The organism is Thalassospira sp. (genome assembly GCF_030690045.1).
Taxonomy (GTDB): domain Bacteria; phylum Pseudomonadota; class Alphaproteobacteria; order Rhodospirillales; family Thalassospiraceae; genus Thalassospira.
The window spans coordinates 115344-172229 of the sequence record NZ_JAUYHK010000021.1; the positions used below are offsets into that span (position 1 = coordinate 115344).

56 protein-coding genes and 1 tRNA gene (2 of these 57 running past the window's edge) are annotated in these 56886 nt (G+C 55.1%); 25 read left to right on the forward strand and 32 right to left on the reverse strand.

The genetic code is table 11. The annotated features are described in order from the left end of the window. Positions 1-653 carry the 3' portion of a GNAT family N-acetyltransferase gene (locus tag Q8O73_RS17840; RefSeq protein WP_305559554.1) on the forward strand. Its footprint begins 40 nt before the window's first position, so 653 of the gene's 693 nt are visible here — the last part of the coding sequence; its start codon lies beyond the left edge, outside the window; its stop codon occupies positions 651-653. Continuing rightward, complete coding sequence (locus Q8O73_RS17845; protein WP_305559555.1) at positions 650-1168, forward strand: YcjF family protein; 519 nt, start codon at positions 650-652, stop codon at positions 1166-1168. Before Q8O73_RS17840 ends, Q8O73_RS17845 begins: the two co-directional genes overlap by 4 nt. A gap of 8 nt (positions 1169-1176) precedes the next feature. Here Q8O73_RS17845 and Q8O73_RS17850 read toward each other — a convergent pair whose 3' ends face one another. Then, positions 1177-2412, reverse strand: a complete 1236-nt coding sequence (locus tag Q8O73_RS17850) for a TAXI family TRAP transporter solute-binding subunit (RefSeq protein ID WP_305559556.1) — start codon at positions 2410-2412, stop codon at positions 1177-1179. 195 nt (positions 2413-2607) lie between these two features. Here Q8O73_RS17850 and Q8O73_RS17855 point away from each other — a divergent pair, with 195 nt between their 5' ends. Then, entirely contained in the window at positions 2608-3678 is a 1071-nt protein-coding gene (locus Q8O73_RS17855) for a diaminopropionate ammonia-lyase (RefSeq protein ID WP_305559557.1), read from the forward strand. On the opposite strand, the gene Q8O73_RS17860 is transcribed toward Q8O73_RS17855, so the two are convergent. From Q8O73_RS17860 to Q8O73_RS17915, 12 genes are all read right to left on the reverse strand, one after another. Beyond that, positions 3679-5307, reverse strand: coding sequence for a cyclic peptide export ABC transporter (locus Q8O73_RS17860; protein ID WP_305559558.1), 1629 nt, complete (start codon positions 5305-5307; stop codon positions 3679-3681). Continuing rightward, entirely contained in the window at positions 5294-6961 is a 1668-nt protein-coding gene (locus Q8O73_RS17865; RefSeq protein ID WP_305559559.1) for a cyclic peptide export ABC transporter, read from the reverse strand. Before Q8O73_RS17865 ends, Q8O73_RS17860 begins: the two co-directional genes overlap by 14 nt. Positions 6962-7115: 154 nt before the next feature. Further along, entirely contained in the window at positions 7116-8108 is a 993-nt protein-coding gene (gene iolG / locus Q8O73_RS17870) for an inositol 2-dehydrogenase (protein ID WP_305559560.1), read from the reverse strand. A 13-nt stretch (positions 8109-8121) separates the two neighbouring features. Then, positions 8122-9624, reverse strand: coding sequence for a CoA-acylating methylmalonate-semialdehyde dehydrogenase (locus Q8O73_RS17875; protein WP_305559561.1), 1503 nt, complete (start codon positions 9622-9624; stop codon positions 8122-8124). A 36-nt stretch (positions 9625-9660) separates the two neighbouring features. Next, positions 9661-10464, reverse strand: coding sequence for a 5-deoxy-glucuronate isomerase (gene iolB / locus Q8O73_RS17880; RefSeq protein WP_305559562.1), 804 nt, complete (start codon positions 10462-10464; stop codon positions 9661-9663). Continuing rightward, on the reverse strand, positions 10464-11369 hold the full coding sequence (iolE, locus tag Q8O73_RS17885) for a myo-inosose-2 dehydratase (protein ID WP_305559563.1): 906 nt from the start codon (positions 11367-11369) through the stop codon (positions 10464-10466). Before iolE ends, iolB begins: the two co-directional genes overlap by 1 nt. A gap of 3 nt (positions 11370-11372) precedes the next feature. Further along, positions 11373-13202, reverse strand: coding sequence for a 3D-(3,5/4)-trihydroxycyclohexane-1,2-dione acylhydrolase (decyclizing) (gene iolD / locus Q8O73_RS17890; RefSeq protein WP_305559564.1), 1830 nt, complete (start codon positions 13200-13202; stop codon positions 11373-11375). Continuing rightward, positions 13199-15112: a 5-dehydro-2-deoxygluconokinase gene (gene iolC, locus Q8O73_RS17895; RefSeq protein ID WP_305559775.1), complete on the reverse strand. Its 1914-nt coding sequence runs from the start codon at positions 15110-15112 to the stop codon at positions 13199-13201. The genes iolD and iolC overlap by 4 nt, the downstream gene beginning before the upstream one ends. Beyond that, entirely contained in the window at positions 15109-15888 is a 780-nt protein-coding gene (locus tag Q8O73_RS17900) for an ATP-binding cassette domain-containing protein (RefSeq protein WP_305559565.1), read from the reverse strand. The genes iolC and Q8O73_RS17900 overlap by 4 nt, the downstream gene beginning before the upstream one ends. Beyond that, positions 15888-16985 carry an ABC transporter permease gene (locus tag Q8O73_RS17905; RefSeq protein ID WP_305559566.1) on the reverse strand — a complete coding sequence of 366 codons (1098 nt, stop codon included), beginning with the start codon at positions 16983-16985 and terminating at the stop codon, positions 15888-15890. Before Q8O73_RS17905 ends, Q8O73_RS17900 begins: the two co-directional genes overlap by 1 nt. Positions 16986-17067: 82 nt before the next feature. Further along, positions 17068-18009, reverse strand: coding sequence for a sugar ABC transporter substrate-binding protein (locus Q8O73_RS17910; RefSeq protein WP_305559567.1), 942 nt, complete (start codon positions 18007-18009; stop codon positions 17068-17070). A 179-nt stretch (positions 18010-18188) separates the two neighbouring features. After that, positions 18189-19013 carry a MurR/RpiR family transcriptional regulator gene (locus tag Q8O73_RS17915; protein WP_305559568.1) on the reverse strand — a complete coding sequence of 275 codons (825 nt, stop codon included), beginning with the start codon at positions 19011-19013 and terminating at the stop codon, positions 18189-18191. Between the two features lie 97 nt (positions 19014-19110). Between Q8O73_RS17915 and Q8O73_RS17920 the strand changes: the two genes are divergently transcribed. Further along, a complete protein-coding gene (locus Q8O73_RS17920) occupies positions 19111-20229 on the forward strand; it encodes a Gfo/Idh/MocA family protein (protein WP_305559569.1) in 1119 nt (372 codons plus the stop codon). 22 nt (positions 20230-20251) lie between these two features. Here the strand turns inward: Q8O73_RS17920 and Q8O73_RS17925 are convergent, their stop codons facing one another. The 3 genes from Q8O73_RS17925 to Q8O73_RS17935 all read right to left on the reverse strand — a co-directional run bounded on the left by Q8O73_RS17925 (position 20252) and on the right by Q8O73_RS17935 (position 22252). Then, a complete protein-coding gene (locus Q8O73_RS17925) occupies positions 20252-20950 on the reverse strand; it encodes a class I SAM-dependent methyltransferase (protein WP_305559570.1) in 699 nt (232 codons plus the stop codon). 208 nt (positions 20951-21158) lie between these two features. Beyond that, positions 21159-21929, reverse strand: coding sequence for an SDR family oxidoreductase (locus Q8O73_RS17930; protein ID WP_305559571.1), 771 nt, complete (start codon positions 21927-21929; stop codon positions 21159-21161). Then, positions 21929-22252, reverse strand: a complete 324-nt coding sequence (locus Q8O73_RS17935) for a nuclear transport factor 2 family protein (protein ID WP_305559572.1) — start codon at positions 22250-22252, stop codon at positions 21929-21931. The genes Q8O73_RS17930 and Q8O73_RS17935 overlap by 1 nt, the downstream gene beginning before the upstream one ends. Before the next feature lie 58 nt (positions 22253-22310). Between Q8O73_RS17935 and Q8O73_RS17940 the strand changes: the two genes are divergently transcribed. Further along, complete coding sequence (locus Q8O73_RS17940) at positions 22311-22691, forward strand: helix-turn-helix domain-containing protein (protein ID WP_305559573.1); 381 nt, start codon at positions 22311-22313, stop codon at positions 22689-22691. A gap of 30 nt (positions 22692-22721) precedes the next feature. On the opposite strand, the gene Q8O73_RS17945 is transcribed toward Q8O73_RS17940, so the two are convergent. Continuing rightward, positions 22722-22798, reverse strand: a tRNA-Val gene (locus tag Q8O73_RS17945). Positions 22799-22886: 88 nt separating this feature from the next. Continuing rightward, complete coding sequence (locus Q8O73_RS17950; RefSeq protein ID WP_305559574.1) at positions 22887-23570, reverse strand: HAD family hydrolase; 684 nt, start codon at positions 23568-23570, stop codon at positions 22887-22889. Between the two features lie 198 nt (positions 23571-23768). Here Q8O73_RS17950 and glmU point away from each other — a divergent pair, with 198 nt between their 5' ends. The 4 genes from glmU (at position 23769) to Q8O73_RS17970 (ending at position 27990) form a co-directional block, all read left to right on the forward strand. Further along, on the forward strand, positions 23769-25124 hold the full coding sequence (gene glmU, locus Q8O73_RS17955) for a bifunctional UDP-N-acetylglucosamine diphosphorylase/glucosamine-1-phosphate N-acetyltransferase GlmU (protein WP_305559575.1): 1356 nt from the start codon (positions 23769-23771) through the stop codon (positions 25122-25124). Positions 25125-25177: 53 nt separating this feature from the next. After that, a complete protein-coding gene (gene glmS / locus Q8O73_RS17960) occupies positions 25178-27001 on the forward strand; it encodes a glutamine--fructose-6-phosphate transaminase (isomerizing) (protein WP_305559576.1) in 1824 nt (607 codons plus the stop codon). A 133-nt stretch (positions 27002-27134) separates the two neighbouring features. Then, positions 27135-27551 (forward strand): MarR family winged helix-turn-helix transcriptional regulator, encoded by a 417-nt coding sequence (locus tag Q8O73_RS17965; RefSeq protein ID WP_305559577.1) that lies wholly within the window; start codon positions 27135-27137, stop codon positions 27549-27551. 49 nt (positions 27552-27600) lie between these two features. After that, entirely contained in the window at positions 27601-27990 is a 390-nt protein-coding gene (locus Q8O73_RS17970; protein WP_305559578.1) for a 4-oxalocrotonate tautomerase family protein, read from the forward strand. 25 nt (positions 27991-28015) lie between these two features. Here the strand turns inward: Q8O73_RS17970 and Q8O73_RS17975 are convergent, their stop codons facing one another. Beyond that, positions 28016-28438: a GNAT family N-acetyltransferase gene (locus tag Q8O73_RS17975; RefSeq protein ID WP_305559579.1), complete on the reverse strand. Its 423-nt coding sequence runs from the start codon at positions 28436-28438 to the stop codon at positions 28016-28018. Positions 28439-28590: 152 nt separating this feature from the next. On the opposite strand from Q8O73_RS17975, the gene cobF reads away from it, so the two are divergent. Next, positions 28591-29370, forward strand: a complete 780-nt coding sequence (gene cobF / locus Q8O73_RS17980) for a precorrin-6A synthase (deacetylating) (protein WP_305559580.1) — start codon at positions 28591-28593, stop codon at positions 29368-29370. Continuing rightward, positions 29357-29989: a precorrin-8X methylmutase gene (locus tag Q8O73_RS17985; protein WP_305559776.1), complete on the forward strand. Its 633-nt coding sequence runs from the start codon at positions 29357-29359 to the stop codon at positions 29987-29989. Before cobF ends, Q8O73_RS17985 begins: the two co-directional genes overlap by 14 nt. On the opposite strand, the gene Q8O73_RS17990 is transcribed toward Q8O73_RS17985, so the two are convergent. Further along, a complete protein-coding gene (locus tag Q8O73_RS17990) occupies positions 29990-30802 on the reverse strand; it encodes a cobalt-precorrin-6A reductase (RefSeq protein WP_305559581.1) in 813 nt (270 codons plus the stop codon). Between the two features lie 192 nt (positions 30803-30994). On the opposite strand from Q8O73_RS17990, the gene Q8O73_RS17995 reads away from it, so the two are divergent. The 5 genes from Q8O73_RS17995 to groL all read left to right on the forward strand — a co-directional run bounded on the left by Q8O73_RS17995 (position 30995) and on the right by groL (position 36705). Continuing rightward, entirely contained in the window at positions 30995-32464 is a 1470-nt protein-coding gene (locus tag Q8O73_RS17995; protein ID WP_305559582.1) for a hypothetical protein, read from the forward strand. Positions 32465-32607: 143 nt separating this feature from the next. Continuing rightward, entirely contained in the window at positions 32608-32943 is a 336-nt protein-coding gene (locus tag Q8O73_RS18000; RefSeq protein WP_305559583.1) for a helix-turn-helix transcriptional regulator, read from the forward strand. 60 nt (positions 32944-33003) lie between these two features. Beyond that, positions 33004-34392 (forward strand): NAD(P)-binding domain-containing protein, encoded by a 1389-nt coding sequence (locus Q8O73_RS18005; protein WP_305559584.1) that lies wholly within the window; start codon positions 33004-33006, stop codon positions 34390-34392. 314 nt (positions 34393-34706) lie between these two features. After that, on the forward strand, positions 34707-34994 hold the full coding sequence (groES, locus tag Q8O73_RS18010; protein WP_305559585.1) for a co-chaperone GroES: 288 nt from the start codon (positions 34707-34709) through the stop codon (positions 34992-34994). A 55-nt stretch (positions 34995-35049) separates the two neighbouring features. Continuing rightward, entirely contained in the window at positions 35050-36705 is a 1656-nt protein-coding gene (gene groL / locus Q8O73_RS18015) for a chaperonin GroEL (protein WP_305559777.1), read from the forward strand. A gap of 71 nt (positions 36706-36776) precedes the next feature. Here the strand turns inward: groL and Q8O73_RS18020 are convergent, their stop codons facing one another. Then, a complete protein-coding gene (locus Q8O73_RS18020) occupies positions 36777-37877 on the reverse strand; it encodes an NADH:flavin oxidoreductase/NADH oxidase (protein WP_305559586.1) in 1101 nt (366 codons plus the stop codon). Positions 37878-38150: 273 nt separating this feature from the next. Here Q8O73_RS18020 and Q8O73_RS18025 point away from each other — a divergent pair, with 273 nt between their 5' ends. Next, positions 38151-38630, forward strand: coding sequence for an Hsp20/alpha crystallin family protein (locus Q8O73_RS18025; protein WP_305559587.1), 480 nt, complete (start codon positions 38151-38153; stop codon positions 38628-38630). Between the two features lie 75 nt (positions 38631-38705). On the opposite strand, the gene Q8O73_RS18030 is transcribed toward Q8O73_RS18025, so the two are convergent. After that, positions 38706-39809: a PLP-dependent cysteine synthase family protein gene (locus Q8O73_RS18030; protein ID WP_305559588.1), complete on the reverse strand. Its 1104-nt coding sequence runs from the start codon at positions 39807-39809 to the stop codon at positions 38706-38708. 179 nt (positions 39810-39988) lie between these two features. Here Q8O73_RS18030 and fliN point away from each other — a divergent pair, with 179 nt between their 5' ends. Next, the gene (gene fliN, locus Q8O73_RS18035) at positions 39989-40294 is read left to right on the forward strand and encodes a flagellar motor switch protein FliN (protein ID WP_305559589.1); all 306 of its coding nucleotides are present in this window, start codon (positions 39989-39991) and stop codon (positions 40292-40294) included. A 142-nt stretch (positions 40295-40436) separates the two neighbouring features. After that, on the forward strand, positions 40437-40877 hold the full coding sequence (locus Q8O73_RS18040) for a hypothetical protein (protein WP_305559590.1): 441 nt from the start codon (positions 40437-40439) through the stop codon (positions 40875-40877). 86 nt (positions 40878-40963) lie between these two features. Here Q8O73_RS18040 and Q8O73_RS18045 read toward each other — a convergent pair whose 3' ends face one another. Next, positions 40964-41728: a hypothetical protein gene (locus Q8O73_RS18045; RefSeq protein ID WP_305559591.1), complete on the reverse strand. Its 765-nt coding sequence runs from the start codon at positions 41726-41728 to the stop codon at positions 40964-40966. Positions 41729-42185: 457 nt separating this feature from the next. On the opposite strand from Q8O73_RS18045, the gene Q8O73_RS18050 reads away from it, so the two are divergent. Beyond that, positions 42186-44066, forward strand: coding sequence for a ribonucleoside-diphosphate reductase subunit alpha (locus Q8O73_RS18050; RefSeq protein WP_305559778.1), 1881 nt, complete (start codon positions 42186-42188; stop codon positions 44064-44066). 16 nt (positions 44067-44082) lie between these two features. Next, on the forward strand, positions 44083-45093 hold the full coding sequence (locus Q8O73_RS18055; RefSeq protein WP_305559592.1) for a ribonucleotide-diphosphate reductase subunit beta: 1011 nt from the start codon (positions 44083-44085) through the stop codon (positions 45091-45093). A gap of 45 nt (positions 45094-45138) precedes the next feature. Here the strand turns inward: Q8O73_RS18055 and Q8O73_RS18060 are convergent, their stop codons facing one another. The 5 genes from Q8O73_RS18060 to Q8O73_RS18080 form a co-directional block, all read right to left on the reverse strand. After that, positions 45139-45888 (reverse strand): tetratricopeptide repeat protein, encoded by a 750-nt coding sequence (locus Q8O73_RS18060; protein ID WP_305559593.1) that lies wholly within the window; start codon positions 45886-45888, stop codon positions 45139-45141. Between the two features lie 14 nt (positions 45889-45902). Further along, on the reverse strand, positions 45903-46256 hold the full coding sequence (locus tag Q8O73_RS18065; protein WP_305559594.1) for a DUF2794 domain-containing protein: 354 nt from the start codon (positions 46254-46256) through the stop codon (positions 45903-45905). Positions 46257-46358: 102 nt separating this feature from the next. Further along, positions 46359-46796, reverse strand: a complete 438-nt coding sequence (locus Q8O73_RS18070; protein WP_305559595.1) for a hypothetical protein — start codon at positions 46794-46796, stop codon at positions 46359-46361. A gap of 158 nt (positions 46797-46954) precedes the next feature. After that, positions 46955-47284 (reverse strand): putative quinol monooxygenase, encoded by a 330-nt coding sequence (locus tag Q8O73_RS18075; protein WP_305559596.1) that lies wholly within the window; start codon positions 47282-47284, stop codon positions 46955-46957. Positions 47285-47288: 4 nt separating this feature from the next. Continuing rightward, positions 47289-47930, reverse strand: coding sequence for a LysE family translocator (locus tag Q8O73_RS18080; protein ID WP_305559597.1), 642 nt, complete (start codon positions 47928-47930; stop codon positions 47289-47291). Between the two features lie 359 nt (positions 47931-48289). Here Q8O73_RS18080 and Q8O73_RS18085 point away from each other — a divergent pair, with 359 nt between their 5' ends. The 3 genes from Q8O73_RS18085 (at position 48290) to der (ending at position 51973) form a co-directional block, all read left to right on the forward strand. Further along, positions 48290-48940, forward strand: a complete 651-nt coding sequence (locus tag Q8O73_RS18085; protein ID WP_305559598.1) for a tetratricopeptide repeat protein — start codon at positions 48290-48292, stop codon at positions 48938-48940. 93 nt (positions 48941-49033) lie between these two features. Continuing rightward, positions 49034-50314, forward strand: a complete 1281-nt coding sequence (locus tag Q8O73_RS18090) for a PQQ-like beta-propeller repeat protein (RefSeq protein ID WP_305559599.1) — start codon at positions 49034-49036, stop codon at positions 50312-50314. A 120-nt stretch (positions 50315-50434) separates the two neighbouring features. Continuing rightward, positions 50435-51973, forward strand: coding sequence for a ribosome biogenesis GTPase Der (gene der / locus Q8O73_RS18095; protein ID WP_305559600.1), 1539 nt, complete (start codon positions 50435-50437; stop codon positions 51971-51973). A gap of 83 nt (positions 51974-52056) precedes the next feature. On the opposite strand, the gene Q8O73_RS18100 is transcribed toward der, so the two are convergent. Together Q8O73_RS18100 and Q8O73_RS18105 are read right to left on the reverse strand one after the other, a co-directional pair. Then, positions 52057-52524, reverse strand: coding sequence for a c-type cytochrome (locus Q8O73_RS18100; protein ID WP_305559601.1), 468 nt, complete (start codon positions 52522-52524; stop codon positions 52057-52059). 119 nt (positions 52525-52643) lie between these two features. After that, the gene (locus Q8O73_RS18105) at positions 52644-53681 is read right to left on the reverse strand and encodes an aldo/keto reductase (protein ID WP_305559602.1); all 1038 of its coding nucleotides are present in this window, start codon (positions 53679-53681) and stop codon (positions 52644-52646) included. Between the two features lie 103 nt (positions 53682-53784). On the opposite strand from Q8O73_RS18105, the gene Q8O73_RS18110 reads away from it, so the two are divergent. Beyond that, positions 53785-54690, forward strand: a complete 906-nt coding sequence (locus Q8O73_RS18110) for a LysR family transcriptional regulator (protein WP_305559603.1) — start codon at positions 53785-53787, stop codon at positions 54688-54690. 54 nt (positions 54691-54744) lie between these two features. Here the strand turns inward: Q8O73_RS18110 and Q8O73_RS18115 are convergent, their stop codons facing one another. Together Q8O73_RS18115 and purF are read right to left on the reverse strand one after the other, a co-directional pair. Then, positions 54745-55458 (reverse strand): SDR family NAD(P)-dependent oxidoreductase, encoded by a 714-nt coding sequence (locus tag Q8O73_RS18115; protein ID WP_305559604.1) that lies wholly within the window; start codon positions 55456-55458, stop codon positions 54745-54747. After that, on the reverse strand, positions 55455-56886 hold the 3' portion of the coding sequence (gene purF / locus Q8O73_RS18120) for an amidophosphoribosyltransferase (protein ID WP_305559605.1). It continues 32 nt past the right edge of the window; the window shows 1432 of its 1464 coding nt (coding positions 33-1464); its start codon lies beyond the right edge, outside the window; its stop codon occupies positions 55455-55457. Before purF ends, Q8O73_RS18115 begins: the two co-directional genes overlap by 4 nt.

Consider the following 56886-nt stretch of genomic DNA (forward strand, 5'->3'; position numbering starts at 1 on the left):
TTATCGCCCTGCATCATCTTGTGCTGGCCGGAATTCCGGCGGGGTTTGCGGCGCGTGAAAGCGATGATTTTTTTGCCGGTCATCTTGACCAAAGTGGTCGGATTTTTGGCATTTATGCCGAAGGTACCCTGATGGTCTATGGCGTTTTGGGATTGCCCAGACCGGGTGATGCCAATTTTGGCAATGATCACCATCTGCCCACAGAACTTTTGCCCAAGGTTGCCCATATTGACGGGGTGGCGGTGCATCCGGCATGGCGCGGGCAGGGATGGCAACGCAAAATGATTGCCTTTCGTCTGGCACAGGCTCCCCAATTTGGGCGCGACATTGCGTTATCAACCGCCGCACCGGCCAACCGGCCCAGTGTGATCAGTTTGTTGTCCTGCGGGCTGAGCATTCGGGGCATTGTCGAAAAATTTGGCGGGACGCGCTATTTGATGCGGCGCGATCTTGTCACCGGGGTGAACAATGATACCGCTATATCAGCAGACGCCATGACATCGTCGCAATGGCTGATTATGGATGATCTGCAACAACAGCAACAGGCATTGGCGCAAGGGCGGATCGGATATGCCTTTGCGCAGACAGACGGGATCGATATGATCGCCTATGGTCGGGCCACTATGGATCATTATGGCAGGGTGAGTAAATGATGACGCAGCAAACCACAACGATGGCAGAAGATGTTGCAGAACGTGACGTTCTGATCACCCAATTGCGCCAGTCACGGGCACAGGAAACGGTAGAACGCCATGCGACCTATTCCGCCGTTGGCGGGTTTATACCCTTGCCGCTGGTTGATATTGCCAGCGTGATCGCGGTTAATGTCAGCATGTTGCGATCCCTGTCGGAATATTATGATCAGCCGTTTGAACGCAGTCGGACGGTGGCGCTTGTCGGTGCGGTGGCAACATCACTGTTGGCATCGGGATCAGGGTCGGTGGCGACATGGGCCTTGGCGCGAATCGTGCCGGGGGCCAATGTGATTGGTATGGCGGCGGCATCGACGGTGGCGGCCATTCTGACCCGGCGTCTGGGCGGCGTTTTTATCGCCCATTTCGAGGCAGGCGGCACCATTTTCGATTTCAACGAAGACCAGTTGCGCGAAGCGATTGACGCCTTGCGCGCAGCCTCTGCGCAAAAGCGTGGCAAGACAGCCCCGGCCTGACGGCGCGATCAGTTACTGTAATTGCGACGGGGCTGGGGGATTTCCTCTGCAAAATTCTGTTGCCAGGTGCAGGCATTGTCGCCCGCCTGCCAATAGCAGGCCGCCCCGTCATGGAAAGGCAGGAAATTGCCCTTTTCCTTTAAATCGCTGGCGGTCAGGCTGTGAAAAGCCGGATGCATGGTGCGCAGTTCCGCAATATTTTCATGGACCACCCGCGACAGCCAATAAATGACATAGGGATTGGCCGGGGCATAGGCGATCACTGATGCCTTGAAACCATAGGATTCAACAGGTTCGTTTTGCCCCGGATAGGTGTTGGCAGGCAGGGCCTGATGGAAAAAATAACTGTTTTTGTCGATCAGTTGATCCGTTCCCGGCCCGCCCATACCAACCACCCGCGCCTTGCAGGCCGATATCGTATCGAGAATCGGTGTTGCCGGATGGCCGATCCACAGGCCATAGGCATCAATGAAATCATCACAAATGCCGATCTGGTTATAATCCTGCGCCACGCCGTAAATCGTTCGCAGGTCTTGTGCGGTGATGTCATAGCTGCTTAAAAGTTCGGTCCACAGGGCGCGTGATGCCGACCCTTCTGGGCCAACATTGATACGTTTGCCCCGCAAATCGGCGACGGAACGAATTCCGGAATCCGGACGAACCACCAGCAACCCCATTTCATCATGCAAGGACATGACTGATCGTGCGCCGGGAATCGGGCTGATACCCTGGGCGGCATCCCAATTGGTGTTGGATTGCACGATGGCGACCTGAACGCGGCCTTCTTTCATCAGTTCGACATTGCTGGCGACCCCGCGTGACCGCAAGGGTACGCAGCGGATATGATGCTGCTCATAGGTCTGGCGCATCAATTCGCAAACTTTTCCGGCGACCTGAAAATAAACGCCGGTCGTGCTGCCGCTATAAATTGCCAGATAATATTCTTTCTGGCGGCGGGTGCTGTTGTTGTCACTGTCGGTCATGCCTGGCACGCCATCAACACCTTGCCAGTCAGTCTGATATTGTGACAGGGGAATCGCGTCGGGTTTATAGGGGTATTCGCTGAAATTGCTGCGGTTTGATGATGTGCCGTTTGCAAGAGATTCTGTTGGGACCTGGTTTAGCGGTACCATGACATCCTGTGCCAATGCGTGGCCGACCCATCCGGCGCAGGCGATGATCGCAACGCCAAGCAGACCACAAATTCCGTTAAGGCAGGGCGAATATGTGCGCGCAGATGTCATGATTACTCTTGAAGACACGGAAACTGAAACAACCTACATGATGAGGATTAGCATAATCATCGTCGATATTTAAGATTATCATATAAACTTTTGAGGCGGGCCGATATTCTGCACCCCCGAACATCTGAAGCGAGACAAGAATTGCCCGATGCGTTGCCTTTTTTACCGGATGCGAGACCTGCCGATGCAACAATTGTGGGGGATGAAACGGCGATTCTGAGCCGCGATTGTATTGCGCAGGCGCAGGCGACAATGGGCGGGTGGCCGGAATACCGGCCCAGTCCGCTATTGTCTGCGCCCGGTCTGGCGAAAATGCTGGATGTCGGGGCGGTGTGGATCAAGGATGAAAGCGAACGGTTCGGCCTGGGCGGTGTCAAGGCGTTGGGCGCACCCTATGGCCTGTTGATGATGCTGGATGATCACGGGGTTCCACCGGGCAGTGATGCTTGCGGTAACTATACCGCCGTGGCGGCGACCGATGGCAATCATGGTCTGGCGTTGGCATGGGCGGCGGCGCGGTTTGGCTGTCATGCCCGGATTTATGTCGGGCGCGATATCGATGTTGGTCGGACGCAGCGCATTCGCGATGCCGGGGCGGAAATTGTGGTTGTTGAGGGGACCTATGACGATGCGGTTCTGGCCGCCGAACGTGATGCCGAAACCCCGTCCGTTTTGCTGGTGACCGACACCGATTATACCGGTGATCTGACGGTGACACGGGCGATCATGGCGGGATATGCCATTCTGGGGATCGAAGCCGCCAGACAGTTAAAGGATGCGGGGGCGCAGCCATCGCATGTTTTCCTGCAATGCGGCGTTGGCGGCATGGCGGCCGGAATTGCCACCGGACTTTGGCAGGCCAGCGGCGTCAAACCGGCGGTGATCACGGTGGAGGCGACGAATGCTGCCTGTCTTGATGCCAGCCTGCGGGTGGGTAAACCGGTTGCCGTTCCCGGTACGCTGGCAACCCGGATGGTCGGGTTATCCTGCGGGCGGCCCAGCAAGCCTGCCTTTGATATTTTGCGCGATCTTGCCGTGGGCAGCGTGATTGTCGATGACGATACCGCGAAACAGGTGCAGGACACGATGATGGCCGGGGTCAATGGCGATGCCCCCCTTGCCACCGGGGATACCGGGGTGGCGGGCATTGCCGGATTGTGGCAGGCTGCAACGTCCCCCGATCTGCGCAGCCGTCTTGGGCTGAACCGGCAAAGCTGTGTTCTGGTGGTCAATAGCGAAGGGCCGTTGCCACCGCAATATGCCTGATTATTTTACCGTTTCGATCTGACCGTCGCGCATGTGATAGATATGATCTGCGCGGTCGAACCAGCGGTCATCATGGGTGACACAAATGATCATTTTGCCCTGCGCCCGCAATTCGGGCAGCAGTTTTTCATAAAAGAACGCCCTGAAATGCGGATCCTGATCGGCGGCCCATTCATCAAGGACCAGAACCGGCTTGTTTTCCAGCAATGCTGCAACAAGGGCCAGGCGCTTGCGTTGTCCCTGTGACAGGTCGGTGGTGGAAAAACGGTTGCCGGTCAGGGTGACCTTGGTGTCGATTTCCATCTGATGCAACAGGCGGTTGGCCTGATCCGGGTCGATATCTTCATGTCCGTAAAGTTCAGAAAACAAATGATAGTCGGAAAACACCGTGGCAATGCAATCGCGCCATGATTGCATCCGGGTAGGGTCAATATCCACATCATCCACTGCAATCGCCCCGGACGCCACCGGGCGCAATCCGGTCAGAAGGGCGATCAGCGTGGATTTTCCCGATCCGTTGCCGCCGGTAATAAAACTGATTTCACCACGCCGAAAGGTGATGGAAAGCGGCCCGACGGCAAAACCCCGGCCATCAGTCGGATCGCGATAGGCAAAACTGGCATCGCGCAGTACGATTTCGCGGGGATCAAGTGCCGGCCATTGCGCCGTGTTGTCGCTGCCATGATGATCGCGGGCGAGTTCATCCTGCATTTCCTGATCCAGCGCATTGAGGCGCGACAGGGCATTTTCGGCATCGCCAAGGGCGGGGATGGTTTGCATGAAAGCACCAATCGGGCCGATCATGAACAGGGCGGCGGTGGTGGTTTGCATTGCCATGTCGTGATAATCGGTGGTGAACATCGGCACGACAAACACCATCATTCCCATCATCAGATAGAAGGCGAGTTGAATCATCGCAAATTCCCGCCCCCATTGTTCCTTGATGGTGGTTTTGGCCGTGCGGGCATCGTGGGAAAAACCATGCAGATCGGTCAGCAAATCCTGTTCGCGGGTGCGATTCAGGCGGACTTCCTTAAAACCATGTAAAAGGTCGGTCAATCCGCCAAACAGGCGACCTTCATCGGCGGTGGCCTTTTGTCCGGCGGCCAGAACGGCGCGCATGCGATGAATATGGACAAAGGCGGCGACTGCGCTGAAAATCGCGATCATCACAAAAGCAATGACCGATAATGATGCCAGATAAAGACTGACAAAGACCAGCATGACCATCTGTTGCACGCCAATCAAAATCATCGGCAGGGATGTGGAAATATTTTGCATTTCCTGGGTCAGGGCGGACTGCAAACGCCCCTGTCCGATGCGGGCCAAAAGATCCGGCCCGGCGGCGCGTACCCCGTCGAACAGCCGCACCCGCATATCATGCAGGATATATTCAACTTCGCGGGCGGTAATCAGATTGGCCTTTTTTTGTGCCCAGGCAAAACCCAGAACCGATACCGCCATCAGGGCGAGCAGACGTAAACTGACATCCCCATTGGATGCCTGTTCGGCGGCCATATTGACGACCATCAGGATCAGGGTGGTGGAAATTGCCGCCAACGCCGACAGGGCAATTACCCCGCGCAGGCTGACCCGTGCCCGGGTTCGGATCAGCTTAATCAGCAGCATTTTGCGACCCTCCCGGTGCGGTATTGGTGGTGATTTCATCCAGACGTCCACCTTCAAGATGGAACCGGCGGTCGGCGACGTCGAAATAATGGTCGTCATGGGTGACGGCGATCACCATCATGCCACGCGATTTCAGATCGGGCAGAATTTCGTGGTAAAATTTGCGCCGGAAATACGGGTCCTGATCGGCAGCCCATTCATCAAGCACAAGGATCGGCCGGTTTTCCAGAATGGCAACCAGCAAGGCAAGGCGTTTGCGTTGGCCCTGCGACAGGTCGGTGGTGACAAAACGGCCATCGCGAATGGCGGTAACATGATCGATTTCCAGCCGGTGCAGCCAGAATGCCGCATCGTCGGGGTTGATATCGGACATGCCATACAGCCGCGCAAACAGATGAAAATCAGAAAACACCGTGGCGATCAAACCGCGCCATGCCGGAATGCTTTGCGGGCCGATGCGCAGATCATCAAGGGTGATATGGCCGCGATCCGGGCGATAAAGGGCCGTCAGAAGTTTGATCAGGGTGGATTTTCCCGACCCGTTACCGCCGGTGATAAACACCAGTTCATCGCGTTTAAGCGTGATATCAATCGGCCCCAGATGAAATCCATGCGCCGGGTCATCGCGGCCATAGGCAAATTCAACATCCTGAAAGGTAATGGTTTTGAAATCATCCGGAATGGTGATCGGCGCACCATCGGCCACCGGTTCAACCATTTTTTCCAGATCGGCGGCAAGGTCGATCATCCGGGCGGCGGCATTTTCGGCTGCCCCCAATGTTGACCATGATTGCACGACCATGCTGATCGGGCCGATCATGAATAAAACGGCGGTACTGACTTTCATCACCGATCCGCTGAAATCCGGGGAATAGACAGGTACGACAAACACCACAACGGCCAGCAGCACATAAAACGCGACCATGCCAATGATCGATTGTTGAAAAATCAATCCATGCAGGGCAGTGCCAGATATTTCCTTTTGTTCGGAAATGTCGCCAAAAGCCGCGCCAAGGGCCGCGCTGCGGCGTGATGACATGCGAACTTCCTTGATGCCGTAAAACAGGTCGGCAACCCGTTCAAACATCCGGTTTTCAATGCCGCAGACTGAATAATAAATCGCGCCAAGCTGTTTGCCTGATTTCAGATAAATGAATGTACCTAGCGCAATGACGGTGATCACCAGAACAAAGGCCAGTGTGGACAGCCAGAAAATATACAACATCACCGCAATCACCAGCAGGGCAGACCGAAAGGCGATGGCCAGTACCGGCGAATTTTGCGAGATTGTCTGACTGTTTTGGGTGATGCTTTCATAGAGGCGGGCCTGACCGAATTGTTCGAGCCGGGCAAAGTCGGCCCGCGCAATCAGATCCAGCAGATTGCCACGCACCCGGTCAATGCCGGTTTCGACTTGTGCGCCGATGCGGCCAATCAGGTAAATTTCCGACAGGAAATAGACAGTCGCGGTAACGGCAAAGGCTCCGGCCAAAAGCCAGTCGACCTGATCAACACCATTATCGACGATTTCGGCGGCCGCGGTATTGACGATGCCCAGCAAAACCGCACTGCCGCCGCCCGAAAGGGCCGCGCACACCGTCAGACGGGTCAGAAGCCTGTGATCGCCAGAAGACAGCAGATCAAGCAATTTCATCGGTTTACCATTTCCCCAACGCGCACCGGTCACATTTGGGCGACTGTAAACATGGCCCTGCCTGCTGTCCAGCCATGCATATCAGAACCACCCGGAAATCAAAACGGCCCACCCCAAACAGGGCAGGCCGTTTTTTATCATAAAGGCGACAAATTTATCCGCCGATCATGACTTTTTTGCCGGTTTCAAGCGACAAAAGGGCTGCATCGGCCAGTTCCAGTGCCTTTAACCCGTCCTGCCCGGTCGGGAAGGCGACGTTTTCGCCATTGACCATGTTGCAGAACGTGGTCAGTTCGTTGCGATAGGCTTCGGCATAACGTTGCATGAAGAAATCCAGCAACGGTTCGGCAGTATAACCCGTGCTGCTGGCAATCGATACGGATGTGGCGCGGTGATTGTCGGCCTGCACCATGCCTTTTGACCCATGTACCTCAACCCGCTGGTCATACCCATAGGTCGCACGGCGGGAATTGGTGATGACGGCCATTTTGCCGCTGGCGGTGCGCAGGGTGGCGGTGGCGGTATCGACATCGCCGGTCGCCTTGATCGCCGGATCGGTCAGGACTGCGCCGGTGGCATAAACTTCGGCGACTTCTTCGCCCAGAAGGAACCGCGCCATGTCAAAGTCATGGATCATCATGTCGCGGAACAGGCCACCGGACCGTTTGATATAATCGACAGGCGGCGCACCTGGATCGCGCGATGTGATTTGCACCAGTTCGACCGCGCCAATTGTTCCGGCGGCAATTTCGGCCTGAACGCGGGCAAAGCTGGGATCGAAACGGCGATTGAAACCAACCATCAGTTTGGTGCCGGTATCGGCAACAACCTCCAGGCATTCGCGCACCCGTGCGGCACTCAGGTCAACCGGTTTTTCGCAGAAAATCGCCTTGCCTGCCTTGGCCGCCAATTCGATCTGGTCGGCGTGAAGATCGGTCGGGGTGGCGATGATTACCGCTCCGATAGCGGGATCGGCCAGAATCTCTTCAACACTGGCGCGTTTGGCCCCGGTCAGGGCGATGGCGGCGGACGCCGCCGCATCAATCGGGTCATAAATAGCAGCAATGCGCGCATTGGGCAGCGATTGAACGGCCTTTGCGTGGGTGACGCCAATACGACCGGCGCCAAGCAATCCGATATCAAGCATGTTTTTGGTATCCTTAACCAAGTGTCGGCATGGTGAATTCAGGGTCCGTGCGCTGTCCGGAAGGCCAGCGGGTGGTGGTGGTTTTCAGGCGGGTATAGAAACGGATACCTTCCATGCCATGCATGTGATGGTCGCCAAAGATCGAAGCTTTCCATCCGCCAAAGCTGTGAAAGGCCATCGGGACGGGGATCGGCACATTGATGCCGACCATGCCGACCTCGATATCCTGACTGAAGGCGCGGGCGACGTCGCCGTCACGGGTGAAAACGGCCGTGCCATTGGCATATTCGTGGCTGTGAATCAGATCGACGGCATCCTGATAGCTGTTACGGCGAACCACCGACAGAACCGGGCCGAAAATTTCGTCACGGTAAACCGACATATCGGGCGTGACATGATCCAGAAGGGTGCCGCCAATATAATAGCCGTTTTCATAACCCTGTTTGTCCTGACGGAAAGTACGGCCATCCACAACGACTTTGGCGCCTTCCTTTTCACCGGCATCAATATAACCATGCACTTTATCAAGATGCTGTCTGGTGACCAGCGGCCCCATTTCCGATGCCCGGTCGGCGGCCGGACCGATTTTAAGGGCGTCGATTTGCGGCACCAGTTTGGCAACCAGCGCATCGGCAACGGCATCGGTGACGGGAACCGCAACCGAAATCGCCATGCACCGTTCCCCGGCTGAACCAAAGGCCGCCCCCATCAGGGCATTGACCGCCATATCCAGATCGGCATCGGGCATGATCACCATATGGTTTTTTGCCCCACCCAGTGCCTGCACCCGTTTGCCGTTTGCCGTTCCGGTGGTGTAGATATACTGCGCAATCGGGGTGGACCCGACAAAGCTGATCGCCTTGACATCGCGGTTGTGCAACAGGGCATCTACGGCTTCTTTATCACCCTGAACAACGTTGAAAACGCCATCCGGCAAACCGGCCTCGGTCAACCATTCGGCAATCAGAAGCGATGGCGACGGATCGCGCTCGGACGGTTTGAGGATAAAGGTATTGCCACAGGCAAGGGCGACCGGGAACATCCACATCGGCACCATGCAGGGGAAATTGAACGGAGTGATCCCGGCCACGACGCCCAGTGCCTGACGCACTGAATGACTGTCAACGCCGGTGCCGACATTTTCGGTAAAGTCGCCCTTTAACAGATGTGGTGCACCAGTGGCAAATTCGACAACTTCAAGACCACGGGTGACTTCGCCCAGCGCATCATCATGGGTTTTGCCATGTTCGGCGCTGATGGCTTCGGCCAGTTGATCGGCGCGTTCCCACAGGATGGTTTTAAACCGGTCCAGAATACGCGCCCGGCGCAGTGGCGGGGTTTTGGACCATGCGGGCCATGCGGCCTTGGCAGCGGCAACGGCTGCATCAACCTCAGCCGTGCTGGCAAGGGCGACTTTTTTGTCGGTATCCCCGGTTGCCGGGTTAAAGACATTCTGACTGCGGCCAGACGTGCTGGCAACGCGGGTTCCATTGATGTAATGGGCAATTTCTGACATTTTCTTCCCTAATCTGGTTGTGTGGACTGGCGGCGACTATTTGCTGTCGCGCTGAAAAATCCAGTCATGGTCGGGATGATTCTGGAAACGCCATTTGCGGATCGGGCCCGCCATGACGTTCAGATAATACATTTCATAGCCATAAGGTGCGCCGCAAGGATGATGCCCCCTGGGCACCAGCACCACGTCGCCATCCGCCACCGCCATGGTTTCATCCAGCGTTCCGTCTTCGGTAAAGACCCGCTGAAAACCGAAACCCTGTCGGGGGTTCAAACGGTGATAATAGGTTTCTTCAAGATAGGTCATGTCGGGGAATTTATCCTCGTCATGACGATGCGGCGGGTAACTGGACCAGTTACCCTGCGGGGTGAAAACCTCGGTCACCAGCAGGCTGTCGGCGATATCGGATTCTTCCATCGCAATCGGATGGATATAACGGGTATTGGCCCCTTTGCCGCGTTCAACCAGCGCAACGTCCCTGATCACACGCGCCGGATAATTGCCCTTGCCCGGTGCGCTACAAATCGCAAGGGTGCACTCGGTGGTCGCCGTTGCCGTCCATGTGCTGTCATTGGGGGCATAGACACTGTGCGGGCTTTTGCGTTCAAAAACACTCATGCGGTCGCCCAGTTCGCCGAAATTATGGCCATCGACCGCAATTTCCGCCTTGCCTTCGACCAGCACCAGAATGATTTCGCGATCCCCGGTGGCCTCGGACACGGTTTCGCCGGGTTTTAAGTGATAAAGCCCGAAACCGACATATCCCCAATTGGCCGATTGGGGGGTGATGTCATGCACCTTGCCGGTTTTGGCAATGGGCTTGCGCAGCAGGTCGGCCATCAGGCGTCTCCTTTGTCCAGTCCGGTGGATCGGGCCATCGCACGCAGTGATTTCAGGCCCATGCTTTGATACTCAAACGGATTGCGGACAGCCGGGTCCTGTTCGGCCTCGATCACCAGCCAGCCGCTATAATTATGTTCGGCAGCAATTTTCAGAACCGGTTCAAATGCCACACCGCCTTCGGGATCGCCGGGTACGGTAAAGACCCCGCGCCGAACACCTTCCAGAAAGCTCAGCTTTTGTTCTTCGACCTGTTTACGAACAGCGGTGCGGACATTTTTGGCATGGATATGGGCCACGCGGTCCATGTAACGTGCGGCAAGTTCCGCCGGATCTGACCCGCCAAACCACGCATGGCCGGTATCCAGCAACAGATGCGTTTTCGGGCCGGTATGGGCCATGAAAGCGTGGATTTCGGCGGGGCTTTCGACAATGGTACCCATATGATGATGATAGACCAGCGTGATACCCTGATCGGCACAGAAAGCCGCGATTTCTTCGACGTCCGATCCGAATTTTGCCCATTGATTTTCCGGAAGAACCGGGCTGTCGGCAAGGGCGGCATTGTCGTTGCCATGAATGGCGTTGCTGGTTTCACACACGATGCAAACCTTGCATCCCATGGCTTTCAACAAATCAAGATGCGGCTGGATCGCCTTTTTTTCATCGGCAACCGAATGGGTCAGCAGGTTTAACGAATGCCATCCCGACACAAATTTCAGGCCATGCGGATCAAGGGCGGCCTTTAGCGCGACTGGATCGGTCGGCATTTTATGGCCTTTTTCGATGCCGTCAAAACCGATTTCCCCTGCCTCGGACAGGCAGGTTTCAAGCGAAATATTTGCGCCAAGGGTCTGATCATCGTCATTGGACCATGCAATCGGATTGGTGCCGTAAAGGATCATTTTTCAATCTCCGGGGCGCTGGTTTTTCAGCGCGGTTTCGTAATTCTGACGGGCGGCGTTCACACTTGGGCGAACCGAAACTTCGGGGATGGCGACATCCCACCAATGACCGCCTGCCTGTGTGGTTGGCAGGGGATCGGTATCAATCACGATGGCGTAACTGCGGTCGGCCTTGCGCGCCTGATCCATTGCGGCTTCAAGTTCGGCAATCGACGATACTTTTTCGGCAATTGCGCCCATCGATGCGGCATGGGCGGTGAAATCAATCGCAGACGGCACCACATGGCGGGCGGTATCAAGAAGGTTGTTGAAACTTTCGCCGCCGGTTGCCATTTGCAGGCGGTTGATACAGCCATAACCGCGATTATCAAGAATCACAGTGATGATTTTGTGACCGAGCATGACACTGGTTGCCAGTTCGGAATTCATCATCATATAGGATCCGTCGCCGACCATGACGACAACATCCCGATCAGGGCAGGCCATTTTAACGCCCAATCCACCGGCGATTTCATAACCCATGCAGGAAAAACCATATTCAACGTGATAGCCGTTGGGTTTGGCGGCCTTCCATAATTTGTGCAATTCACCGGGCAGACCGCCAGCGGCACAAACGAGAATGGCATTGTCATCGACACTGCGCTGGACCGCGCCAATCACCTGTGCATCGGTCGGAAGCTGATTGCCGGTGGGGATGGCGGTGGCCTCATCGACGGCGGCCATCCATGCGGATTTCAATTTGGCATCGGGGCGGCGGGCGATGTGAATACCAAGGTCTGCGCCCAGGTCTTCCAGCACAACCCTGGCATCGCCAGTCACGGCAATGGCGTTGTGTTTGCTGCTGTCATAGGCCGCGACATTGATCGATAAAATGCGGCGGTCCGGGTTTTTAAACAGGGACCAACTGCCGGTGGTGAAATCCTGCAACCGGGTGCCGACCGCAATGATCAGATCGGCATGTTCGGCAATGGCATTGGCGCTGCTGGAACCTGTAACGCCAATTGATCCCAGATTAAGCTCATCATCCCACGGCAGGGCGGATTTTCCCGCCTGGGTTTCGCCAACCGGAATCTGATGGCGATGGGCAAATTCGCGCAAAGTGTCACACGCCCCGGCATAATGCACACCGCCTCCGGCAATGATGATGGGCTGTTTTGCGGCGCGAATGGCGGCAACCGCATCGGCCACCTGATCAGCATCGGCCCGTGGGCGGCGCTGTTTCCAGGTTTTCGGAGTGAAAAAACTTTCGGGCCAGTCATATGCTTCGGTCTGCACATCCTGACAAAAGGCCAGCGTCACTGGCCCACAATCGGCCGGGTCGGTCAGGGTTGCCATCGCACGCGGCAAGGCGGTCAGAAGCTGTTCGGGGCGGGTGATGCGGTCAAAATACCGGCTGACCGGTTTAAAACAGTCATTGGCGGAAATCGTACCGTCGCCAAAATCCTCGACCTGCTGCAGGACCGGATCGGGGGCGCGATTGGCAAAAACATCGCCCGGCACAAACAGCACCGGCAGGCGGTTGACATGGGCAAGGGCGGCGGCGGTGACCATATTGGTCGCGCCCGGCCCGATGGAGGTTGTGACCGCCATTGTCCGTTTGCGGTTGCTGGCCTTGGCATAGGCGATGGCGGCAAGTGCCATGCCCTGTTCATTATGGCCACGCCATGTTGGCAGAGCATCGCCGATACCATGCAAGGCCTCACCAATTCCCGCGACATTGCCGTGGCCGAAAATCGCCCAGCATCCGCCAAAAAACGGTACGCCATCGGCATTATTTTGCACACTCAGATAGCGCATCATGGCCTGTGCTGCGGTCAGGCGTAGGGTTTTCATGCCGTTCCTCCGATTTTTTGCCGTGCAGTATCCCAGACAATGCACAGTTTCTGGTATTTTTCTGCCATATCGTTGATGGCGGTGGCATCATCAATCTTGCCCGCCAGCCACGCCCGTGCCGTTGCCCCGAAAATGGTCCGACCGACGGCAAAGCCGCGCACTAGCGGATGACGGGCGGCTGTGGCGAAACTGTCGATCAGCAGGTCTTCGGTTGAATCCAGACCGAGAACGACAATTCCGCGGCAATGGGGATCGTGGCGTGTGATCATGTCACAGGCATGGTGCCATGCGGCATCCGATTTCATCGGTTCCAGTTTCCACCAGTCGGGATAGACGCCGATCTGATAAAACCGTGCGATGATTGCCGCCGCTGTATGGTCATCGCAGGGGGCGACCTTGGACGGGATTACCTCCAAAAGGAATTCCAGCCGATTGGCCCGTGCCGCATCGGCAAGCCGCAGGATGGTTTCTTCCTGTCGGGATTTCATCTCGTCGCTGTCATCGGGATGATAGAAACACAAAACCTTGACGACATGTTCGAGGGGCCATTCCGACAGCTTGCTGCCCAGATCGGGGCCAATTTCAAGGTTCAGGGGCCGTGATCCCGGATATTCGACAGGGCGACCGATCCATAATCCGCTGCCTGCGGCATCATAAAGCGCATCGCGGCCCAGCCGTTCATCGCATAAAATGCCATATCCGGGCTTATCCCCCGCGACCTTGCGGGTGGCCTGAAGACACAGTTTTTTGAACGCACCAATACGGTCATGGGACACACCGGCTTCATCGGCCATGTCTTCCAGTTGCATACGATGGTCAAAGGCAAAAACCCGCATATCGGGCCAGTCGCCGGTACGATTGGTGGACCAGTGAATTTGTTCCAGGTCCCCGTCATGACGCAGGGCCGGGGTGATCATGCCGCGTTTAAAGAAAAACTGCAATTCTTCCCAACTGGGATAGGCGGGGGCGCAGCCATGCCGCGATACGGCAAAGGCCCCACAGGCATTGGCGTATTTCAGGGATGTTTGCCAATCCTGCCCGGTCAGCCAACCCTTGAGCAAGCCTGACATAAAACCATCGCCGGCGCCCAGAACATTGAAAACTTCCACAGGGAAACCGGGGCCTGAAATCCCGTCATCAAGGTTTTGTCCGATGGCACCGGTAAAGGCCGATGCCCCCATCGGTCCGCGTTTGCAGACCAGAACCGCCTTGGTCAGGGCGCGTACCGCCCGCAGGGCGGCAAGGGTATCGGTGGTGCCGCCTGCTATGTGGAATTCTTCCTCGGTCCCGACGATCATGTCAAACAGATGCAGGGTCGATTGCAGTTCTTTGGTGACGGCATCCGATGCGATAAAGCGGTTTTCGCCATCACCATGCCCGGCAAGGCCCCATAAGTTGGGCCGGTAATCAATATCAAGGGCGGTTTGCGCACCATTGCCCCGTGCAAGATTAAGTGCCTTGAGGACGGCAGCACGGGTCCGCGGATGCGACAAATGGGTGCCGGTCACGGTGACGCAGCGGCTTTCGGCGATAAAGGCCGGATCAATATCATCCTCGCACAGCGCCATATCGGCACAGTTTTCGCGATAGAAAATCAGCGGAAACTGTTCCTGATTGCGAATACCGAGAATGACAAGGGCGGTCAGGCGTTGCGGGTCGGTGATCACGCCGCGGACATCAACCCCCTCTGCTGCAAGCTGTTCACGGATGAAACGGCCCATATGTTCATCGCCGACCCGTGTGATCAGGGCGGATTTCAAACCAAGCCGTGCCGTTCCTGCCGCCATATTGGTGGGGGATCCGCCAATATATTTGTTGAAGGATGCCATATCCTCCAGACGACCGCCGATCTGCGCACCATACAGATCCACAGAAGATCGACCGATTGTAATGACATCAAGGGCCATCAGATGGTTCCTCCGAGCGAACCTTCAAGTTCTGCCAGTTCCTGCCCGCCTGCCATCAAATCCTGCAATTCTTCGGGCGAAATCTGGCCGCGTTCGGCCGTGCCGTGGGTCTGGCCGCGATTGAGCACGGTGAAACGATCCCCGACGGCCATCGCATGACGGACATTGTGGGTGATGAACACAACGCCAATCCCGGTTTTGCGTACCCGGTCAATGGTTGCCAGAACATTGGATGTTTGCCGTACGCCAAGGGCCGATGTCGGTTCGTCAAGGATCAGGACCTTGGCGCCGAAATGAACTGCCCGGGCAATGGCGACCGTCTGGCGTTCGCCGCCCGACAGGGTGCCAACCGCCTGATCGGGCTCGCGCAGGTTGATGCCCATGCGGGCCATTTCCTCAAGCGTGACCTTGTTGGCCTTGTCAAAATCAATGGATTTGAAGGGACCAAATCCCTTTTGCGGTTCACGACCCATCCAGAAATTCCGCGTCACCGACATCAGCGGAATCATTGCCAGATCCTGATAAACCGTCGCAATCCCGGCGGCCATGGCATCACGCGGATTGTCAAACACCGTATCTGTGCCATTGACGCGGATGACACCGCTGCTGGGTTTGTGAACACCGGACATGGTTTTGATAAAGGTCGATTTTCCCGCGCCATTATCCCCCAGAAGGCAATGGCATTCGCCGGGACGTACATCAAAGGACACCCCGCCCAGCGCGATCACCGGGCCAAAATGCTTTTCGATATTCTGCATTTCGATCAGTGGCGTGGTCATCAGCGTTCTCCCGTGATCAGGCGGCGGATATAGGTATTCATGATCACCGCCAGAATAAGGATGGTGCCCAGAAATACCCGGAACAGCGAACTTTCAGCCCCGGCAAAAAACAGGCCCTGTTGCACAACCCCGAAAATCAGCGCACCAAGGGCCGCGCCAATGACCGAGCCATAACCGCCGGTCAGAAGGGCACCGCCAATCACGACACAGATGATTGCCTCGAATTCTTTCAACAAACCACGGTCTGCGGCGGCCGAGCCAAATTCAATCACCTGACAGGTGGCAAAAACAGTGGCGCAAAAGGCGGTAAACATGAACATCAGGATTTTAACCCGATTGACCGGCACGCCGACATACAAAGCTGCGCGGGCATCGCCGCCCGATGCGAAAATCCAGTTGCCAAACCGGGTTTTGGTCAGAAGCCAGTGCCCGAAAATTACCAGAACAATCGCCCAGATCACCATCATCGGGATACCATCCACCACCGGCTGTCCCATGCGGGTGCCACGGGTAAAGGTTTGCAGGACGCCAATATCACCCAGCCACTGAAACAGTCCGGTCAGGATTTTACCGCCAAACAAAAAGGCCAGCGGGTCGCCCACGGCGACTTCCTTCACGCCACCAATAATGGTCTGGCGGGTGGTCAGGATCGACAGCCAGATGGTCAGGCCGCGCAGGATATAAAGGAAGGCCAGGGTTACGATAAAACTGGGCAGGCCGGTCTTGATGACCAGAAAACCGTTTAACGCGCCAAGACCGACACAAATGACAAAAGCGGTGATAATCGACAGCCAGACGGGCCAACCCCACTGGACAGACAGGATGGCAATAACAATCCCGGCAAAGCCGATCATCGACCCGACGGACAGATCAAATTCCCCAGCGATCATCAACAAACAGGCACCCACCGCAATGATGGCAAACTGGGCAGAGACAACGGTCCAGTTCTGAATGCCTTCGGGGGCGAACATGCCGCTGTCACCCGCAATCATCAGAAAGAACACAAAAACCAGAATGGTTCCGCAAATTGCGCCAAGTTCCGGCCGGATCATGGCACGCCGGAGGCTTGAGACTTGCTTTAATCGCTCGTCCGTCATGGCATCACTCTTTGATTAGGGCATGAAGGTGCCAGAGGGCGGTGCTGTCATCGTGCGCACCGCCCCCTGACGGGAGGAAGACTTAGCGGAATTCGCCCGCGTATTTTTCGACCAGTGCGATATTGTCTTTGGTGATAAAGCCCGGACCGGAATTCATGTGGCCGGACGGCAGCACGCCATAGCGCACAAGATTGGTCAGGATCACGACCGGCATATAACCCTGAAGATAGGGCTGCTGATCAATCGCAAAGGCAATTTCGTCGTTTTTGATGGCGGTGGCGATTTCACCGGAAAGGTCGAAAGTACCAAACATCATCTCGCCAGCCAGACCGGCATCGCGCAGGGCGGCAAGGGTCGGGTGGGCCGATGTCGGGCCCAGTGCCAGAACCGCACCGGTATCAGGGTTGGTGGAAAGATAGGCGGCGACCTTGTTCTGGATTTCCGACGGGTCCTGCCCGGCATCAATCATCTGGTTGTCCAGATCGGTGCCCAGCGCATCGGCAAAGCCCTGGCAGCGTTCAACCGACGCCGGGTTGGTGATGTAGTGATTAACGCACAGGAACGATGTTGCACCGGCATCGGCGGCGCGTTTGCCCGCACCGAAACCGGCATCATATTCCGGCTGACCGACATGCATCAGTGCGCCCAGTTCTTCGGACTGCGCCTGAGTGCCGGAATTGATGGTGATCACCGGAATACCCTTGTCAACTGCATCGCGCAACGGGCCTTGCAGAACGTTAAAATCGGCAATGGTGACAATGATGCCATCGGGATTGGTGGCCGATGTCTGTTCGACGATACGGGCCATATCGGCAAGATCGCCAGTGGCCGGATTGCGGTATTCAACGGAAACATCCATCTGGTCGCCTGCAACCTTGATGGCGTTTTTGATGGTGTTCCACCAGCTGTCACTGTCAGGTGCGTGGCTGATCAGAACAAATTTTTCGCCTTCAGCGGCGGCAGGTGCGACCATCCCGGTCAGGGCAATACTGGCTGCGGCAATCGCGGTAAGTGTCTTTTTCAATTTAGCCTCCCTAGTGGCTTTGATATGCAGCGCCCTGTGCGGGCGATACCGTGTGGAGCAATGCGACCGGCGTTTTTGGTTTTGAGGCGACGCCTGATCCGGCAGTAAAGTGTAAGGATCCTTTTGTACCGTTGAATGGAATTTTTATTCCATTTATTTTTTAATGCAACAAATTTTTTCTATTTAGCGTTCCGTTCACGCCGTGCCCCGATGGCCACAGCAAGGGCAATCGCAAGGGAAAGTGTGGCGGACAGGGCACGAAATGCCCCGACATCGACCTCGGAAACACTCAGCGGCAAGGCCCCGGTCCGGCGTAACGGGCTGGTCGGGGTGTCGGTAATCGCGACAACCGTGTTGCCGAGTCCCTGCGCGTAACTGGCAAGATCGACGGTTTCCTGCGAATAGGGGGCAAAGGTGATGGCGATCAAAACATCGCCGGGCCGGATGGCGTTGCGGGGGTTCAGTTTGCCGATGCCATCATGTAACATCGCGGGAATGTCCATTTTTTCAAAGGCATAGCCCAGATAAGATGCCACCGGAAAGGCGCGCCGGAATCCGACGATATGGATCATCGGTGCATGGGACAGAACATCGACCGCCTGTTCGAGCAAATCCGGGTCAATCGATGTTGCCAGATTTTCCAACGACACACGCCCGGCCTCGACAAATTCGGCCAAAAGGGCAGTCGGGCTATCGGCCCCGGCGGCTTTCAGATTATCCAGCCGCGTCGCATAATCGGGCCATTTTTGTGCATAGTTTTCGCGAAACATTTTTTGCATTTCGCTGAAACCGGAAAACCCCAAAATCTGGCAAAACCGCATAAAGGCGGAGGGTTGGACGCCCGCAGCGGTTGCCAGTTCGGCGACGGTCGATACCGCAATCCGGTCGGTATTATGCGCGATATAATCGGCACATTGCCGCACTCTTTTGGGCATGGAATCCGAAACTTCGGCCAGACGATGATTGAATTCCTCAAGCGATACCGGCGCATTTTGCTGTGTCATGATCTCTCTTTATTTTTCTTGACGCGCGGTCTGTTCCATGCGCATCCGTTTTATAGAATAAAAATTCTATTTTGATCCGGGGAAGGAGTCCAGTGAAATGAACAGCATCGGTATTGGCCTGATCGGCACGGGTTTTATGGGCAAGGCGCATGCGCTGGCCTTTGGTGCGGTGCGGGCGGTGATGGGGGATGTGCCCGATGTCCGTCTGGAAGTTTTGTGCGATACCCCGTCCGACAAGGCGGCCCAGATGGCGGCGCAATTTGGCTTTGCGCGGGCGACCGATGACTGGCGCGATCTGGTGTCTGATCCACGGGTTGACATTGTGTCGATCACAACCCCGAACCAGTTGCATCATGAAATGGCACTGGCGGCGATTGCGGCGGGCAAACATGTTTATTGTGAAAAGCCATTGGCGCTGACCTTGCAACAGGCAACCGAAATGGCCGATGCGGCGCAAAAGGCCGGGGTGAAAACCATGGTTGGTTATAATTATATTCATAACCCGACCTTTACCCATGCCTGCCGCCTGATTGCCGACGAGGCGATTGGCAAGGTCATTCATTTTCGCGGCTGGGTCGATGAGGATTATCAGGCCAATCCCGATCTGGCCTGGACATGGCGCAGCACGCTGGCTGCTGCCGGTCTGGGCGCGCTGGGCGATATGGGCTGTCATCTGGTGTCGATGGCCTATGGTCTGGTCGGCCCGATCGACAGCCTGATTGCCGATATGCAAACCGTTCATGAAACCCGCCCGCTGGCCGATGGCAGTGGCCGGGCCAAGGTGGAGAACGAGGATATCGCGACTGCACTTGTCAAATTCGCCGGGGGATTTCAGGGCAGCCTTTCGACATCGCGTTCCGCCTGGGGCCGCAAAAGCCGGTTGGCGTGGGAGGTGCATGGCACGCAGGGCATGTTATGCTTTGATCAGGAACGCATGAACGAATTGCGCCTCTACCAAAACAGCGGCGATCCGGCACAACAGGGCTTTAAAACCATCCTTGCCGGGCCGCAACATCCACCCTATGGCAATTTCTGTCCGGCACCGGGGCATCAGCTTGGCTTTAATGATCTGAAAGTCATCGAGGCTGCCAGCTTCCTGCGGGCAATTGCCAGCAATGACAAACCTTATCCCGATTTTTCCGCTGCGCTTGAATTTGAAAAGGTCATTCATGCTGTGGCCGATGCGGCACGCGGCGATAAACGGGTTTTTGTGTGATGCTGTGATTGTCTGTCTGCTTTCACATTTTCTGCGAATACCAAGCGCGGATCAAAAGTGATTGAAAGAACTGTACCGGCATCGGAAAGCCCGCATTGCGCAGAAAATTCTCGATGGTTGCCTTGGGCAGAACGGACAAATGGGTTTCCATTGACGTTACGACATGTTCCAGACTTGCGTCGGATGCACCTGCGAACCGGTGCATCGCCTTCCATTTTTCCAGAATATTCCGAAATTCTGGCGAGGCCATATCGTCACTGATATCGGCATGAATAAGATAACCGCCCTGCGTCAATCTTGCATGCATGCCGGTGTACATCGCCTGTCGTTCGGCGTCATCGGTCACGAAATGGGTGACCAGAAGGCACAGGATTGCATCAAATTTTTGCTTTTCGTCAATAGAAGCCAGATAGCCATGGGTCAGTTCGCAACGCGATGTCAGGCCATGTTTTTCGATTTTGTCCCGGCAGGCTTCGAGCATCGAGGTTGATGGATCGATACCTGTGAAACGCCATTTCGGATAAGCTTCTGCCAGCGAAACGATTTCTGATCCGGTGCCAACACCGACACACAGGATATGAGCATTTTCGGGCAGGTCATTGAGAATCAGGCGGATCAGCAGATGCAGGTTATTGTTGATGGGGGAGAGTTTTCGATTTCGCTCGTCATAGGTTTCCGATGCCTTGCTGTCAAAAAACTCGGATACGGCCTTGTTCGACATGCCTTTAAAATTCCCTTTTGCTGTCAAAACGGATTTTAATGCGTAAATTTATCAAGCATCAAATCACAGGAATCTGATTGCAGGCAAAGAAAAACCCGCAAATTGATGCGGGTTGGAGGAAAATGATGGCGGATTTCGAGTATTGTTTCTGATTTTCTGAATGCCAGTTAAGATATTGTAATTATGTATAAAATGGCTTTGTGATTTTTTATACCGTGGGAATTGTGCCGCCATCAATCACATATTCCGCGCCATGGATGGATGCTGCCCGATCTGACATCAGGAATGCTGCAAGCTCGGCCACTTCTTTCGGGAATGCGGGGCGTCCGATGGGGATTCCGCCCAAGCTGTCCATCAAACCTCGCCGTGCCGTTTCAAAATCGCTGCCTTCGCTGGCGGCCAGTCTTTCCACCATGGCGACCGAGGCCTCGGTTTGTACCCAGCCAGGAGCAATACTGTTCACGCGAATGCCTTTAGGGCCAACTTCCTTGGAAAGTGCTTTGCTGTAATTGGATAACGCCGCCTTGGCGGCAGCATAGGCCATTGTTGATTCATGTAACGGCAATATGCGCTGGATGGAACTGATATGAATAATCGCACCCTTGCCTTGCTCCATCATAACGGGCAGCAAGGCGCGATCAAGCCTGACGGCGGGCATAAGGTTCTGATCAATGGCTCTGCGCCATTCTTCATCGCTTAACACAGCAAAGCCACCTGCGGGTGTGGAACTGCCTCCGACGACATGTACGATGCCGTCGATGTCACCCCAGTGCTCCATGACAGTGGCAACCAAGGCATTGCATCCATCCGGCGTGCTGACATCGGCCTGTGCATAAAAAACAGAAGCCAGCTTGTTGGACGGCTCGGCGCGGGCGGACGTGATGACATGCGCGCCTGCTGCGGCAAAATGGTTTACAATTGCTGCGCCGATGCCTTTTGTGCCGCCTGTCACAAGAAATCGTTTTCCCTTGAATTCCATTATCCAATCTCCAGCGCGCTGATTTTATCGTCCAGCAGTGTAAACCGGAATGTCAAATTCACAGGGCTTCCTGGAAACGTACCGGAAACTTCCACCCCTGCATCCGCTCCGCCATTGGTTTGATCCCAGCTTTTGACAACATGCATGCAATTGTATTTTTTGTTCACGCCGCGATTCCAAATCGCAATATTCTCATGCCCCTGATGAATACTGTTTTCATCTTTGACTTGGGCATCCGGTGTAAAACAGGCCACGAATGCGTCAACGTTCTGCGTGTTTGCGGCATCAAAGTAAGCGACGAGAACGGGGGGTAAATTCTGCATAGTTGATAGTATCCTCATTTAAATTGCTTTCCCCCGATAATGATTTTATGCTCACTAAATGACAAGTACACACAAAAAAGTAAGTATAGAAAAAACCGGCAATCATGAAAAACACACGCCCGTAACAGCAGCGGTGGGCGTCGATGAGGCGCTGAAAGTGCTGGAAGGAAAATGGAAGCTGTTTATCCTTTTCCATCTATTCGATAAGCAAATAATGCGGTTTTCAGATTTGGAACGCGCAATTCCGGCTATTACGCAAAAAATGCTGACCCAGCAGCTGCGCCAGCTGGAGGCCGATGGACTTGTACATCGTACCGTGTATCCTGAAGTGCCGCCGCGGGTGGAATACCGCCTGACGGAATGGGGATTGGCCTTGTGCCCCACGCTGGATTCTCTTTTGACATGGGCAGAACAAAAGCCGGGAATCACGGCAAATTAAAACCCGCCACACGGGGCGGGTTGGGGAAAATGGTGGGCGTAACAAGATTCGAACTTGTGACCTCTCCCGTGTGAAGGGAACGCTCTAACCAGCTGAGCTATACGCCCGATGCCCGCACGATTTGGTGCCCGGCGATGGCGATATGGGATATCGCCAGTCGGTAGCGCGGGGTTATAAGGGCGCACCCAAGGGGTGTCAAGCCGCCTTTTGCGTCAATTTGGCAAGGGCCGCAGGCAGGGTGGCGAAGTCGGTCAGGACCGCATCGGCCCCCAGCGATTTTGCCCGAGCATCTTCCACCTCGAACGCCACGGCGATGGCGGCAATCCCGGCATCGCGGGCGGCATCGACATCATTGGCATGGTCGCCAACCATCACGGCCACATCGCCACTGGCCGGGTTATGACCCATCGCGGCAAGGGCAAAGCGCAAATGCCCGCCATCGGGTTTCTTGACAGAGGCGGCATCCCCCCCGGCAACAGTTACAAACAGATCGCGAATGCCAAGTTTTGCCAGAATGCGTTCGCAAGGTTCGGTCGGCTTGTTGGATGCCAGGCCAATATTCCAGCCCGTCTGGTGCAAAAGGCGCAAGGTGTCCGCCACCCCGTCATAAAGCCGGGTGCGGGCATAGTCGGTATCCTTGTAATCGGCCAGAAACTGATCGCAAGCCGCTTCAAAATCATCCTTGGGCAGGGTGACATTGCGTGCCGCAAGGGCGCGGCGTGTCAGCATTCGCACCCCGTCACCCAGCATGGCTTCGAGTGCCGGGCGATCAATGGCGGCAAGATTCTGACGGGCGAGGACTTTGTTCATCGCAAAAACCAGATCCTCGACGCCATCAATCAGTGTGCCGTCAAGATCAAACAGAATGAATTTTGCCATGATGCCGTCCTTGTGTCGCAGGCGGGATTGAATTTATCGGACCTTAACCGATTATCGGCGATTAACAAACGGTAACATACGCTAACATCAGGTAACAAAACGTGATTCTTTGGGGGCTTTTGCGCTGCGATCTTTTGGGTTAGGAGTGCAGTCAAAGGTAATATCCCGTAAATCTTCGGGACGATTAAGGGAAGTCAGATGTCGCGACCGCTAAGTGTTGTTGTTCTTGCCGCCGGTATGGGCACGCGGATGAAAAGCGATTTGCCCAAAGTCATGCATAAAGTGGCGGGCAAGCCGATGGTCAATCATGTGATTGATGCGGCAGAGACCCTTGCGGCGCAACAAACCCTTGTGGTGGTCGGGCCGGATATGGATGCCCTGAAGGCGGCGGTTGCCCCTCATCCGACATTTGAGCAAACCGACCGCCTGGGCACGGCGCACGCGGTTCTGGCGGCAAAGCCCGCCTTGGAAAAGGCTCAGGAAACCGGTGGCAATATGATTGTGCTGTATGGTGACAGCCCGCTTTTCACCCGTACAACCTTGCAGCGTTTGATTGCGGCGCGGGAAGACGGCGATTGTAGCGTTGCTGTTCTGGGATTCCGAGCGTTGGACCCGACCGGTTACGGGCGGCTGGTGATTGATTCGGTCAGCGGCGATCTGACCGAAATCGTCGAGGAAAAAGAATGCGATGAAGCTCAAAAGCGCATCAATTTTTGCAATTCCGGCGTGATGTGTTTTGCTGCCCGCGATGTGATTGCGATCCTTGAGGCTATCGGCAATGACAATGCCAAGGGCGAATATTACCTGACCGATGCGGTGGCGGTGGCGCGGACCTGCGGCGGGCGGTGTGTTGCGATTGCGGTGGATGAACAGGAAACGCTGGGGGTGAATTCCCGCCAGCAACTGGCCGATGCCGAAGCCATCATGCAGGACCGGTTACGCGCGCGGGTGATGGAAAACGGGGCCACCCTGATTGATCCGACATCGGTGTTTTTATCGGCCGATACCCGGCTGGGCCGCGATGTGGTGGTTGAACCGCACGTGGTGTTCGGGCCGGGGGTGGTTGTTGGCGATCATGTGAAGATCAAGGCGTTCAGCCATCTGGAAAGCTGTGTTGTCGCGGCAAATGCCGATATCGGGCCATATGCCCGTCTGCGGCCGGGGGCTGATATTGGCCCGGCGGCGCGGATCGGTAATTTTGTTGAAATCAAAAACGCTGTGGTCGAAGCCGGGGCCAAGGTCAATCATCTCAGCTATATCGGCGATGCCAGAATCGGGGCGGATGCCAATATCGGGGCGGGCACCATTACCTGCAATTATAATGGTTTTTTGAAAAGTCACACTGATATCGGGGCCGGGGCGTTTATTGGCTCCAATTCTGCACTGGTTGCACCCGTCACCATTGGCGATGGCGCGATTGTCGCGGCGGGCAGCACGATCAGCGGGGTAGTGGCATCTGATGCCCTGGTGATGGAACGTGCGCCACAAATTGAAAAACCCGGATGGGCGGCCCGTTTCCGGGCGAAAATGAAGGCCCTGAAAGCCAAAAAATAACAGGATGCATAAAGGATTTTGCATCGGAATATTCATCGGGAAAGACGGAACATATGTGCGGCATTATCGGAATTATCGGCAAGAACAGTGTCAGCGAACGCATTTATGAAGGGCTGAAACGCCTTGAATATCGCGGATATGATTCCGCCGGGATCGCCACACTGGTCAATGGCCATATCGACCGCCGCCGCGCCGAAGGCAAGCTGGTCAATCTTGGCATCCGTCTGGGGGAACAGCCGCTGGCAGGGGATGTCGGTATTGGTCATACCCGCTGGGCCACCCACGGCGTTCCAACCGAAAACAACGCCCATCCCCACACCGATGGCAAGGTTGCCGTGGTCCATAACGGCATCATTGAAAATTTTCAAATTCTCAAGGCCGAACTGACGGCCAAGGGCCGCACATTTGCCACCGATACCGATACCGAAGTGGTGGTGCATCTGGTGTCCGATTTCATTGATCAGGGCAAATCGCCGCGTGATGCCGTTGCCGCCACCCTGCACCGGATCGAGGGGGCCTTTGCCCTTGTGATCATGGTGGCCGGGGAACATGACGTGCTGTTTGGCGCACGTCGGGGCACGCCGCTTGCCGTCGGTCTGGGCGAGGGGGAAATGTATTTGGGATCGGATGCGATGGCCCTGTCGCATCTGACCAACAAACTGATTTATCTGGAAGAAGGCGATTGGGTGGAACTGCGCCGCGATGGCGTGCAGGTCCGCGATGAACGTGACAATGATGTGACCCGCGCAACCAAATTGTCCGCCGTGTCAGGGGCGATGATGGGCAAGGGCAATTACAATCATTTCATGCAAAAGGAAATTTTTGAACAGCCTGCGGTGATTGGCGATACCCTGCATTCCTTCATCAATCCGGCAACCCGAACCATCAAACTGCCCGATATGCCGTTTTCCTTTGCCGATGCGTCGCGCTTGACGATTGTGGCCTGTGGCACGTCCTTTTATGCCGGTCTGGTCGCCAAACACTGGATCGAACGTTATGCCGGGTTGGGGGTTGATGTGGATGTGGCATCGGAATTCCGCTATCGCCGCCCGCCGATGGCACAGGGCGGGGTGGCGCTGTTTATTTCACAGTCTGGCGAAACCCTTGATACCCTCGAAGCCTTGCGCTACGCCAAATCCAAAGGCCAGAAAATTGTTTCCATCGTCAATGTCACCGAAAGCACGATTGCGCGTGAAAGCGATGTGGTGCTTCTGACCTGTGCCGGACCGGAAATAGGCGTTGCCTCGACCAAGGCCTTTACCACGCAATTAACCGTTCTGGCGTGTCTGGCCGTTACCATCGGGCGCGATAACGGCACGCTGTCAAAGGATGAAGAATCCGCCATCGTCAATGCCCTGACCGAAATCCCCAAACATGCCGCCGAGGTCCTGCATCATGATGATGCGATCCGCGAACTGGCGATCAATATTGCCGATGCCCGTGATGTGCTGTTTCTCGGGCGCGGGCTTGGCTATCCGATTGCGATGGAAGGGGCGCTCAAGCTCAAGGAAATTTCCTATATCCATGCCGAAGGCTATGCCGCTGGCGAGATGAAACACGGGCCGATTGCCCTGATTGACCAATCGGTGCCGATCATTGTGATTGCGCCGTCCGATGAATTGTTTGAAAAAACCGCATCGAACATGCAGGAAGCGGCCGCACGCGGCGGGCGGGTGATTTTCCTGTCGGATGCCGAAGGACTTGCGAAGCTGGGCGATATGGCATCGGCCACCATCGAATTGCCGAAAGTCGCCGATTTTGTCGCCCCGATCCTTTATACCATCCCGGTGCAGATGCTGGCCTATCACGTTGCGGTGCATAAGGGCACCGATGTTGACCAGCCGCGCAATCTTGCGAAATCGGTGACGGTGGAATAAGCCGGTTTCAGGACGGGACAAGTATAGCCATAAAGGCAGGGTCGCATAAATCGCATGCGGCCCTTTCCTTATCCGGAAGAAGGCGCGGAAATTAATGATTGCATAGCTAACTAAATCTGGATATGGTTCCCCGATGTTTGAACAATGTCTTTATTTCAACACGACATCGCTGGCCCGTATGCTGGAGCGGGAATGGGGGCGCGTTTTCAAGCCTTATGGCTTAACGCCTGCGCAGGCCTTTATGCTGCGGGTCATTCTGGCAAAGGCCCCGATCAGTCATACCGACTTGGCATCGGTGATGAATATTGCCAAGGCGACATGTTCGCGTACGGTGGAAGGGTTGATCAAAATGGGCTTTGTCCTGCGCAGTCAGGCCGATGTGGACGGACGCAGCTTTGAGCTGAGCCCATCGGAACAGGCTCTTGCGATTGCACAGGAGATTAACGAGGCCAGCGCAAGAGTGACGCAGAAGATACAGGAAAAGATTGGCCCGGACGAATTTCGGGAAACCGTTGCAGCGTTGCGCATGATTGGTTCTGCTATCGGGTAACGGTTTCATTTGGGTAAATAGTTGCATAGCTAATTAAATGGAGATCAGAATGCCGATTTTGAAAGTTAAAGTCAGTGGCCGTAAATCTGCCGAGCAGAGCGAGGAAATCGTTGCGTTGCTGATGGATATCACCGGTCGTATTCTGGGCAAAAAGGCAGAGGATACGGCGATCACGATTGAGTATATCGATCCCGATAGCTGGTTTGTGGGCGGAGAGACGCTGGCGGATACCGGGCAAAACAGCTTCTATTTTGATATCAAGATTACCGATGAGACCAACACAAAGGCTGAAAAGGCGCACTACATTCGAGAAGCCTTCGCCGGGTTCAATCGCATTTTGGGAAATCTGCACGCCAAAAGTTATGTCCATGTGGAGGATGTCCGGGCAACTTCCTATGGGTATGGTGGTGAAACGCAAGAATTCCGTTATCACCAATAAACCGGTTTTCTGGCGCGGACCGGGATCACGCCCCGGTTCGTTTCAGATACATACCAATCGATTTTGGTGTGGTTGGCGCAAAACCGAATTGCGCATACAGGTACCGGGCGTCGCCATCGGCGATCAGGCTGATATAGGCCGATTGGGGCGCATGGATTGTTAGCCAGTCGATCAGGGCGGTCATGATGCGTTTGCCAAGTCCCTTGCCCTGATGGGCCGGGTCAACCGCCATATCGACGATCTGAAAGAAACATCCGCCATCGCCCACTACCCGTCCCATACCGACAATTTCGCGGTTATGGCGGATTTGCACGGCATAAAGACTGGCGGCAAGGCCGATGGTTGCGGCCTGTTCTGTTTTGGGGCTGAGTCCCGTATCGCGCCGCAAGCGGCAATAATCTGCCACCGTCGGCGTTTCGACGATCAGTTCATATTCCGAAGGTGACATGGAACTTCCTTTGCAAGACAGCAGGCTGATTATGAATAATTAAAATTTAATCATATTGCCTGTCAATCATCTGGTGGCCATAGGGTGCAGACAGCGCCGCTTTGATCGACTATACCGTCACAAGATTATGCTTCCGGTATCACGGACCTGACATGAAACAGATATTGATCATCGGGATCGGGGCGGGAAACCCCGATCATATGACGGTTCAGGCGATTGATGCCCTGAACCGCGCCGATATGTTGTTCATCCCGGTTAAGGGGGATGACAAACGCATGTTGGTCGATATCCGTCGTGATATCTGCCAGCGTTTCGTCACGGGAAAGGCCAAGCCGGAAATTGAATTTATCGTGCCGGATCGTGCGGGCAAGGATGCTGCTGCGGCCTATCGTATGGCGGTGGGCGACTGGCATGGGCAACTGGCAGAAATTTATGAAAATCTTCTGACCAGCCATGTTGCGGATGGGCAAAGTGCCGCCATTCTGGTTTGGGGCGATCCGGGATTATATGACAGCACAATCCGGGTGGTGGAACGCATTGTCGCACGCGGAAATGTTGCGATAGAATATGATGTCATTCCCGGTATCACCAGTATTCAGGCGCTGGCCGCCCGTCATCGCATTCCGTTAAACGATATTGGCGGGCCGGTGCGGATCACCACCGGGCGGCGGCTTGGGGATGATCTGGGAGGTGACGGTGAAACCACGATTGTCATGCTGGATTCCCGCAATGCCTTTGCCAATATTGACCCGGAAATGGAGATTTTCTGGGGCGCTTATGTTGGGACCGATGCCGAAATCATGATTGCCGGAAAACTGGGCGATGTCGCCGATGAGATTACCCGCGTGCGCGCCGAAGCCCGTATCCGGCATGGCTGGATCATGGATAGCTATCTGCTGCGCAAACAGGGCCGCGATGATGACGACATATGAGTATATCCGCGATGGTGATGCGATTTATACCCAATCCTTTGCCATCATCCGCGCCGAGGCGGATTTGTCCGGCTTTGGTCCCGATGAAGCTGACATTGCCATTCGGATGATCCATGCCTGCGGTCTGGTCGAAGCCGCCCGCCATTTTGTGTTTTCACCCGGTTTTGTCGCGATGGCGCGGGCCGCCCTGATGGCCGGTGCGCCGATCCTGTGCGATGCTGAAATGGTGGCGCATGGCATCATCCGCGCCCGGCTTCCGGTGCAAAACGAGGTGATTTGCACCCTGCGTGACCCCAAAACCCCGGCGTTGGCTTCAAAACTGTACACAACGCGATCCGCCGCCGCCCTGCATTTATGGGGGGCGCGTATGGCGGGGGCGGTGGTGGCGATTGGCAACGCGCCAACCGCGTTGTTTCAGTTGCTGGAACTGATCCGCGATGGTGCGCCCAAACCGGCCGCGATCATCGGGATGCCGGTCGGATTTGTCGGGGCGGCAGAATCCAAGGATGCCCTGGCCGCAGAATCTTATGGTGTGCCTTTTGCCATTGTGCGTGGTCGCATGGGGGGGAGTGCAATGACGGCGGCAACGGTAAATGCGCTGTCCCGGCCCGGCCTGTAATCACCCCAGCACACCGTCGATCCGGCGCAGGGCATCTTCGATGGTGCTGACGGTTGCTAGCCCGTTGGTTTTCGGGCGTTCGATCATGATCACGTCAATGCCCAGTGCCCGTGCTGCGGCGATTTTCCCATAGGTCGCAGTACCGCCACTGTTTTTACAGACAATCACCCCGATGCGGTGATCGCACAAAAGATTTGTTTCCTGCACCACGTCAAACGGGCCACGTGCGGTAATGCAGATGGCATTTTGCAAGGATGCAGGCAGGCTGACCGGGTCAACACTGCGGATCACATAATGATGATGGGGGGCCTTGGCAAAGGCGGCGATTTCCTGTCGCCCGATGGCCAGGAGCACCCGGCGCGGCGTATCCCCTAAAAGACCGGTGGCTTCCGTCATATTTTGAGCAGAATGCCAGCAATCCCCATCTTGCTTTTCCCATGCCAGACGACGGATGGCAAATCCGGGAATGCCGGTTTGCTGGGCGGCCTGTGCGGCGTGGGTGGTAATGTTGGCGGCAAAGGGGTGGGTGGCATCAATCAGAAGATCAATATTATGAGTACGCACCCAGTCGGCCAACCCGGTGGCACCACCAAACCCGCCACGGCGTAGCTGCACGGCGTCGTCTGGCTGGGCCGGATGTTCGGTCCGGCCAGCAAGGGACAGGGTCACGTCAAAGTGCCCGGTTGCCGCCAGCCGGTTTGCCAATATCCGCCCATCCGCCGTGCCGCCAAGGATCAGGATGTTAGGAAGGCCGGAGAATGAGGGCATCAGAATGATCCACTGGTTTGGATGATCCAGACTGTATAGCTGCATCTGCCATTCTGACCAAGGCAAGTGTCTGACAAACTTGAAACCGGCCAATGTTGAAGGAAATTCCGGTTTTTGGTGAATATGCTATAAGGCAATGTCCGGGTTTGATATGTTTTGTGATCAGCTTTACGGCCTTGCACGCCCAGTCAGTAAAGGTTTCACAGATTGCGATTTTTACATTTATTGATGGGAAAAATGGCAATATTGCCGGTTTTGATGCTGGCGGCATGTGCGGGGATGCCACCGGAAATTCCCCGTGCGACGGAAAATTTACCGTCGTGCCGGGCGTTGTTGGCGGCATATGATTGGCGCACGGTAGATGCAGGGGTGGTCAACGCCGAAGCAACCCCGGTTGCGGGATATCCTTTTTTACGCGCCAACCGGATATCGGTGGCGTTAAAGGATCAACTTGATGCAGATGCCGATGGCATGCCAGACAGCCCGGATTTATGGCGTGACTGGATTGCGCAAATGCGTGGACTTGACCGTGATGCCCGATCAGGTGAAATGGCGGCGTTAAAGGCCGACTTCGATATGGTTGCGGTTGAAAACTGTGCCGGTCGTTTGGTCGATGATTTGCCAGAGGCGGCTTATCCTGACCTCGCCAAGGCGGTGTTTGTGCCCTCGAATTATCTTGATTTTCAGCGTATTGCCGGGATGTATCCGATGACGGCAATCGGGGTGCATCGTGGGTATGAATCCTGGAAGTCTGCCAACTTTCAAACATTCAAAAAGCCACGGATTGATCTTCTTGCTCTTGGGGAGTGGCAGGATTGGCGCGTTGTGCCTGAGGATGCTGTCGATTCTCGGTCCGATCTACTTTTGGAAACCGGTCGCGACAGTTTTGGTCTTTTGCATCCGACAGCCCCCCAGCTTGAAGCATTGGCCCGTATCTATGCGCCAGTATATCGCATTAATGTGAGGGGAGATTATGACCGGATCGGGGCTCCTGTCTGGATAGGGGATCCGGCGATTGCCGACATTGATATGCAGCAACCGACGGTTTTTTACCGATTCAGTCATACTTGGCTGGATGGGGTGTGGTTGCCGCAAATTGTGTACACCATCTGGTTTTCGTCGCGGCCGGCACAAGGCATTGTCGATATTCTGGCCGGGAAATTTGACGGAATCATCTGGCGGGTGACACTGGATCAAAATGGGGAACCGCTGCTGTTTGACAGCATTCATTCATGCGGTTGTTATCATTTGTTTTTCCCGACACAACACCTGCAACGCATTGCCGCGCCCGAAGATACAACGATCAGCGAAACTGCGGAAATGCCCGCAGGAATCCTGAGCCTTGGCCACGGGCAGCGGCCCGTCATCTGGATCGATACCATCAGCCATTATCTTCTGGCGGTTACGGTGGCCGATGATGGTGAAACTTCCGGTGCGGGTATTTTGGGAGCGTCCATGTCTTTGCGGCCTGAGCGTGACCTTACCCGGTTGATGCTTCCTGATGGGCGAGGCGTGCGTAGTCTTTATGGTTCGGATGGTTTTATTGCCGGTACAGACCGGCTGGAATGGATGATTTTGTGGCCGATGGGAATCGAAAGGCCGGGCGCCATGCGACAATGGGGCCATCATCCAACGGCCTTTGTCGGAAAGCGGCATTTTGACGAGGTGGGTCTGGTTGGCCGGTATTTTACTTTATACGGGCAATAACCGAAGATATTGATGAAAATCGATTGCCATTCCCATGAGCAGTTTGTGGCCGCAAACACAGATTGATGTCAGACTGGATTTATATTTCGATAATGATCGAAATAGGAATTGACTCTTTTTCCGGGCCGCAGCAAAGTTATTCCATGAACATCGAAATAGCCGCCTCGCAACTTGAATCTTTGGGGAATCCGACGCGCTTGCGTTTGTACCGTGCCTTGGTACGGGCCGGGCTGGGCGGGGTGCCGGTGGGGGGGCTTCAGGAGAAACTGGATATTCCGTCATCGACCCTGTCTCATCATTGCAAACGGCTGATTGCGGCAGGCCTGATGACACAGGAACGACAGGGCACCACCCTGATCTGTCGGGCCAATTATACGGCGATGGATGGGCTGGTCGGGTTTCTGGTTGATGAATGTTGCCTTGATGCCGGATGTGGCGACCGCATTTGTGCATCGAACAACGGCAAGGCAACAGCCTGATCAAAGCATTTTTTTTACGGTTAAATTTCGATAATACTGGAAATATCGAAGGATAAGGAAATGGCAAGTAACAGTGAACTTCCCGTCGCAATCATCGGGGCTGGTCCGGTCGGACTGGCTGCCGCCGCCCAGTGTGCCAGTTATGGCCTATCGGCGGTTATTCTGGAGCGCGGGCCACAGGTGGCGCAATCACTGCGGGCATGGGGACATGTGCGGGTGTTTTCGCCGTGGTCGCTCATCATTGACCGGGCGGCGCGAAAATTATTGGGTACAACCGGCTGGCAGACACCCGATGAAGATGCTTTGCCGACCGGGGCGGAAATTGTGTCGGATTACCTGGAGCCACTGGCCAGCCATCCGGCGATTGCACCGCATATTCGCTATGGCCGGGCCGTGATGGCCGTTACCCGTCATATAGCTGACGGGCCGTTTTCCTTGCGCCATCGGGGTGCCGACGGGGCGGAAAAAAACCTGATGGCGCGGGCGGTGATTGACGCATCGGGTACATGGGATTGTCCGAATCCGATGGGGATTGACGGCAATCTTGTACCGGGCGAGGCGGCACTTTCCGGGAAAATTGCCTATGGCCTGCCCGATGTGGCCGGGATGTTGCGCGGGCAATATGTTAGCAAACATACTCTGGTAATCGGCAGTGGTCATTCGGCGATGAATATTGTGCTGGCTTTGTTGCAAGTCCAGAAAGATGCTCCGGAAACCCGGGTCTCGTGGGGACTACGCCATGATAATTTTGAAAAGCTTCTGGGTGGTGGCCTGAATGACCAGCTTCCGGCGCGCGGTGAACTGGGCCTCGCCGCCAAGCGGGCGATTACCAGCGGAGCCTTGCGCCTGCTGGCTCCACTGGAAGTGTATAAGGTTTCTGCGGCCCCGGATGACCAGTTGCGCCTTGATGTGATGCTAAAGGGCAGGGCGATGGAAATCCTTGCGGACCGGGTTGTGGTTTCAACCGGTTTCCGACCCGATTTGTCCTTGTTGCAAGATTTGCACCTGTCGCTGGACCCGGTGGTCGAAGCTCCGACCAAACTGGCGCCGATGATTGATCCGCGTTTACACAGTTGCGGCACGGTGCCACCGCATGGGGTAGTTGAATTGCAACATCCCGAAACCGGGTTTTTCATTGCCGGGTCAAAATCCTATGGCCGTGCGCCAACCTTTTTGATGGCAACCGGGTATGAGCAGGTGCGCTCCATCGTGGCTGAACTGGCGGGCGATCATCTGGCCGCCCGGCAGGTTCAGCTTGTTCTGCCGGAAACCGGCGTTTGTAAGGGGGCGCAGGATGTGGCAGGCGAAACGGCATCAGAAGGATGTTGTGGTGGCCCGGCCCCAACCGGGGTAGTAGCCTGTTGCGTTGCCGATGCTACGGCAAAGAAGGCGGGCAAGGACGGATGTGGTTGTGATTCGGCACCGGTTGCCAAAACCTGTTGTGGCTGAAAGCCGATAACGCGAAATGACGGCAAGCCGGGAACCGCAAGGAGCCCGGCTTGTATCGTTTGGAACTGCATTTTTCCGATATAGCCCTTGCCGGGGCCGGGAGTTCTGCCTAAATGCGCGGATGTCCGACGATTTGGCTATTTACGTCAACCCCGCAGCAATTATGACCATTTTGCGTCTTTACCCTCATTGTTATTGACAATTTTCCTCCATTCCCATACATGCTGTTAGCACTCGCCTGGGGTGAGTGCTAATACGGGCTCATCCCGGTTAGTTTTAGATTTGAGCCCAAGATTTTTACGGAGTTGTCGAAAATGAAGTTCCGTCCGTTACATGACCGCGTTCTTGTACGTCGCGTCGAATCCAGCCAGAAGACTGCTGGTGGCATTATTATTCCGGACACCGCCAAGGAAAAGCCGCAGGAAGGTGAAGTCATTGCCGTTGGTTCTGGCATCCGCAAGGAAGATGGCTCGCTGGTCGCGCTTGATGTCAAGGCAGGCGACAAGGTCCTGTTTGGCAAATGGTCAGGCACCGAAGTCAAGGTTGACGGCGAAGAGCTGTTGATCATGAAAGAATCCGACATCATGGGCATCACGGAATAAGCAGCCCTTTCGGGTGCTTTGTTCCTGTTCATCCGTCTCGTAGAGAGGAAAGAATATCATGGCTAAAGAAGTAAAGTTTTCCACCGACGCCCGCGCCAAGATGCTGCGCGGCGTTGATATCCTTGCTGATGCCGTCAAGGTAACGCTTGGCCCGAAAGGCCGTAACGTTGTCATCGAAAAATCCTTTGGCGCACCGCGGATCACCAAAGACGGTGTGACGGTTGCCAAGGAAATCGAACTTTCAGACAAGTTTGAAAACATGGGCGCCCAGATGGTGCGTGAAGTTGCCTCGAAAACTGCCGATCTGGCAGGCGACGGCACCACGACCGCAACGGTTCTGGCCCAGGCGATTGTCCGCGAAGGCAACAAGGCCGTTGCAGCGGGCATGAACCCGATGGACCTGAAGCGCGGTATCGATCTGGCAACTGCCAAAGTGATCGAAACCATCAAAAGCCGTGCACGCAAAGTTTCGGACAAATCCGAAATTGCCCAGGTTGGCAACATTTCGGCCAATGGTGATCGCGAAGTTGGCGACATGATTGCCGAAGCCATGGAGCGCGTTGGCAACGAAGGTGTCATCACCGTCGAAGAAGCCAAAGGCCTGAATACCGAACTTGAAGTTGTCGAAGGCATGCAGTTCGACCGCGGCTATCTGTCGCCGTACTTCGTGACCAACCCGGAAAAGATGGTTGTCGAACTCGACAATCCTTACATCCTGTTGTTCGACAAAAAGGTTTCGTCGCTTCAGCCGATGCTGCCGTTGCTCGAAGCTGTCGTCCAGTCGGGCAAGCCGCTTCTGATCATTGCCGAAGACGTTGAAGGCGAAGCCTTGGCAACTCTGGTTGTCAACAAGCTGCGCGGCGGCCTGAAAATTGCTGCTGTCAAGGCACCGGGCTTTGGTGATCGTCGCAAGGCGATGCTCGAAGACATCGCCGTTCTGTCGGGCGGTCAGGTTGTCTCCGAAGATCTTGGCATCAAGCTTGAAAGCGTCACGCTGGATATGCTCGGTACTGCCAAAACGATCATGATCACCAAAGAGGAAACCACCATCATTGATGGTTCTGGTGAAAAATCGCAGATCGAAGCCCGCGTTGGTCAGATCCGTGGTCAGATCGAAGAAACCACCTCTGATTACGACCGTGAAAAACTGCAGGAACGTCTGGCGAAACTCGCTGGCGGTGTTGCGGTGATCAAGGTTGGCGGTGCGACCGAAAGCGAAGTCAAGGAACGCAAGGATCGCGTTGACGACGCCCTGCACGCAACCCGCGCTGCTGTTGAAGAAGGCATCGTTGCTGGTGGCGGTACGGCTCTGCTGTACGCAACCCGTGCGCTTGCAGGTCTGACCGGCGAAAACAACGACCAGACCGTTGGTGTTGAAATCGTGCGTCGCGCCCTTCAGGCACCTTGCCGCCAGATCGCCCAGAATGCGGGCGTTGACGGTGCGGTTGTTGCTGGCAAGTTGCTGGAACAGGACGACATCGAATTTGGTTTTGACGCCCAGAAGGGTGAATACACCAATCTGGTCAAAGCGGGCATCATCGACCCGGCCAAAGTTGTGCGTACCGCACTTCAGGACGCCGCATCGATCGCCGGGCTTTTGATCACCACCGAATGCATGATCGCTGACAAGCCGGAAGAAAAATCCGGTGGCGGCGCGCCTGACATGGGTGGCATGGGCGGTATGGGCGGTATGGGTGGTATGGGCTTCTAAGCCTCACCCGTCCGACATCTTCCAAAAAGAAGGGCCTCGCAGAAATGCGGGGCCCTTTTGGATTTTGAGGATCAGCCGTTTTTGAACAGGGATTTCAAGGCACGCGGCTGGCAGCGCAGATACTGGTTGGCGGCACGAACCTGTGCACCCAGCGTGGCGGCGGCATGCCACGGCCAGCGCGGGTCATACAAAATACCCCGCGCCAGTGCGATGGCATCGGCCTGCCCGGTGAAAACAATTGCTTCGGCCTGTTCTGCCTCGGTAATCAGGCCGACCGCAATGGTGGTCATGCCCGTTTCGCGTTTGATGCGGTCGGCAAACGGCACCTGATAATTGGGGCCCAGCGGAATTTTCTGATCGACATGCAGACCGCCCGACGACACATGGATAAAATCGCAACCGCGCTTTTTCAATTCCTGCGCCAGAACGACACTTTGGTCGATATCCCATCCGCCTTCGACCCAGTCTCTGGCGGAAATTCGCACGCCGACCGGTTTGTTGGCATCAAAGGCGGCACGCACGGCATCAAACACCGCAAGCGTCAAACGCATACGGTTTTCAAGTGATCCGCCATACTCATCGTTACGCCGGTTGGAATGCGGTGACAGGAACTGATGTAACAGATATCCGTGTGCCGCATGAATTTCGATGGCATCCAGACCCAGCCGGTCTGACCGGCGGGCGGCCGTTGCAAAGCCTTCAACAATTTCAGCGATGCGGTGATGGCTGAGGGCTTCGGGGATTGGGTCCCCCTGAATAAACGGTTCGGCGGATGGTGCGACCACCTGCCAACCTTTGCTATCATCAGGGGCAATCGCACGGCCCCCATCCCACGGCACATGGCACGAGGCCTTGCGTCCGGCATGGGCAAGCTGAATGGCGATCGGCATTGGGGATTGGCCACGCACGACCGATAATGTTTTGGCAAGGGCGGCTTCGGTTTCGTCATCCCACAGGCCAACATCGCCATAGGTAATGCGACCTTCGGGTTCAATTGCCGTGGCCTCGATGATCAGCAGGCCCGCGCCAGACAATGCCAGATTGCCCAGATGGATGCTGTGCCAGTCGGTGGTTTTGCCATGATCGGCGGAATATTGGCACATCGGGGCGATAACAATACGATTCTCAAGCGACAATTTGCCTAGCGAGAGGGGCGAGAATAACTGGCTCATTAACGATCCTTGCAGATTGGAGAAGGCCACCCGCAACAGGCAGAGCGACCATACATATGAAAACAAGGTAGTGATAAAGCGGGCGTTGCGCCAGATGTGTTGCAGTGCAAAACCGACAGGATAAAAAATCAGAAAATTTTATCCGGGGTGCTTGCGAAATTTGACCGCCGATCTATCTGTTGGTTTGAAAGATCATGGTGATCTTGAACGCGCAAGGGTTGCAGCCTGGCTGGACCAAAAGCGCAAGAACTGCCTGTCTTATGGAGGGTAATTATGACTGGTCTTCAGACTTTTAATGGTGCATCGCGTCGTCTTGCCGGGGTTCCGGTATATGCGGATCCGTTTGCGATTTTGGGCCGCGATATGAATCGTGTTCTGGGGTCGATTTTGGGGCAGGATGTGGCACCTGAAACCGCCGAAAAATTCCTCAATCCCCGTATTGATGTCCATGAAACAGCCGATTTTATCGAAGTCGCGGCAGAATTGCCCGGTGTCGATGAAAAGGACATTGATGTGTCGGTATTCGAGGGCGTTCTGACCGTCACGGGTGAAAAGAAATCCACCCGCGAAAGTGACGAAGGGGCGCGGATCGTTGAACGGCGTTATGGTAGTTTTAAACGGTCGTTCCGTTTGCCGGAAAATGTCGATGCCGACAATATTGCGGCCAAATTTGACAAGGGGGTTTTGGTTCTGACGCTTCCGAAAATTGCAGAAATCAAACCCGAACCGCGCAAAATTGCCGTTAACGGTTAATCTCGTCGGGCATCACACAGAACAGGAACGGGCGGAAATTTCCGCCCGTTTTTTGTGCTCATAACCTGGTTTGGCTCAAATCCCGTCATGGCATTCCAGTTTCATGTCAAACACACCATCCTGATCGAACCGTTCCAAGGCGGCCAGCCACGGGGTAAGGTCCAATGCCTGTTTTTTGATCCAGTCGGGATTGTAATAGGTATCGCGATACCGTTCCCCGCCATCACATAGCAAGGTAACGACCGATCCGCTGTCGCCTGCCTGTTTCATTTGTGTGATCAGATGCAAGGTGGCAATCAGATTGGTACCGGTTGATCCGCCGCATCGCCGTCCCAGATGTTTTTCCAGATAATGCAGGGCGGCGAAACTGGCGGCATCGGGTACGCGGATCATGTGATCAACCACGCGCGCATTAAAGGAGGGTTCAACCCGCGGGCGGCCAATGCCCTCAACCCGCGATCCACAATTGCCGGTAATCTCGCGGTCGCCGGTGGCAAAGGAATCGTAAAAGACCGAATTTTCGGGATCGGCAACGCACAGACGGCAATCGGATGCCAGATTGCGGCTATAACGGATATAACGGCCAACAGTCGATGACGTACCGCCGGTGCCGGCCCCGACCACCAGCCATTTGGGAACCGGGTGCGCCTCGCGGCTCATCTGCTCGAAAATGCTTTCGGCGATATTGTTGTTGCCGCGCCAGTCGGTGGCGCGTTCGGCATAGGTGAACTGGTCCATATAATGGCCGCCCAGTTCGTCGGCCAGACGGCGGGATTCGGCATAAATCTGATCACCATGATCGACCAGATGACTTTCGCCGCCATAAAAGGCGATCTGGGCAATTTTTTGCGCCGATGTGGTTTTGGGCATTACGGCGATAAAGCGCAATCCCAGCAACCGGGCAAAATAGGCCTCGGACACGGCGGTTGATCCGCTTGATGCCTCGATAATCGGGGTGTCTTTGCCTATCCAGCCATTGCACAAGCCGTATAAAAACAGCGACCGGGCAAGGCGGTGTTTCAGGCTGCCACTGGGATGGGTAGACTCATCTTTCAGATAAAGCCCAATGCCGCCCAACGACGGCAAATCCAGCTTGATCAGATGGGTGTCGGCAGAACGGGTGAAATCCGCCTCGATGCGGGCGATGGCGTCGGCGACCCATAGGCGATCATGTGGCATGGGAAATCCTGATTATATGAAAGATGCGATTAAGGTTGAGGGCAGAAATATCAGGATTTCACCGGCAGGATAAAGCCTAAAATACAGGAATTTGATGGAAATTATCCTGCTAACGATTTTTTCAGTGCCCCTGTGCCAAAATGTGCCATAGTAAGGTTTGATCAATCAGGCGGTCGAGAATGGCAGACGACAAACACGACGATCCTTTTTCAAAACGCCACGGGGCAAGCTCCATTGGTGCGGCATATGACATTCCGGTCCGCGTTTCGACCGTGATTGGCAAAAGTCAGATCAAGGTATCGCAATTGATGCGTCTGACCCGTGGGGCCGTTCTGGAACTGGACCGCAAGGTGGGTGAGCCGGTGGATATTTACGTCAATAACCGGCTGGTGGCGCGCGGTGAACTGGTCGTGGTCGATGACCGGTTGGGCGTGACCATCACCGAAGTGATCAAATCGGGCATGGTTGTCGAAACCCACCATTAATTTCCTGGAATGACAAACCGCCTTTGATTGTGTCGGACCATTTCTGACATGGTTTCGGCCCGAAAACCGGTGCAAGACATCACAGCAGGTTTCCGCGAACGTCCTTGAACAAGGTTTTGGTTCAGACGCGGGAGACAAGGGCATGACAAGCATTCTTGGCGGATTGGTGAACGATTATGCATCGGCCTATCAGGCAAATGTTGGTGCGTTTCGTACAAGTAGCCAGATCAACAGTTTATGTGCAATCGCCACACGGATCAGCGGCATTTGTGATGCTGTGGATAGCGGCAAAACATCGGCCGCCGATGCCGTAACACAGATTTCCGGAGCTCTGATGATCGGTCGGCAAATTGCGGTAAAGCTGTCGGATGAGGATGCCGTCTGGGTTTCCGGTCAGGCGGCGATTGATCAGCCACAATGGAGACAAAAAACAGCAAGTCAGGAACAGCGTGATCAAAAGCTGTTGAGTGATCTGGCCGGGATTGCGGCACAACTGACACCATCAAATAGCGGGGATGCTGGCTATGACCAGCTTGCCGACGGATTTGAACAGGCGTTGAGTGAAGATGCCCAGTTTGCCTGATCGTTTTCTTACAGATCAGAGGCCGGTGGCGATTATTTGCTGCACCGGCCTTTGTCTTTTCAATTCGATCAGAACGGAAAGCTGTTTCAGGCCGGTTTCGCAAGCTGTTTCGTTTTGCCTTGCATCCCTTTATTCGTCCACCAATCCGTGATTTTTTTCACGATGGGCTTGTTGTCGGTTTTGACAAAGTTATTTGTACGAAGTTCCAGATAGGAAAAGGTTCCACCCGTTTCATATCCTGCGCCAGCCCATGCACGGCTGACGCGAATAGCACACAAGACATCGCCCTGATCGACCTTGAGAGTGCAGAGTTCCTTGGCATACAGATTTTGGGCAGCCATTTGTGCCCCGTCGCTGGCGCTGAGTTTGCGGTGGGTGGCAATTTCCTGCTGAATGGTGTGCGTTGGGCACCAGTAACCACGCAGACGAACACCATATATCCAGGTTTCATCGGGTGGTGATGCGATACCGGGAACCAGTGGTGGAAACAATGCACCGATTGATATTGTGCCGGAAAGACAGACGGCTGTGTAATGAGCAATATCCTGCTGGACGGTACGATATATGATTGCAACCGTACTTGGGTTTGTCCCACGGGGACGAAATCCATTGGCAAAAATTGTGTCCGGGGGCCGTGTGTCCCCCCGCCATGCGATCAGGGGTTCCGAACTGGTGTCGGCATTTCTCTTCAGGTCCGGTGGAATCCACATAAAGCGGACTTTCTTTTCCGGCATGAGTTTCCAGAAATCATCGGCAGAATTTGTACAATGTATCTTCTGGGTTGTTCCGGAATTTTCCAGATCAATATTTTCGATCAGAACGGTCGCCCCGTTTATCGTTTCCGTCGCCATCTGTCAGATCCTTTCGTGCTTGTGGCTATACATGACGGACCGGACTGCCTGTTTGTGAGGCGACTGCGCGGGATTGTTGCGGGGGAAGGGGCTTTGTCGGGGCGAAGATTTTGCAAAGTTTGACTTGACGGAGAAAGTTGCAAAAAAGCCATAGGGTGCGAATCATTGAGGATCAGGGATCGTAACGAAACTGATACAATCAATTGACGGAATTTTAGTCATTCATACCACATATTGTGTTTGCAAAGCGGTATGGAGTGGGCATAACAATCGCATAAACGGCATTGGGATGCGGGCGCGAACCCATAAAATCGCGGGTCTGTTGCGGGATTTCCCCTGTTATTGAGGAGTCCGGCAAGGACCAAAGCGAACGGGTCGCCCCCGTCAGAGATCTGATTAAAACATATTGCCGTGCGGCCATCGGGCGCAGGGCAAGTGAGGGGATAACAGCATGAAGATGCTAGATGTTGTGCAGCACGAAAAAGGTGCGCGCGTTATTGTTGACCGTACACGCGACGATTTGCTGACGGATTTTGGCAAGGCGGTTCTGACGGATCGTTATTTGATGCCGGGTGAAAGCTATCAGGATCTGTTTGCCCGCGTGGCATCGTTTTATGGCGATAACGAAGCCCATGCACAGCGTATTTATGACTATATGTCCAAACACTGGTTCATGCCGGCAACGCCGATTCTGTCCAATGGCGGCACCAGCCGAGGTCTGCCGATTTCGTGTTTTCTGAACGAAGCCGATGACAATCTGAACGGTATTGTCGATCTGTGGACGGAAAATGTCTGGTTGGCGGCGCGCGGTGGCGGCATTGGATCTTATTGGGGCAATCTGCGGTCAATTGGTGAAAAGGTCGGCAAGAACGGCAAGACATCGGGCGTTGTGCCGTTCATCCGGGTGATGGACAGCCTGACCCTTGCGATCAGTCAGGGGTCGTTGCGACGTGGGTCGGCGGCGGTGTATCTGCCGGTCAACCATCCCGAGATCGAGGAATTTTCCGAAATGCGCCGCCCGACCGGTGGTGATCCCAATCGCAAAACTCCGAACCTGCATCAGGGGGTGGCTATTTCCGATGCCTTCATGCGGGCGGTGGAAAATGACGAAGAATGGGCGTTGACGTCGCCCAAGGACGGGCATGTGATTCGCAAGATTAGTGCGCGGTCCTTGTGGATACGGCTGTTGACCTCGCGGGTGGAAACCGGCGAGCCCTATATGCTGTTTATCGATACCGTCAACCGGGCGGTGCCGCAGCATCACAAACTGGCCGGGCTGAGTGTGAAGACATCCAATCTGTGTGCCGAAATCACCTTGCCGACCGGGCGGGACCAGCATGGCGGGGATCGCACGGCGGTATGTTGTCTGTCGTCCCTTAATCTGGAACATTACCTGACATGGAAAGATGATCCTCGTTTTATCGAAGACATTCTGCGTTTCCTTGACAATGTGTTGCAGGATTTCATCGATCATGCGCCCGACAGCATGGCCCGCGCCCGCTATTCGGCAATGCGTGAACGGTCTGTCGGGCTGGGCGTGATGGGGTTCCATTCGTTCCTGCAATCGCAGAACGTGCCGCTGGAAGGTGTGATGAGCAAAGTCTGGAACAACCAGATTTTCAGTCATCTGAAAAAACATGCCGATCAGGCATCCGAAGTACTGGCCGAAGAACGCGGAGCCTGCCCCGATGCGCAGGAATATGGCATCAAGGTCCGGTTTTCCAACAAAACAGCGATTGCGCCGACGGCCTCGATTTCGATCATTTGCGGCGGGGCTTCGCCGGGGATCGAACCATCTGCCGCCAATTCCTATACCCACAAAACGTTGTCGGGGTCGTTTAATGTCCGCAATCCCTATCTGGCGGATTTGCTTGAAAGCAAGGGACAGAATAACGAAGAAGTCTGGACCTCGATCACGGTGCATGAAGGATCGGTTCAACATCTTGATTTCCTGTCGCAGGATGAAAAAGATGTCTTCAAGACTGCCTTTGAAATCGATCAGCGCTGGCTGATTGAACTGGCCGGGGATCGGGCACAGATGATTGATCAGGCACAGTCGCTCAATATCTTTCTGGCCTCCAATGTTCACAAGCGCGACCTGCACCAGATCCATTTTCAGGCATGGAAAAAGGGTGTCAAAAGCCTTTATTACTGTCGGTCAAAATCGATCCAGCGCGCCGAAGTGGTCGCCAATTTGTCACCGCGCAAGGCCCTTGATCCGGTGATTGAGGCGATGAAGCCTGAAAGCTCGTTCGAGATTCCGGCCCTTGTCGCCAGTGCGGTCGCCCGCGCATCTGCCGAACAGGTTGAATATGACGAATGCCTCGCCTGCCAGTAAATGAAAGACTGATATTATGGATCTTTTGACCGACAATCCGGTTTACAAACCGTTCCGTTACCCTTGGGCCTATGAGGCGTGGTTAACACAGCAGCAGATCCACTGGCTGCCCGAAGAAGTGCCGCTGGCCGATGATGTCAAGGATTGGGGCAACAGCATCACCGATGCCGAACGTAATCTGCTGACCCAGATTTTCCGGTTCTTCACCCAGTCCGATATCGAGGTGAATAATTGTTACATGCGGCATTATACCCGTGTGTTCAAGCCGACCGAAGTCCAGATGATGCTGGCGGCATTTTCCAACATGGAAACCATCCATGTTGCGGCCTATTCACATCTGCTTGATACCATCGGCATGCCGGAAACCGAATATGAGGCCTTCTTTCAATACAAGGAAATGAAGGATAAATACGATTACATGCAAATCTGGGGCATTGGTCCCGAAGACGAATATACCGGCGAAGACGGGCAGTTGCATCTCACTCCGCGCGGCAAACGCAACATTGCAAAAACACTGGCAGTATTTGGGGCCTTTACCGAAGGGCTGCAATTGTTTGCATCCTTTGCGATGCTGATGAATTTCCCGCGTTTCAACAAGATGAAGGGTATGGGGCAGATCGTCACCTGGTCGGTACGCGATGAAAGCCTGCATTGCGAAAGCATCATCCGCCTCTTCAAAACCTTTGTGCATGAAAATCCCGAAATCTGGGACGATGAAATGCGCAAGGATTTACTGGAAGCCTGTCAGACGATTGTCACCCACGAAGACGCCTTTATCGATCTGGCGTTTGAATCAGGTGCGGTCGAAGGCCTGACACCGGATGATATCAAACGTTATATCCGCTATATCGCGGATCGCCGTCTGACCCAGTTGGGACTGGAAGGGGTATATCACATCGAACACAATCCACTGCCGTGGATGGATGCGATGCTCAATGCGGTGGAACACACCAATTTCTTTGAAAACCGCGCCACCGAATATTCCAAAGCCGCGACACAGGGCAGTTGGGCCGAAGCATTCGACTGATCCGCAACAAAGGCCGCCCGGTATTGCGTGGCGGCCTTTGATCTTTCAGGGCAGGGCGGTTTGCAGGCGGGCTTCGACCCGGTTGATTTCTTCGGGGCGCAGCCGTTTTTCAAGGGTGGCGATGGCGGTTAGCGGATCGGCTTCCAGATCGGCCCCCGGTGGCACTTGCAGGGTATGATCAGCCGACCGCCGCAGCCAGTAATAGGATTCGGCCAGATTGTTTTCCACACCCCAACCCCGTTCATACATCGCACCCAGCATATATTGTGCCGCGGCCATGCCTTTTTCGGCGGCCTGTTTATAATAACGGGCGGCATCGACGTAATTTTGCGTGGCACCGCGCCCGCGAAAATACTGTTCGCCGATCAGAAAGGCAGCATCAAGATTATCGGGATTAATGCGCAGGGCGCGTTTGAAATAATCGGTGGCGCGGAACTGATCAAATGGTAACCCCCAGCCATTGAAATGCATCAGGCCCAGATAATAAAGCGAACTGCCATGATTTGACTGGGCCGCACGGCCAAACCATTCGGCAGCCTGATTGTAATCCTGCGGCCCGGCCTGTCCGCGATAATATAACAGGCCCAGCGCGTATTGGGCGCGCGGGTCGTTGTCATTGGCGGCAACCCGCCATTGCGCCCGCGCCATTTCATAATTTCCGGCCCGGTATGCCTGATAGCCGGCATTGTAATCGGCATGGGCCAAAGACAGGGGCATTGCCGCCATCAAGACGGCAAAAGCAACAACCATCACCCGACGAGGTGTTGGGGACGGCACGGCAGGGGAGAAGCGCATGAGGCTGTCAAAACTCAGTGTTGTTGATAAAAAGGAACGACCTTGCTGGCGCGTTTTTCAATGGCATCCAGAACAGCTTGCAGATGGGGGCTTTGTTTGATTTTTACACCACTTTGCAGGGCCATATATTGCCCGGCTTTTTGATGGCCAGATGCAAATTTGATCACGGAAAAAGCTGGTGTTTCGTGGGTGGATCGGTAAATCGAAAACATCGCCATGCCGTCAAGCTGGTCAATGGCGTAATCCCGCCACGCACCGCTTGCTACCTGCCGGGAATAGATATTCATCAGTTTCTGCAATTCAATCCGGTCGAAATGCACAAAGCTTTTGCCTGTGCGATAATGTGCCAGATTGAGCAAATTACCCATTAATCACTCCGGACCTGATGCCGTTTGACAAGGACGTCTTGTGTGACGTTCCTGTAACACGGTACCTTTCTTTCCCGGTTGCCTCAAGCCCGCAGGCAAAAATTACAGGCTGCGCGACCGGGTCGGCGGCCAGTCAACGGTTTGCGCGCCGGTATTATAAGGATCAGGCGTTTGATAACAGGTCACCGCCGCCAGCGAGCGATAACAATATAACGGCGGTTCGGGAATCGGATCCTGCTTGCAATAGGTCTTGCCGTCGATCTTGCGAATGGTCGAACAATCGCGCCCGGTCGAAAGCGAGACAATGTGATCGACGATGGTTTTATCGGTATTGATGATCGATACAACATCCAGTGCGACATACCATTGCAAGGCGCTGAACATTTCAGAACCGGTAACTTTTTCCGCTGCGCTGTCGAGTTTGTCGCTGGTGCTGCTGCATGCGGCAAGGCTGCCTGCAAACAGGATGGCGGCTATTGATGCGAACCGTCGCGCCCGTTGGGTCCGGGTCATCCTGCTGGATTGATGCGGTCGGTTCATGATCTTCTCCATATTGTACCGGGTCAAATTTGCCCATCGGGGCTTAAGATTCCGTAAGCGATACCGTTTTGAAGAATATCAAAGCAATTTTCATGCCGCTTTGGCGATGGCAAAAGCAGGACTTTTTGGGCGATTTTCACTTGTCACAGGCTGGAAAGTCAGCTTGTGAACGGAACAAACGGCACTCGTTCTCTTGTTGTAACTTTGGGAACCAATTCTTTGATGGCGCTCTTGAAATGTGCTGAATTGTTGTGCGCGTCCCATCCCGCTTCATTCACGTATAATTCATAAATGAAGAATGCATTCGGATCGGTAGGCGAGCGATAGGGCATGAAGAATTTCACGCCTTCTTCTGCCATTGTAGGCTCAATGAGTTGCTCAAGTATGCGGGCAACGGCATCGGCCTCTCCATCCTTTGCAACGATGTTGATAGCCACCACGAATCCAATATTCAGGTTCGCGGCATTTGGAACGCAATACATTGTCATTCGGTCAACTCCGGCTCGTGAGCAGGCGCAGTCCAGCCAAAGCAAAGAAAATTCCAAGAACGCTTTGAATTACTTTACGGGCTTTGCCGAAAAGGCGCACCATTATTGGTGTTGAAAAGGCAACAGCATAAAGCAGGTGGATGATCATCGAAAGGGTAAAGGTACCCAGTACGATAACCGCACCAACCCAAAGTGGCGCATCTTCCTTCAATCCCAAAGAGATGATGGCAATCCATGTAAGTGCCGCTTTTGGGTTGGTCATCTGAATGATGTAGCCACGCCTGAGGTAACCGAACGGCGTTCTGCGGCCACCTGCAAGTTCCTTTGCCTCGATATCATAACTGGATGCTGCGGATTTGAAGGATTTGTAGGCAAGCCACAGAAGATAGATGCCGCCGAAAACCTTGACCATCAGCAAAGCCGAGGCATATGTCGCCAAGATGGCAGACAAGCCAAATACCGTCAGGAGGGCCCAAGTGAATGAGCCAGTAGCCACACCAACTGCCAGAGCCATGCCCGATGATCGACCGACGCCCATCGACGTGCCGATAACTGCCAATATGTTGGGGCCAGGGCTTGCGATTCCCAGCAAGAATGCCGAATATGCGAGCAAGATACCGGGAAGATAGATTGAAACGTCGTGCACTGATTGCCTCCTCAATACAAGTTTGTTCCCAATATGTTCTTTTTTGCGCCTGTTGGCAATTCAAATTGTCAGAGGGGCTTTTCACACAAAGGCCGTTCATCAATGCCCATTTCGTCCGCAAAGTGATAATTCTGTCGCGCGCTTCGGGAATCCTGCGATTCAAATTCTCAAGTTTGCCATATTCGCAGTCCAAACAGCGCATGACGATGGATATGGGGCTTTATTGTGCTGTTTCAGGGTCAAAAGACATGACCGGACTTGACCCCTTGTATGCTGGCGCGTTAAATCCATGCCGTAATTTATTCTGAATGGCGGGCTGTGATGCCCGCTATTCTTTTCATCGGATTGGAGCGGTTTTCGTGGTTGATATTTTCCAGGAAGTCGAAGAAGACCTTCGGCGCGAACGCACCGAGAAGCTGTGGCGCAAATACGGCAAATTCGTTATTGCCGTTGCCGCCGTCGTTGTTCTGGGTGTTGCCGGACGCGAAGGCTGGAAAAGTTATGAAGAAACCAGCCGCATTGAAAATGGCACCCGGTTTGCCAATGCGTTGGAACTGGTGGCCGAGGGGCCGGACCGTCAGGATGCAGCCCTTGCTGCCCTTGATGGCATTATCGCCGATGGCAAGGGGGGCTTTGTCGCCCTGGGTCATTTCCAGAAGGCCGCGGTTTATGTCAATGCCGGTGACCCCGGTCAGGCAGTTACCGAACTGGAAGCCATTGCCGGGAATAGCAGTCTGGACAAGGTTTTCCGCGATCTGGCCGTCGTGCAGATTGCCATGAACAGTGCGGATGCCAGCACGGCTGATGCTCTGATTGCGCGGCTCAAGCCCATCGCAGTGCCGGAAAATGTCTGGTATTACTCGGCCCGTGAAATGATTGCGGTGCTGGAAATTGCCGCCGGGCGGATTGAGGCGGCCAAGCCTCTTTTGACCGAACTGGCCGATGACAGTGCGGCCCCCGCCGGGTTGCGGTCGCGGGCCACCGAAATTCTGCGGGCGATCGAGGCCTGATCAGGGTCGATCACGACGGCAACAAGCACGAAGGATAGGGCGTTGAAACCACACTGTCATAAACATCTTCCGGCCTTGGCGGTTATCATGGGCATGACTGTGGCTCTTTCTGGCTGTTCCAGCTGGTTTGGCGAAGACGAAGCCCCGCCGCTTCCGGGGGAACGTCTGTCGGTGCTGTCGCTGGAAAGCACGTTGCAGCCCGATCCGGAACTTGCCGATCTTGATATTCTGCTGCCCGAACCCGAACCGATGGTGGACTGGCCGCAAAATGGCGGTCTGCCCAGTCATGCCTTGCATCATGTATCCTTTGACAGCGACATCCCGCAACAGGATTGGTCGGTGGGCATTGGTGCCGGGTCGATGGATGACGAAATTTTGCTGTCGCAGGCGATTGTGGCACGCGGGGTGGTGTTCACCATTGATGCCCAAGCTGTCGTGCGGGCTTATAGCGCGCAGAGCGGCAAGGAAATCTGGGAACTCGAAATTGCCCCGGACTATGAATCTGACGGTTCCATTCTTGGTGCCGGTCTGGCCTATGAAAATGGTGTGATTTACGCCACCACCGGCTTTGCCGAAATTGTCGCAATTGACGCACCCAGCGCAACCGTGATGTGGCGGGTGCCGGTTTCCGGGCCGATGCGCGCCGCCCCCACCGTGCGCGGCGGGCGGGTTTTTGCCATTACGGTCGATAACCAGACGATTGCGCTGAATGCCATGACGGGTGAAACCCTATGGACCCATCGTGGTGCCGCCGAAGGCGCATCCTTTATTGGCGGGGCCAGCCCGACAGTTGATCAGGGTGTGGTGATTGCGGCCTATACCACCGGCGAATTATATGCGTTGCGCGTTGAAAACGGGCAGGTGATCTGGTCCGATGCACTGGCTGCTGCCGGGCGGACCGATGCGGTATCGGCGATTGCCGATATTCGCGGCCTGCCGGTGATTGACAATGACCTTGTGATTGCCACGGGCAATTCCGGTCTGACGGTGGCGATTGACCTGCGCACCGGCTTTCGGGTGTGGGAATTGGAGGCCGGCGGTATCCAGTCACCGTGGGTTGCGGGCAATTTTGTTTTCATGTTGTCGAACACAAATGACCTGATTGCCTTGCAGAGAAAGACCGGACGGGTTAAATGGGTGACGCCGTTGCCGCGTACCGATGATGACGAACCTGTGGTTTGGACCGGACCGGTTCTGGCCGGGGACCGTCTGATTGTCGGGAACCAGCAGGGAACGGTGATGGCGGTATCGCCCTATGATGGTAAAATCATTGGCACCGACGAGGTGTCCGGGCCGATCACCCTGCCGCCGTCGATTGCCGGGGATACGTTGTTTTTCCTGACGGCAGATGCGCGGTTGATCGCCTATCGCTAGGACGGCCTGACGTGCCTGACTGAATTTTTTGAAAGGCTTGCCTTTCGTTGTTTGTTGCTGGTGCGCCAGGGAGTTTTCCCTTTGGCGCACAGCGCACTTTTAAAAGAGCCCGCACGTAATATGACCTTGAAAGTCGCCATTATCGGTCGCCCCAATGTCGGGAAATCGACCCTGTTTAACCGTCTGGTCGGCAAGAAGCTTGCCCTTGTCGATGACCAGCCCGGTGTTACCCGCGACCGTCGTTATGGTGCGGCGCGTCTGGGGCATTTGCATTTCAGCGTCATTGACACCGCCGGACTGGAAGAAGCCTTTGACGGGTCGATCGAAGGCATGATGCGTCAGCAAAGCGAACGGGCATTTGAAGAATGCGATGTCGCGCTGTTTGTGATTGATGCCCGCGCCGGTCTGACGCCGTTGGACAATCACTTTGCGGACTGGCTGCGTAAACGTCACAAACCGGTTTATGTCATTGCCAACAAACATGAAGGCAAGGATCAGGACCCGGCGGTGTACGAGGCCTATGGCCTTGGTCTGGGTGATGTTGCGCCGATTTCGGCCGAACATGGCCTTGGCATGGAATTGCTTCTTGATATTCTTTTGCCCCATTGGGAAGAAGACCGCCGTAATAGCCGCCTTGCCCGTCAGGCCATCCGTGCCGCCACCGCCGAAGATGCCGCGGCGACCCTTGATGATGACAGTGATGGGGACGAAGTCGAAGAGGATGATTTTGACGGTATCGCCGAGGACGAAGGCGAAATCCTGATCACCCGCGAAGACGACGGCGAGTTTTCCGAAGACGACGAAGAAGATGAGGAAGACGACGCGCCGCGTGATGCAGGCAAGATTCAGCTGGCGATTGTCGGTCGCCCGAATGTGGGCAAATCGACCCTGCTCAATCAGCTTTTGGGGCAGGACCGGGTGATGACCGGGCCGCAGGCAGGCCTGACCCGCGATGCGATTGCCGTGGATTGGGATTATAAGGGCCGCCCGATTCGTCTGGTTGATACCGCCGGGATGCGCCGCAAGAAAAACATTGATGACCGGGTTGAAAAAATTTCGGTCAGCGATTCTGTGCGGGTGATCCGCTATGCGCAAGTGGTGGTTCTGGTGCTGGATGCGACATCAAGCATCGACAAGCAGGATTTGACGATTGCGCGCATGGTGCTGGAAGAAGGCCGGGCGCTGATCATTGCGGTCAACAAATGGGATGCGGTTGAAGACAAAACCGCCTTTAGCAACCATTTGCGCGACAAGCTCGATACCTCTTTTGCACAGGCGCGTGGTATTCCAGTGGTGACGTTCTCGGCCCTGAATGGCCGGGGCGTGGACCGCCTGATGCCCACCGTGCTGGATATTTATGATATCTGGAGCAAACGCATCCCGACAGCACAGCTCAATCGCTGGCTTGAAGCGATCACCGAACGGCATTTGCCGCCGGTGATTTCCGGGCGACGCATTCGCCTGCGTTATATGACCCAGGCGAAATCGCGCCCGCCAAGTTTCTTTATCAATTCGTCCAAGGCGGCCGAATTGCCCGAAAGCTATCTGCGCTATCTGATCAATGGCCTGCGCGATGATTTTGACATGCCGGGCGTTCCGATCCGCATTTATGTTCGAAGCAGCGAAAACCCCTATGCGGACAAGAAAAAGAAGCGCTGATTTTTGGGCTTTGATTGATGAAAAACGCGCAAACCCATCGGGATTTGCGCGTTTTTTGTGTCGGCTGATAACCGGCGGACCGATCAGCGGGGCATATTGTCGATGATATCGCGGATATGCTGCGGAAGATCGCCTTCGGTGAAGTTTTCCTGCGCCTCGCGGTCATGAACAAAGGCGAAAATATCCGCCAGATCCTGCCCGCTGAAATCCACCTGATAACCCAGATTATGGTTCTGAAGCGCGAGCATCTGATCCGCACCCCGCCACATCCGGGCAAAGAAATCAAACGGGTCGGTCGTCTGGGACAGGCTGGTGGCGTTCATCGGGGCGGCAGTATGACCCCCAACATTGTTGACCGCATGGCATACAACGCAACCACGATCAGCAAACAGATGCTTACCCCGTTCCGGGTCCATGTCCGGCAGGTTGTTGGTATCCTCGACAATCGTTGTGCGGGTTTCACTGGCACCCGCCAACGACGCAGAAACGGATATCAGCGGTAATGTGAAAAGGACGGGCAGGGCAAGAAAGCGGATGCGGGAAAAATTCATTCGGGCCTCGGTTGCGGAATGGGGGAGCCTTACCTGTACCATAGCAACATTGATCCTGTTTGTCCGGCCCCGATTGCCCGTTCGTCGCGGGCAAGCAGGGCCAGTCCCCTTGTGAGGGATCAGGGAAATATCGGCGGGTTCAGTCGGGCAAAGCCGTCCTGAATGTAATAGGGATAATGCGGATAGGGGGGCTGTCGCTTGCTGACGGTATCAAGGCGCGCCATCTGTTCGTCAGACAGGGACCACCCGATTGCCCCCAGATTATCGCGAAGCTGCTGTTCGTTGCGTGCCCCGATAATCACCGATGCAACAGTGGGGCGACGCAACAGCCAGTTAATGGCGATCTGCGGGACGGACTTGCCGGTTTCCGCGCTGATTTCATCAAGAATATCGACAATATCATACAGAAAGGCATCTTCGACCGGTGGTCCGAATTGGGCGGTTTCGTGCAGTCGGCTGTTTTTGGGGATTGGCGTGTCGCGCCGGATTTTCCCGGTCAGTCGCCCCCAGCCCAGCGGGCTCCAGACCAATGCGCCAAGCCCTTGATCCTGCGCCATCGGCATCAGGTCCCACTCATAATCGCGCCCGACCAGAGAGTAATAAACCTGATGGACGACATAGCGTTCATATCCGTGACGCTCGGACACGGCAATCGATTTCATGATCTGCCAACTGGCAAAATTTGAAACGCCGATATAACGCAGTTTTCCGGCCCGGATGAGGTCATCCAGTGCCGACAGGGTTTCCTCGACCGGGGTGAAGGCATCAAAGGCGTGTAATTGTAGCAGATCGATATAATCAGTACCCAGTCGTTTCAGGGCGGCGTCGGTTGCCGTAATTAGCCGGTGGCGGGATGTGCCAAAGTCATTTGGGCCATCTCCCATCGGCAGGGCAAGCTTGGTTGACAGAATGATCTGATCTCGCCGCCCCTTGATCGCTTCGCCAAGGACCTGTTCGGACGCGCCGTTGGAATAAACATCGGCGCTGTCAAACATGTTCAATCCGGCTTCCAGACTGATATCGATCATACGGGTGGCTTCGCGGGCATCAATGGTGCCCCACGCCCCGAAAAGTGGCCCCTGACCACCAAAGGTGCCCGCGCCAAAGCTGAGCGCGGGGACGCGCAAACCTGAATTCCCCAATTGTCGGTATTCCATTGTCTTCTCCGTCACTGAAAATTGTCCATGAAGCGAATATGGACAGGAAGCACATTTTCAACTAGTCGTATCTTGAGAAGAATATTTGTGAGTTGAATTCCATATGGCGCGACTTGAAACAAACCGGTCCGGTGAAATGGAAGTGTTTGTCCGCGTGGTCGAACGCGGTGGTTTTTCCGCCGCATCACGTGATTTCAACATGACGCCATCTGCCGTAAGCAAACTTGTCGGACGGTTGGAAGACCGGCTGGGAACGCGGCTGTTCAATCGTTCAACCCGAAAGCTGCATCTGACATTCGAGGGGCAACGCTTTTACGAGCGCGCATTGGATATTATTGCCGACCTGAATGATGCCGAACAGGAAGCTGCCGTCGCCATGTCACCCCGTGGACGATTGCGGGTGACGGTGAATATGCTGGTCGGGTTGCATTCTCTGGTGCCTTTGTTGCCGCTGTTTCACGAACGTTATCCCGACATTACGCTTGATGTGACCGTCAGTGACAAGGTGGTTGATCTGTATGAAGAACGTGCCGACGTTGCGATCCGTAGCGGACCCTTGCCGTCATCCGGACTGATTGCGCGCAAACTGGGGCAATGCCGAATGGCGATTGCGGCATCACCGGAATATCTTGCCAAACAGGGACGACCGGAAACCGTCGATGACCTTCAGCACCACACTCTGATCGGATATAACTTTTCTCGGGTCATTCCCGATTGGCCGTTTCGCGTGAAGGATCAGGATGTTTCGGTGATGCCAGGCGGCGTCTTCAACGTTGGGGATGCGGAAAGCGCACGCCAGTTGGCATTGGCCGGAGGTGGTATCGTGCGGCTTGCCCATTTTCAGATTGGTCAGGATATTCGGGATGGTCGATTGGAGTTGTTGCTGGAGGCGTTTCACCCTGGCGGCGGGGTTGATATCAATGTCGTCTATATCGGCGGGCGGGGTCATTTGCCTGCACGTGTCCGGGTATTTCTGGATTTTTGTGCCGAAAATATCCGCCTGAATTGAAAAAGGCCGGGCAAACTGTATTTGCCCGACCTTGGAATTTGATAATCTGTCTTGTCAGTATGCTGCAATAATCTCGCCATGCTTCGTGCAATCGCCTGCGGCCAGATCGACAAACACATCGGTGATGCTGTCGGGGGTAGGCAGGGATTTCGGGTCTTCGCCCGGATAGGCCTCGGCGCGCATTTTGGTGCGAACGCGACCGGGATTGACCAGATTAACCCGCACAGCGCTGTTTTCGACTTCCTGAGCATAAGACAGCACAAGGCTTTCCAGCGCCGCCTTGGTGGCAGCATAAAGGCCCCAGAAGGCCCGGCCTTTGGCCGCCGCATTCGAGGTCAGGAAAATTGCCCGACCGGCATCGGAAAGATGCAGCAATTTGTCAACGCTGCGGATCAGGCGGAAATTGGCCGTGACATTGACCGCAAGGGTATTTTCAAACATCTGGGTATCGATATGACCGACGGGGGCCAATTCGCCCAGCAGGGCGGCATTGCCGACCACGATGTCAAGCTTGCCATATCGTTCATAAATCGACGCACCCATTGCATCGATCTTTTCATACATGGTCAGGTCCAGCGGCAGCAAAACCAGCTTGCCACCCGCCGCGCGGACTTCGTCATCAAGTTCTTCCAGCGCGCCGACATTGCGGCCAAGGGCGATGACTTCGGCCCCTTCGGCGGCGAAACGTTTGGCAATGGCGCGGCCAATACCATGCGATGCACCGGTCACAAGCGCGACCCGGCCTTCAAGACGTCTGGAGGAAGTCATGCATTCTGCCTTTCGACAAGCTGGCTGAGCTTGCGGTCCTTGTTGGTCGCCTGATGGTCGCTCAGCCGGATCGGGTAATCGCCGGTAAAGCAGGCATCGCAGAAAGCCGGGCTTTGCGCATCGCGGCCCGCCGATTGCCCGGCGGCACGATACAGGCCATCAATCGACACAAAAGCCAGACTGTCCACGCCGATCAGTTTTGCCATGCCTTCAAGGTCGTAATTCGCCGCCAGCAATTTGTCCTTTGACGGCGTATCGACGCCATAAAAACACGGGTTGGAGGTCGGCGGGCTGGAAATCCGCATATGGACTTCGCTGGCACCGGCATGGCGAACCATATCGACAATCTTGGTCGAAGTAGTGCCGCGTACAATCGAGTCATCGACAAGGATCACCCGTTTGCCTTTGAGCTTGCCGGGATTGGCATTGTGTTTCAGTTTGACGCCCAGATGGCGGATCTGGTCGGTTGGTTCGATAAAGGTCCGGCCAACATAATGATTGCGGATGATGCCCAATTCAAACGGAATGCCTGATTCTTCGGCATAGCCAAGGGCGGCAGGTACGCCAGAATCGGGGATCGGCACCACAACATCGGCATTGACCGCAGATTCACGGGCCAATTCGCGGCCAATATTTTTGCGCACATCATAAACGCCGGTTCCCTCGACAATGCTGTCGGGGCGGGCGAAATAGACATATTCAAAAATGCAGAAACGCGGTTTGACCTGTTTGAACGGCTTGATCGATTTGATGCCGTCATCGGTGATTTCAACGATTTCGCCCGGTTCGATGTCGCGAATGAATTCCGCGCCAACGATATCAAGGCCCACCGTTTCCGATGACAGAATATAGGCCCCGTTGAATTTGCCCAGAACCAGAGGCCGCACACCCAGCGGGTCACGTACGCCAATCAGCTTTTTCTGGGTCATGACGACAAGGCTGTAGGCACCTTCAACCTGACGAATGGCGTCAATCAGGCGATCAACGATTTTGTCATACAGGCTGGTGGCGATCAGATGGATGAAAACTTCGGTATCGGCGGTGGATTGAAAAATCGATCCGCGTTTGACAAGGCGTTCACGCACCGCAAGCGCATTGGTCAGATTGCCGTTATGGGCAATCGCAAGGCCGCCAAAATCAAAATCGGCAAATAATGGTTGCACATTGCGCAACCCCTTGCCGCCTGCGGTGGAATAACGCACATGCCCGACGGCGCGATGCCCCGGCAGGCTTTGAATCACATCTTGCGATCCGAAAATATCGCCGACCTGCCCGGATGCCCGATGGGCGGGAAAATCCGAACCGTCATAGGCGACGATCCCGGCGGCTTCCTGTCCGCGATGTTGAAGGGCATGCAGCCCCAACGCGGTCAGGGCGGCGGCATCGGTCGATCCGAATACACCGAAAACGCCACATTCTTCGCGTAGC

Excerpts from the sequence above, each read along its gene's own strand:
- Q8O73_RS17845 (WP_305559555.1), top strand. The coding sequence starts at position 650 with ATGATGACGCAGCAAACCACAACGATGGCAGAAGATGTTGCAGAACGT.
- Q8O73_RS17850 (WP_305559556.1), bottom strand. The coding sequence starts at position 2,412 with ATGACATCTGCGCGCACATATTCGCCCTGCCTTAACGGAATTTGTGGT.
- Q8O73_RS17860 (WP_305559558.1), bottom strand. The coding sequence starts at position 5,307 with ATGCTGCTGATTAAGCTGATCCGAACCCGGGCACGGGTCAGCCTGCGC.
- Q8O73_RS17865 (WP_305559559.1), bottom strand. The coding sequence starts at position 6,961 with ATGAAATTGCTTGATCTGCTGTCTTCTGGCGATCACAGGCTTCTGACC.
- iolG (WP_305559560.1), bottom strand. The coding sequence starts at position 8,108 with ATGCTTGATATCGGATTGCTTGGCGCCGGTCGTATTGGCGTCACCCAC.
- Q8O73_RS17875 (WP_305559561.1), bottom strand. The coding sequence starts at position 9,624 with ATGTCAGAAATTGCCCATTACATCAATGGAACCCGCGTTGCCAGCACG.
- iolB (WP_305559562.1), bottom strand. The coding sequence starts at position 10,464 with ATGGCCGACCTGCTGCGCAAGCCCATTGCCAAAACCGGCAAGGTGCAT.
- iolE (WP_305559563.1), bottom strand. The coding sequence starts at position 11,369 with ATGATCCTTTACGGCACCAATCCGATTGCATGGTCCAATGACGATGAT.
- iolD (WP_305559564.1), bottom strand. The coding sequence starts at position 13,202 with ATGAAAACCCTACGCCTGACCGCAGCACAGGCCATGATGCGCTATCTG.
- Q8O73_RS17900 (WP_305559565.1), bottom strand. The coding sequence starts at position 15,888 with ATGACCACGCCACTGATCGAAATGCAGAATATCGAAAAGCATTTTGGC.
- Q8O73_RS17905 (WP_305559566.1), bottom strand. The coding sequence starts at position 16,985 with ATGACGGACGAGCGATTAAAGCAAGTCTCAAGCCTCCGGCGTGCCATG.
- Q8O73_RS17915 (WP_305559568.1), bottom strand. The coding sequence starts at position 19,013 with ATGACACAGCAAAATGCGCCGGTATCGCTTGAGGAATTCAATCATCGT.
- Q8O73_RS17920 (WP_305559569.1), top strand. The coding sequence starts at position 19,111 with ATGAACAGCATCGGTATTGGCCTGATCGGCACGGGTTTTATGGGCAAG.
- Q8O73_RS17925 (WP_305559570.1), bottom strand. The coding sequence starts at position 20,950 with ATGTCGAACAAGGCCGTATCCGAGTTTTTTGACAGCAAGGCATCGGAA.
- Q8O73_RS17930 (WP_305559571.1), bottom strand. The coding sequence starts at position 21,929 with ATGGAATTCAAGGGAAAACGATTTCTTGTGACAGGCGGCACAAAAGGC.
- Q8O73_RS17935 (WP_305559572.1), bottom strand. The coding sequence starts at position 22,252 with ATGCAGAATTTACCCCCCGTTCTCGTCGCTTACTTTGATGCCGCAAAC.
- Q8O73_RS17940 (WP_305559573.1), top strand. The coding sequence starts at position 22,311 with ATGACAAGTACACACAAAAAAGTAAGTATAGAAAAAACCGGCAATCAT.
- Q8O73_RS17950 (WP_305559574.1), bottom strand. The coding sequence starts at position 23,570 with ATGGCAAAATTCATTCTGTTTGATCTTGACGGCACACTGATTGATGGC.
- glmU (WP_305559575.1), top strand. The coding sequence starts at position 23,769 with ATGTCGCGACCGCTAAGTGTTGTTGTTCTTGCCGCCGGTATGGGCACG.
- glmS (WP_305559576.1), top strand. The coding sequence starts at position 25,178 with ATGTGCGGCATTATCGGAATTATCGGCAAGAACAGTGTCAGCGAACGC.
- Q8O73_RS17965 (WP_305559577.1), top strand. The coding sequence starts at position 27,135 with ATGTTTGAACAATGTCTTTATTTCAACACGACATCGCTGGCCCGTATG.
- Q8O73_RS17970 (WP_305559578.1), top strand. The coding sequence starts at position 27,601 with ATGCCGATTTTGAAAGTTAAAGTCAGTGGCCGTAAATCTGCCGAGCAG.
- Q8O73_RS17975 (WP_305559579.1), bottom strand. The coding sequence starts at position 28,438 with ATGTCACCTTCGGAATATGAACTGATCGTCGAAACGCCGACGGTGGCA.
- cobF (WP_305559580.1), top strand. The coding sequence starts at position 28,591 with ATGAAACAGATATTGATCATCGGGATCGGGGCGGGAAACCCCGATCAT.
- Q8O73_RS17985 (WP_305559776.1), top strand. The coding sequence starts at position 29,357 with ATGACGACATATGAGTATATCCGCGATGGTGATGCGATTTATACCCAA.
- Q8O73_RS17990 (WP_305559581.1), bottom strand. The coding sequence starts at position 30,802 with ATGCAGCTATACAGTCTGGATCATCCAAACCAGTGGATCATTCTGATG.
- Q8O73_RS17995 (WP_305559582.1), top strand. The coding sequence starts at position 30,995 with ATGGCAATATTGCCGGTTTTGATGCTGGCGGCATGTGCGGGGATGCCA.
- Q8O73_RS18000 (WP_305559583.1), top strand. The coding sequence starts at position 32,608 with ATGAACATCGAAATAGCCGCCTCGCAACTTGAATCTTTGGGGAATCCG.
- Q8O73_RS18005 (WP_305559584.1), top strand. The coding sequence starts at position 33,004 with ATGGCAAGTAACAGTGAACTTCCCGTCGCAATCATCGGGGCTGGTCCG.
- groES (WP_305559585.1), top strand. The coding sequence starts at position 34,707 with ATGAAGTTCCGTCCGTTACATGACCGCGTTCTTGTACGTCGCGTCGAA.
- Q8O73_RS18020 (WP_305559586.1), bottom strand. The coding sequence starts at position 37,877 with ATGAGCCAGTTATTCTCGCCCCTCTCGCTAGGCAAATTGTCGCTTGAG.
- Q8O73_RS18025 (WP_305559587.1), top strand. The coding sequence starts at position 38,151 with ATGACTGGTCTTCAGACTTTTAATGGTGCATCGCGTCGTCTTGCCGGG.
- Q8O73_RS18030 (WP_305559588.1), bottom strand. The coding sequence starts at position 39,809 with ATGCCACATGATCGCCTATGGGTCGCCGACGCCATCGCCCGCATCGAG.
- fliN (WP_305559589.1), top strand. The coding sequence starts at position 39,989 with ATGGCAGACGACAAACACGACGATCCTTTTTCAAAACGCCACGGGGCA.
- Q8O73_RS18040 (WP_305559590.1), top strand. The coding sequence starts at position 40,437 with ATGACAAGCATTCTTGGCGGATTGGTGAACGATTATGCATCGGCCTAT.
- Q8O73_RS18045 (WP_305559591.1), bottom strand. The coding sequence starts at position 41,728 with ATGGCGACGGAAACGATAAACGGGGCGACCGTTCTGATCGAAAATATT.
- Q8O73_RS18050 (WP_305559778.1), top strand. The coding sequence starts at position 42,186 with ATGCTAGATGTTGTGCAGCACGAAAAAGGTGCGCGCGTTATTGTTGAC.
- Q8O73_RS18055 (WP_305559592.1), top strand. The coding sequence starts at position 44,083 with ATGGATCTTTTGACCGACAATCCGGTTTACAAACCGTTCCGTTACCCT.
- Q8O73_RS18060 (WP_305559593.1), bottom strand. The coding sequence starts at position 45,888 with ATGCGCTTCTCCCCTGCCGTGCCGTCCCCAACACCTCGTCGGGTGATG.
- Q8O73_RS18065 (WP_305559594.1), bottom strand. The coding sequence starts at position 46,256 with ATGGGTAATTTGCTCAATCTGGCACATTATCGCACAGGCAAAAGCTTT.
- Q8O73_RS18070 (WP_305559595.1), bottom strand. The coding sequence starts at position 46,796 with ATGAACCGACCGCATCAATCCAGCAGGATGACCCGGACCCAACGGGCG.
- Q8O73_RS18075 (WP_305559596.1), bottom strand. The coding sequence starts at position 47,284 with ATGACAATGTATTGCGTTCCAAATGCCGCGAACCTGAATATTGGATTC.
- Q8O73_RS18090 (WP_305559599.1), top strand. The coding sequence starts at position 49,034 with ATGACTGTGGCTCTTTCTGGCTGTTCCAGCTGGTTTGGCGAAGACGAA.
- der (WP_305559600.1), top strand. The coding sequence starts at position 50,435 with ATGACCTTGAAAGTCGCCATTATCGGTCGCCCCAATGTCGGGAAATCG.
- Q8O73_RS18100 (WP_305559601.1), bottom strand. The coding sequence starts at position 52,524 with ATGAATTTTTCCCGCATCCGCTTTCTTGCCCTGCCCGTCCTTTTCACA.
- Q8O73_RS18105 (WP_305559602.1), bottom strand. The coding sequence starts at position 53,681 with ATGGAATACCGACAATTGGGGAATTCAGGTTTGCGCGTCCCCGCGCTC.
- Q8O73_RS18110 (WP_305559603.1), top strand. The coding sequence starts at position 53,785 with ATGGCGCGACTTGAAACAAACCGGTCCGGTGAAATGGAAGTGTTTGTC.
- Q8O73_RS18115 (WP_305559604.1), bottom strand. The coding sequence starts at position 55,458 with ATGACTTCCTCCAGACGTCTTGAAGGCCGGGTCGCGCTTGTGACCGGT.